The organism is Pseudonocardia ailaonensis (assembly GCF_039531635.1).
GTDB classification, from domain to species: Bacteria; Actinomycetota; Actinomycetes; order Mycobacteriales; family Pseudonocardiaceae; genus Pseudonocardia; species Pseudonocardia ailaonensis.
Genome location: NZ_BAAAQK010000007.1, coordinates 67,004 through 122,634, shown reverse-complemented (window position 1 = coordinate 122,634; position 55,631 = coordinate 67,004). Strand labels below are relative to the sequence as shown.

Sequence of the window (55,631 nt, the reverse complement as noted above, 5' to 3'; positions counted from 1 at the left end):
GCCACCGCGGCCCGTGCCTCGTCGATGTCGGTGACGGCGCGGCCGGACCAGCCGAGCAGCGCGGCCTGCGCGAGCAGGGCCTCGCCGATCGCGCCCTGGCCCACGACCAGCACCGACGGCACCGGCACCCACAGGTCGAGCAGGATCTCGGTGTCTCCCAGGGTCCGCCGCTCGGTCACGGTGGCGCCGCGGCGGAGGAGGGAGCGGGCGGCATCGACCGCTTCGGGATCCGGGGTGCCGTGGACCGTCTCCAGCTCGGCGCCGGTGAGCACCACCGGCGCCCCGCCGTCGATCCGCGAGATCAGCGCGGCGGGCCGGGCCGCCTCGAGGGCCTCCCCCAGTGCGGCGGCGAGCCCCGCCGGCAGCGGATGCCCGAGCAGCGTGGCACCACCGGCACAGGCGAGGCCCGCGGCCAACGCGTTCACCTCGGTGACGTGCGCGTCCTTCGTCTGCGCCCGGTCCGCGGCGGCCCCGGCGAGCGGGAGGGCGGAGTCGTCGAGCGCGCCGAGATAGAGCACCCCGGCGGTCTCCCCCGCGGCCGTCCCGGCGAGCAGCTGCCCGGACTCGACGGTGCCGAACCCGTGCCGGTCGAGAACCCGCACGACCCCGACGGACGAGACCCCGCCCGCGGCCCACCGCCGCAACGCGGCCCCCAGCTCACGACGGGGATCAGAACCAGTGGCGACGCTCACCCGCCCAGGCTACCCACGCCCCCACCCGGTCTCCCCCGCCCCGCCGGGCAAGCGCGGGAGGTGGGGTTACAGCCAGCCGTTGTGGTCGGCGGTGCGGACCGCTTCGGCCCGCGTGCGGGAGTCCGTCTTGCCGATGGCGGCGGAGAGGTGGTTGCGGACCGTGCCCTCGGAGAGGTGGAGGCGTCTCGCGATGTCGGAGACCGTGGCGCCGTCCGCGGCGGCGAGGAGGACGTCGCGTTCGCGGGCGGTCAGCGGGCTCGCGCCCGACGAGAGGGACTCGGCGGCCAGCGCCGGGTCGACCACCCGGAGGCCCTGGTGGACGCGGCGGACCGCGTCGGCGAGCTGCTCGGGCGGGGAGTCCTTGACCACGAACCCCGAGGCCCCGGCCCGCATCGCGCGCGCGAGGTAGCCGGGCCGGCCGAACGTCGTCAGGATGACGATCCGGCAGGTCGGGAGCAGGGTGTGCAGCTCGGCGGCCGCGGCGATGCCGTCCGGGATCTCCCCACCGGGCATCTGCACGTCGAGCAGCGCGACGTCCGGTTTCGCCCGCCCGGCCTCGGCGAGCACCTCGTCGCCGTTGCCCGCCTGGGCGACGACCTCGATGTCCCCCTCCAGCCCCAGCATCGCGGCGATGGCGCCGCGGATCATCGCCTGGTCGTCCGCCAGCAGGACGCGGATCATGCCTTCTCCGCCCAGACCGAGACACCGTGGGGACGGGGGCGCGTGGTCTCGAGGACCGCCGCGAGCCGGTACCCGCCGTCGTCGCGCGGGCCCGTCTCGAGCCACCCGCCGATCGCCGCGACGCGTTCGGCCAGGCCGGACTGCCCGTTGCCGGCGGGGGTCGTCGTGGGCGCGCCCACCCCGTCGTCCACGATCTCCAGGGAGGCGGGCCCCATCCGGACGGTGCAGTGGCCGGCGCCGCTGTGCCGGATCACGTTGGTCACGCCCTCGCGCAGGACGTAGGCGAAGACCTGTTGCCGGTCCTCGGCGACGTCGTCGACGGCGACGGGCAGGTCGGCCTCGATCCCGGCCGCGCGCAACGCCTCCCGCGCCCCGGCGATCTCGTGCGCGAGGGAGGCGACGCGGTTCGCCGAGACGGTCGACCGGACGTCGGCCAGTGCCTGCCGGCCCAGCCGCTCGACGTCCGCGACCTCGACCGCGGCCCGCTCGGCGTCGCCCTTCTCCAGCAGCCGCCGCGCCAGCGCGGTCTTCACGGTGATCGTGGTGAGGCTGTGCCCGAGGACGTCGTGCAGGTCGCGGGCGATGCGCTCCCGCTCCTGGGTCACGGCCATCCGCGCCAGCTCCTCCCGGGCCTCCCGCAGCTGCGTGTTGGCGCGGATGAGGCCGAACATCCCGATCATGGCGACGGTCATCGCGACCAGGCCGATGACGTCGCCGAACTCGAGACCCCCGCCCGTCAGGTAGCCGACGCCGACCGCGTAGCCCAGGGCCGCGACCGCGGCCACGGCCCCGATCTCCTTGCGCAGCAACGCGATCAGCGACACGACCACGAAGCTGATCGTGTAGAGCACGCCCGTGCCGCCGTGCAGCCCGAAGGACATCGCCGTCCAGAGCAGGACCATCGCGACGAGCACACCGGCCCGCCACGGCGCCGTCTCGCGGACCATGGCCTCGAACAGCCCGAACACGTAGGTCGCGGCGTAGGCGAGCACGACGAGCGCGATCAGGACCCGCATCGGGACGCCGTGGCTGCTGTCGGTGAGGCCGGCGATCAACCAGGGCACGAGCACGAGCGACCAGCCGCCCGACATGACGTACCACTTCCGCCGGCTCAGGCGGGTGGGATCGAGCGGCGCTCCGGTCATGTCGGAGACGATAGGCCCGGCCATTGCGTCACGCACCGGTCTCGGGGACGCCTGTTCGGTCCGCATGCTGCTCTCACACCCGGAGGGAGTCGCGGCGGTAGCGCCACACGGCCAGCCCACCGGCCGCCGCCAGCCAGATCACGCAGACCAGGATCCCCTGCAGCGCAGGGGCATCACCGGCCACGGCCGCCCGGGCCGTGTCCGCGATCCAGTAGCTCGGCAGCAGCCGGGCGATCGTCGCCATCGCCGACGGCAGCAGGAACGCCGGGATGAACAGGCCCCCGAGCAGCGAGAACAGCAACATCGTCACCGTCGCCATGCCCTGCGCGGAGTCCGCCGTGGCCATCTGGCCGATGAACAGGCCGATCGCGGCGAAGGGCAGCACCCCGATCCAGGCCGCGACGAAGACCCGCAGCCACTCCAGGGCCGTCAGGTCGACGTGCTTGAACAGGCCGGCGACGAGGAACACCAGCACCAGCGCGGGCAGCGCCACCAGCATCGCGACGGCCGCCTTGACCACGAGATAGGCCCAGCCCGGCAGCGGGGTCAGCCGCAACTGGCGGTTCCAGCCGGCCTGCCGCTCGACGGCCACCCGGCCCCCCGTGCTGACCGACGCGGAGATCGCGCCGAACGCGGCCATCGAGACCATCAGGTAGACGGTCGTCGCGGCGCCGTCGGGGGTGTCCCCCTGGCCGTAGAGGCCCGAGAAGATCAGGAAGTAGACGACCGGGAAGCCGACCGTGAAGATCAGGAACCGGGGCGAGCGGAGGATCCGCCGGACCTCGGCCGCCAGCAGGACGCCCATCAGTTGTCCTCTCCGGTGAGCTGCACGAAGGCGTCCTCGAGCCCGTGCGCGGTCACCTCGATGTCGTGCGCGGTCTCGTGCTTGAGCAGCAGCGCCCGCAGCGCCGTGTCGGAGTCGTCGCAGGTCAGCAGGCTTCGCCGGCCCTGACGGGCCACCGCCGTCACGCCGGGGAGGGTGGCGAGCTCGCTGTCGATCTCCCGGTCGTCAGCCCCCGGGACGGCAGGGATGACAGCGCTCACCACCCTCCCGGCCGCGAGCGCCCGGACCTCGGCCACGCTGCCGTCCGCCACCACGCGCCCCGCGCGCAGCAGCACCACCCGGTCGGCGAACTCCTCCGCCTCGGCCAGGTAGTGGGTCGCGAAGAGTACGGTGCGGCCGTACTCGCGCATGGCCGCCCAGAACTCGCGGCGGGCGCCGACGTCCATCGCCGCGGTCGGCTCGTCGAGCACCAACAGCTCGGGATCGCCCACGAGGGCGACCGCGAATCGGACCCGCTGCTTCTGCCCGCCGGACAGTCGCCCGTAGCGCTGACCTGCGTACCCGGTGATGCCGGCCCGCTCGATCGCGGGCCGGGCCGGCTTCTTGAACAGCGCGGCGGTGAGCTTCACGAGCTCGCCCGCGGTCGCGTCGTCCGGGAAACCGCCGGACTGCAGCATCGCCCCGACGGAGCCCCCGGCCACCGCCTCCCGGGGGCTCCGCCCGAACAGCCTCACCTCGCCCTCGTCGGGGCGGGTCAGGCCGAGCAGGGCGTCGATCGTCGTCGACTTGCCGGCCCCGTTCGGGCCCAGCAGCGCGACGACCTCCCCGCGCCCGATCTCCAGATCGACCCCGTCCACGGCCCGGATCGCGCCGTACGCCTTGACCAGCCCGCGGATCGCGACGGGCGTGCTCTCGTCCATGCGTCCCACGGTGCCGGGCGGGCGGCGGGAGTCCCCGGATCGGGCGTCACGAGCCGACCGTGACGGATGTCAGGGAACCCGTGCGGCATGATCTGCGTTGGCACAAACGAATCGGACCAACCAGACTCCCGGAGCCATGGACCCCTCCTGTAGTACCGGCACCGCCCCCGGGCGGACATCGTGACCCTTCTCGGCATCCTGCTGGGCGTGCTCGTCGTCGTGGCCATCACGGCCCTGACCGGCTTCTTCGTCGCCCAGGAATTCGCGTACATGGCCGTGGACCGCTCCCGGCTCAAGGCCCGTGCGGCCGAGGGGGACGCCGGCGCCGAGCGCGCCCTGGGCGTCACCCGCCGCACCTCCTTCATGCTCTCCGGCGCACAGCTGGGCATCACCGTCACCGGCCTGCTGGTCGGGTACGTGGCCGAGCCGCTGATCGGCTCCGGGGTCGGCACGCTGCTCGGCGGCGCCGGCTGGGCCGTCGCGCTCGGCACGGTCTTCGCGCTGCTGCTCTCCACCGTCGTGCAGATGGTGTTCGGCGAGCTGTTCCCCAAGAACCTGGCGATCGCCAGGCCGGAGCCCGTCGCCCGCCGCCTCGCCGTGCCCACCACGCTCTACCTGGGCGTCTTCGGCTGGCTGATCGCGGTGTTCGACGCCGCGTCGAACCTGCTGCTCAAGATCCTGCGGATCGAGCCGGTGCACGACGTGGAGCACGCCGCCACCCCGCGCGACCTCGAGGCGATCATCGACGAGTCCCGCGACAGCGGCGACCTGCGCCCCGACCTCTCCACGATGCTCGACCGCGTCCTCGACTTCCACGACCGGCCCGCCCGCGCCGCGATGATCCCGCGCCCACGGGTGACCTCCGTCCGCGGCGACCTCCGGATCGCCGAGCTGGCGGACGTCATGGCCGCCGGGCACTCGCGCTACCCCGTGCTCGACGAGACGGGCGAGGAGGTCGTGGGCGTGATCTGCCTGCGGGACCTGCTCGCGCTCACCGGTGATCCCGCCTCGCTGCGGGTCGCCGACGTCATGCGGACCGCCGTGCTCGTGCCGGCGTCGCTGCCGCTGCCCGCGGTCGTCACCGCGCTGCGCGAGGCGGCCGACGAGTTCGCCTGCGTCCTCGACGAGTACGGCGGCCTGGCCGGCGTGATCACCCTCGAGGACATCGCCGAGGAGCTGGTCGGGGAGATCACCGACGAGCACGACCCCGCCTCCGCGGACCGCACGGTCGACGCGGTGGACGGCTGGACCGTGCCGGGCACCATGCACGTCGACGAGGTGGGCCGGCTCCTCGACGCCGACCTGCCCGAGGGCGACTACCAGACCGTCGGCGGGCTGGTGATCGCGGAGCTGCAGCGGCTGCCCGTCGCGGGCGACACGATCGCGGTCGTGCTGCCGGGCGGGCCGGACTCCGACGAGCCGGACCGGACGCTGCAGATCGAGGTGGCGGAGGTGGAACGGCGGGTGCCGTCGTCGGTGCGGGTGCGGCTGGTCCCGCTCGGCGCCACGTCCTCGCCCGCCGCTGTGCCCTCGCCTGCTGTGCCCGCGCCTGCCGCGAACTCGCGTGCGGTGCCCGCGCCGGACGTGCCCGCGCCGGACGTGCCCTCGTCGGCCCGCGAGGAGGTGACCCGATGAGCACGTGGTCGATCGTGGTGTCGGTCGCGCTCGTGGTGCTGTCGGCGTTCTTCGTCGCCGTCGAGTTCGCGCTGGTCGCGGCCCGACGCTACCGCCTCGAGGAACAGGCCGAGCACTCGCTGTCCGCCCGCGCCGCCCTGCGCAGCGCCAAGGACATCTCGCTGCTCCTGGCCGGGTCCCAGCTCGGCATCACGCTGTGCACGCTCGGCCTCGGCGCCGTCGCGAAGCCCGCGGTCGACGCGGCGCTGGAACCGGTCCTCACCGGCTGGGGGCTGCCCGCCGCCACGGCCGGCGTCCTCGCCTTCGTGCTGTCGCTGGTGATCGTCACCTTCGTGCATCTCGTCGTGGGCGAGATGGCCCCGAAGTCGTGGGCCATCGCGCACCCGGAACGCTCGGCGACCCTGCTGGCGCTTCCCATGCGCGCCTTCATGTTCCTCACCCGGCCGCTCCTCGTGGGGCTCAACGGACTGGCCAACTGGTGCCTGCACCGGGTCGGGGTCGAGCCCGTCGACGAGATGGCGGCCGGGCGCAACCCGGACGACCTGCGCCAGCTCGTGGACCACTCGGCGCGGGCCGGGGCGCTCGACGAGGACCGGCAGGCCCAGCTCGTCACGGCGCTGGAGCTGGACCGGGCCCCCATCCGCTCGCTCGTCCATCCGGACCCGATCGGGGTGGCGGCGTCCGACCTGGTCGAGCGGGTCCGCGAGGTCGCCCGCGAGAGCGGCCACCTGCGGCTCGTCGTCCGAGAGGGCGACGGGGTCGTGGGCTTCGTCCACGTCCGGGACACCCTGGGCCGGCCGGAGTCGACGACCGCCCGGGAGCTCATGCGGGAGATCCTCCGATTCCCGGCCGACACCCCCGTCTACCAGGCGTTGGGCACGATGCGGGAGACCCGGGGCCAGCTGGCCCTCGTCGCCGACGGCACCACCCTCCTGGGAGTGGTCACGATGCAGGACGTGGTGGACCGCCTCCTCCCCGCCTGACCCCGTGAGTGGCGATAGTCGCCAGAGCGACTATCGCCACTCACGAGGGTGGGCCGCTCACCCGGCCCGGGGCGGTCGCCGGGCCTACCGACCCACCCGGCCCGGTCAGCGCGGGCAGCGCGGGTCGCGCCGGGTCACCGCGGGGCGCGCAGGGCGCGCCGGGTCACCGCGGGGCGCGCGGGTCACGCGACCGGCCGCCCCACCCAGCCCGATCAGCGCAGGCAGCGCAGGTCGCGCAGGTCGCGACGGGTCGCAGGTCGCGCAGGTCGCGGGTCGCGCGGGTCGCGGTCACCCGCCCGACCGGGTGATCGCCGCGCGGGGCCGGCTGTGCGGCTCTAGGCTCGCCCCGGTCCCGACACATCCCTCGGAGGACCCGTGAGAACCCCGGACCTGCGCCCCGCCACCCTGGACGACGCCGCCCTCGCCAGGATCCGCTCCCTGGAGGAGACCCTGGGCAGCCCGCTGGTGGCCTACGAGGTCGAGAGCCCCTACGCCCCGCTCACCGACGAGCAACTGGCGGCGGTCAAGGAGGCCGAGGAGACCCTGCACGTCCGTCTCCTCGCCTACCGCCCGTAGCAGCGCTCAAGATCGGCGCCTCTGTCCGTCAAGCGACAGATCTGGCGGCTGCGCGGACACTGTTACTGATCATCGGACCTGACGGCGTGGGTCCGGGCCGGGCGTCGATGCCGAGATCGGCGTCCGTGTCCGTTGAGCGACAGTTGTGGCGGCTGGGTGGTCACGAGCTCCAGCGTTCGCCATGGCGACCAGTTTTCGCTGTTCCGGGCCTGGTGTGGGGGCGTCCCGGCGATGCTGCGCGAATGGATCTCGATGCGCTGCTCCGTCGGCAGGACGGGGTGCTCTCGCTGGACCAGGCGCTCGCCTGCGGGCTGTCCCGGCGGACCGTGGAACGGCGGGTGGCCGCCCATCGCTGGGTCCGCCTGCACCCGCGCGTCTACCTGGTGCGCAGTGTCGACCTCCGCACGCCCGGCCGCATCCGTGCCGCCTCGCTGTGGCTCGGGCCCGAGGCGACCGTGTGGGGTCCCGCGGCCGCGGTCTGGCACGGTCTGCTCGACGACATCCCGGATCTGACGGTCGACGTCACTGTCCCCGTCCGCCGCCACCATGCCGCACCCGCCGGGGTCCGGATCCGGCGCCGCGACCTCGGCGAGGCGGGCCGTTGCCGCCTCCGCGACATCTGGGTCACGACCGTGCCCATGACCGTGCTGGAGACCTCGGCCCGGCTCCGCGACGGCGCCGCCTTCCTGGACCGGGCGCTGCAGCGGCACGTCCCGTTCGGCGAGGTCGTCCAGGCCCACCGCCGGATGCTCGGCGCCCACGGCTCGGCCAGGGCCGGTGAGCTCCTGATCGCGGCTGCGGACCGGGCGAACTCGGGCGCAGAGCGAAAGCTCCTCCGCCTCCTGTGCGACGCCGGGATCACCGGCTGGGTCCTCGGCAATCCGTTCCCGCCCTGGACGATCGACCTCTCGTTCCCCGAGGTGCGCCTCGCGATCGAGTTCGACGGCTGGGCCTGGCACACCACCCCGGACCGCTTCGTGAACGACCGGCGCAAGGGCAATGCCCTCGTCGGCGCGGGCTGGACGCTGCTGCGGTTCACCTGGCGCGACATCGTCGACCGGCCGGCCGTCGTCGTCGACCAGATCCGCCGGGCCCTCGCCACCGCGGCATGATCGCCATCCGTGTCCGGAAAGCGCCACATCTGGCGGCTCTCCGGACACAAGCGATGATCACGCGCCGTGCGGTCAGCAGCCGAGGAGGCGGGCTCCCAGGTAGCTCTCCACCTGGTCCAGGGAGACCCGCTCCTGGGCCATGGTGTCCCGCTCCCGGATCGTGACGGCCTGGTCCTGCAGTGTGTCGAAGTCGACGGTGATGCAGAAGGGCGTGCCGATCTCGTCCTGGCGGCGGTAGCGGCGACCGATGGCGCCCGCGTCGTCGAACTCCACGTTCCAGTGCTTCCGCAGCGAGGACGCGAGGTCGCGGGCCTTGGGCGAGAGATCGGCGTTGCGGGACAGGGGAAGCACCGCGGCCTTGACCGGGGCGAGGCGACGGTCGAGCTTCAGGACCACGCGCTTGTCGACCCCGCCCTTGGCGTTGGGCGCCTCGTCCTCGCGGTAGGCGTCGAGCAGGAACGCCATCATCGAGCGGCCCACACCGGCGGCCGGCTCGATGACGTACGGGCGGTAGCGGGTGCCGGAGGCCTGGTCGTAGAAGGACAGGTCCACACCGGAGTGGTTGGAGTGCGTGGTGAGGTCGAAGTCGGTGCGGTTGGCGATGCCCTCGAGCTCGCCCCACTCCTGGCCCGTGAAGTTGAACCGGTACTCGATGTCGACGGTGCGCTTCGAGTAGTGGGAGAGCTTCTCCTTGGCGTGCTCGTAGTGCCGCAGGTTCTCCGGGTCGATGCCGAGGTCGGTGTACCAGCGCGTGCGCTCGTCGATCCAGTACTGGTGGAGCTCCTCGTCCGTCCCCGGCTCGACGAAGTACTCCATCTCCATCTGCTCGAACTCGCGGGTGCGGAAGATGAAGTTGCCGGGGGTGATCTCGTTGCGGAAGCTCTTGCCCATCTGGCCGATGCCGAACGGCGGCTTCTTGCGCGCGGTCGTCTGCACGTTGAGGAAGTTCACGAAGATGCCCTGCGCGGTCTCGGGGCGCAGGTAGGCGAGCCCCTCGTCCGTCTTCACCGGGCCGAGGTGGGTCTCGAGCATCATGTTGAAGTCCTGCGGCGCGGTGTACTGGCCGCGGGTGCCGCAGTTGGGGCAGGGGACGTCGGACAGGTCGTCCTCGGTGGCCACCTTGCCGGTGCGCTCGACGTACTCCTCGGCCAGCTGGTCGGCCCGGAAGCGCTTGTGGCAGGAGAGGCACTCGACCAGCGGGTCGTTGAACACGCCGACGTGGCCCGACGCGACCCAGACCTGGCGCGGCAGGATCACCGACGAGTCCAGCCCCACGACGTCCTCGCGGCCGGTGACCATCGACTTCCACCACTGCCGCTTGATGTTCTCCTTGAGCTCCACGCCCAGGGGCCCGTAGTCCCACGCGGAACGGGTACCGCCGTAGATCTCACCCGACGCGAAGACGAATCCGCGGCGCTTGGCCAGCGCGACGATGGTCTCGATCTTGGCGGAAGTGGGCTTGCTGGCCACGGGGGTACTCCTGGAGGGAACGGTCGGACCGCCGCGCCGGATGCGGGGCGAGGGAACCAGGGTATCGACCGCCCGCGCGGCCTTTCCGCTAGTCCCCCGCGCGCAGCGACGCGTGCTCCGCCACGACCCCCGCGACTGCACCGAACAGCGTCTCGTAGGTGGCCGGTTCGTCGGCGAGCGCCTCGGACAGCAGCGGGACCACGTGCTCCCGGACGGCGAACGGCGAGAGGGCCCGGCGGTAGGCGTCGACGCTCGCGAAGCGCACGGTCAGGACCCAGCGCGCGGGATCGTCGACGGCCCGGCCGGCCTCTCCGCCGAGGCAGCCCGGGGCGGCGGTGAGCAGTTCCAGCGCCTTCTCGACGCGCGCCCGGAAGTCGGACGGGTCGGTGGGCGCGAAGCGGCAGACGAGCAGCACCCCGGCACACTAGTGGCCACCCCCGGGAGCCAGGTGAAAACGCCTATCATGAGCAGGTGTCCGTCACGAGTCACCAAGGAGCCGGCGCCGCACCGGTGCACGCGCCCCGCACCCTGACCGCCGCCGGGGACCTGCTGCGCGCCCTCGCGGCGCCGGTCCGGATCGCGATCGTGCTGCAGCTGCGCGAGGGCCCCCGCTGCGTGCACGACCTGGTCGACGCGCTCGCCGTGACCCAGCCGTTGATCAGCCAGCACCTGCGGGTGCTGAAGTCCGCGGGGGTGGTCGAGGGCGAGCGCAAGGGCCGCGAGGTCATCTACTCGCTGGTCGACGACCATCTGTCCCACATCGTCGTCGACGCGGTGGCGCACGTGCAGGAGGAGAAGTGACGGCGGGCGGGGCGGTGGGGGGCGCGATGGGGGGCGCGATGGGCGGCAAGGTGGTGCGGGCGACCCGGCAGCGGGCGGCGGTGTCCGCGCTGCTCGACCGCCTGGACGACTTCCGCTCCGCGCAGGAGATCCACGAGGAGCTGCGCCGCGGCGGCGAGGGCATCGGCCTGACGACGGTCTACCGCACCCTGCAGACCCTGGCCGACGGCGGCGAGGTCGACGTGCTGCGCAGCGCGGCCGGCGAGGCCGTCTACCGCCGCTGCGCCTCCGAGGACCACCACCACCACCTGGTGTGCCGCCGGTGCGGCGCGGCCGAGGAGATCGACGCCCCGGACGTCGAGCGCTGGACGCAGGAGGTGGCGGAGAGGCACGGCTTCAGCGAGATCAGCCACACGGTGGAGATCTTCGGGGTGTGCCGGGCCTGCGCGTGAGCTAGTCCCCGTCGCGCAGCCGCAGGACCACCCGCATCACGTGCTCGACGGCGGCCTGGAAGAGCGCCCCGCGCAGCTCGCCGCGGTCCGCGAGGTTGGCGGAGGCGAACTGCAGCATCCGCTCCGGCCCCATCCGCCGCACCAGCAGCCCGGCGATCTCCTCGAGGTCGAGCCCCGGGTTGTCGAGCCGTGTGAGCGCGAACTCCACGATCAGCTCCTCGTCCCGCACGCCCCTCCCCCGATCCGGCGAACGGCCCGTTCGCTCACTCCTAGTGAACCAACGGGCCGCTCGCTCATTCCGGGGTGGGGTCAGGAGCGCGGGGGGAGCCGGATCGCGCCGTCGAGACGGACCGTCTCGCCGTTCATGTAGTCGTTCGTGATCAGCTCGAGCGCCAGCGAGGCGTACTCGGCCGCCCTCCCGAGCCGGTTCGGGTAGACCACGCTCTGGCCCAGCGCCGCCTTGAACGCCTCCGCCTGCTCGCCCTGCCCGTAGATCGGGGTGTCGACCAGGCCGGGGGCGATCGTGTTGACGCGGATGCCGTGCCGGGCCAGGTCGCGGGCCAGCGGCAGGGTCAGGCCCACCACGCCGCCCTTGGAGGCCGAGTACGGCGTCTGCCCGATCTGGCCGTCGAACGCCGCGACCGACGCGGTGTTGAGGATCGTTCCGCGCGAGGTGCCGTCCTCGAGGGGCTCGGTCTTCGCGATCGCGGAGGCGCCCAGCCGGGTCACGTTGTACGTGCCGATCAGGTTGACCCGGATGACCTTCTCGAACGCCTCGAGCGGCGCGGGCGCGAGGTCCTTGCCGATCACCCGCACGGCCGAGCCTATGCCCGCGCTGTTGACGACCACGCGCAACGGGCCGAGCTCCGACGCGGCCTCGACCGCGGCCGTCACCTGCGCCTCGTCCGCGACGTCGGCCTGGGCGAACACACCCCCGATCTCGGCGGCGAGCTTCTCCCCCTTCTCCGCCTGCAGGTCCAGCACGACGACCTTGGCGCCGCGCTCGGCCAGCAACCTCGCGGCCGCCTCGCCGAGCCCGGACGCGCCGCCCGTGACGATGGCCGAGGCCCCGGTGATGTCCATACCGCACTCCTTCGATGTCTGATGCACCTGCATGTCTACCCGCCGGGGCGTCTCATATCGAGATCCACGGGGACCGTCGCCGACGCTAGCGTGCGCAAGAACACCATCCGGCGAGGCATGGAGGGGCACTGTGGCCCAGGAGACGGGTGACCCGGCGGGCCAGGAGGCTCCGACCACGGTCCGCCGGCTGGACACCCCGGAGTCCGGTGAGCTGGCGCAGCTCTCCGCGGTCTTCGAGGACCTGCAGTACGTGCTGCGCTGCTGCGAGGTGCTGGTCGACGTGCTCAGCGGGGTGCGGCCCGATCCGGTGATGGTCGAGTCGCTGTGGACCGGCGCGGTGGTGGGGTACGTGCGGTGCTTCTCCGGCCGCACCAAGATCCTCACGGACGCCGACGTGGACGGCCTGGAGCTCGAGGACGAGGTCAAGGGCTTCCACAAGAACTTCGCGACGCTGCGCGACCACTACGCGTCCCGGCACGTGAACCCGCGCGAGGCGTTCACGATCGGCATCGCCCAGTCCAACGACGGGAAACCGACCGGTGTGGCGATCGTCTCCACCCCGCGACCGCCCGTGGACGACACGACGGTCCGGGTCCTCGGCCGGATCGCCTACTCGCTGTCCGGGGTGGTCGACGGCCGCATGCAGCAGGCCCAGGCCACGGTGCTGGACAAGGCGCGGCAGATGACGCCGGCCCAGCTCGCCGAGCTACCGCTCGTCCACCTGTCCGAGGAGCCGGTTTCCTAGGAGGCCCTTCGGTTCCAGGACGAGGGTGCACAGGGCCTCGGCCTCGGGATCGTCGGCGGAGTACTCCGCGAGCTGGAGCGCGACCAGGGTGTTGATCAACATGCCCTGGGCGAGGAAGTCCCGGGTGCGCTCGATGTCCGCGCCCGACAGCTCCCGGATCTGCCGGACGATCCCGAGGAGGGACTCGCGCATGGCCGGCCCGAGCTCCGGGTCCGCGCCGAGGGTGAAACCGTGCTGCATGACCCGCAGCACGTCGCGGTCGGAGATCAGCCGCGCGTAGGCGCCGCCGATGCGGCGCAGGTTCTCCTCCCCCGCCCCGGGCACGGCCGCCGCGGCGAACTCGTCCGTGATCCGGCCCATGACGCGGGCGTGGGCGGCGAGGAACAGCGCCTGCTTCGTGCCGAACATCCGGACCACGTACGGCTGCGAGACGCCGGCGCGGCGGGCCACCTGGTCCGTGGTCGTGCCGGCGTAGCCCCCCTCGGCGAACGCGGCGACGGCGGCGTCGAGCACGAGCTCCCGGCGTTCCTCGACGGGCATCCTCAGGCGGGTCACGGTTGCCAAGTTATCAGTTGATGCCTTACGGTCGCCATCGCTCGTTAGTTATCAGTCGATGCATTCTTCGGAGCCTGTGATGCGCCCACGTCCCCTCTGGCTGGTGATCCTCGCCGCCGCCCTCCCGATGTTCATGGCCACGCTCGACAACCTCGTGGTCACCAGCGCCCTCCCCGTGATCCGCACCGAGCTCGGGGCCTCCCTCGAGACGCTGCAGTGGGTCGTCAACGCCTACACGCTCGCGTTCGCGACGCTGCTGCTCACGGCCTCCGGGCTCGGCGACCGGATCGGCCGCCGCCGCCTGTTCGTGGGCGGGATCGCCCTGTTCACGGCCGCCTCCGCGGCCTGCGCGCTCGCCACCGACGCGACCGCGCTGATCGTCGCGCGGGCCGTCCAGGGGATCGGCGCCGCGGCGATCATGCCGCTGTCGCTGACCCTGCTGGCCGCCGCCGTGCCGCCCGCCCGCCGCGCACTCGCGATCGGCGTCTGGGGCGGGGTCGCCGGCCTGGGCATCGCGGTCGGGCCGCTGGTGGGCGGGGCCGTCGTCGAGGGCCTGGCCTGGGAGTGGATCTTCTGGCTGAACGTGCCGGTCGGGCTCGTCGCGATCCCGCTGGCGCTGGCCGTGCTGCGCGAGAGCCGCGGCCCGGACCGCGTGCTCGACCCGCTGGGCCTGCTCCTCGCCGCCACCGGCGTGCTGGCCGTCGTGTTCTCGGTGGTGCGGGCGGACGCCGAGGGCTGGGGCTCGGTGCCGACGATCGCCGGGCTGGTGGCCGGGGCCGCGCTGCTCGTCGGGTTCGTGGCCTGGCAGCGCCGGGCCGCCGCGCCGCTCCTGCCGCTGCGGCTGTTCCGCTCGCGCGGGTTCTCGGCGGCCAACGCCGCCGCGGTCGCGTTCTCGTTCGGGATGTTCGGCGCGGTCTTCCTGCTGGCCCAGTTCCTGCAGGTCGTGCAGGGTCTCTCACCGCTCGACGCCGGCCTGCGCACGATGCCGTGGACCCTCGCGCCGATGGTCGTCGCCCCGCTCGCCGGGATGCTGGAGGGTCGGCTCGGCACCCGCACGCTCGTCGTGAGCGGGCTGGTGCTGCAGGCCGGGGCGCTGGCCTGGCTCGCCGCCGTGACCACTGTGGACGTGCCGTACGGCGCCCTCGTCCCGCCGTTCCTGCTGGCGGGCATCGGGATGGGGCTGACCTTCGCACCGGTCGCGACCGCCGTGCTGGCGAGCGTGCCGGAGGCGGACCACGGCAAGGCGTCGGGCGCGAACAGCACGCTGCGCGAGATCGGAATCGCGCTCGGGGTGGCGGTCATGACCGCCGTGTTCAGCGCGAACGGGGGCTACTCGAGCGGCGAGGCCTTCGTCGCGGGACTCATCCCGGCGGTGCAGCTCGGCGCGGTGATCGTCGCGGCGGGCGCGGTGGCCGCGGTCTTCCTCCCCGGCCGCACCCGCACCCCCGCGGCAGCCCCCGAGGCCGAGCGGGCCCTCGCGGCCTAGGAGCGCTCGGGCCACCCACGTGCCGTCAGCGAGGAGCGCGCCCGGGCAGGAAGGCGGCGGCCACGGCCCCCGCGAGACCGACGGCGAGGATGGCCAGAGCCATCTTCGCCGCGGTCACGCCACCGGTGCTGACCAGCGGCGGGACGAGCGCGCCGAGCGCGAACTGGGAGAGCCCGAGCAGCGCGGAGGCCGAGCCCGCCACCGCGCCCTGACCGGCCAGGGCGAGCGCCGTCCCGTTCGGCAGCACGATCCCCACGCTCGCCACCACCACGAACAGCGGCGGCAGCACCGCCCACACCGAGCTGGTCGCGGACACCCCCGCGACCAGCGCGATCCCACCCGCGACGCACACGGCGACGGCGATCCGCAGCAGCCGGACCGGGCCGAGCCGGCGGACCAGGGCGGCCGAGAGCCGGCCCGCCGCCACGATCCCCAGCGCGTTGACCGCGAAGACGATCCCGTACGCCTGCGCGCCGAGGCCGTACTGCTCCTGCAGCACGTAGCTGCCCATCGCGATGTAGACGAACATCGCGCAGCAGACCAGCGCGAGCACCAGCGTCGGGACCCCGAAACTGCGGTCCCGGGCCACCCGGACCACCGCCCGTCCCGTCGCACGGAGGCCGCCGTCGTGGCGACGGTCGGGCGGGAGCGTCTCGCGCTGGGTGAGGGCGGCGGCCAGCAGGACCAGCCCGATCCCCGCGAGGGCGAGGAACAGCCCGCGCCAGTCCGTGATCCGCAGCAGCTGGCTGCCGATCACCGGCGCGAGCACCGGCGCCGCCCCGCTCACCACCATGAGCAGCGAGAACATCCGCGCCGCGGCGTCGCCGGAGTAGAGGTCGCGGACCATGGCCCGGGCCACGACGATCCCCGTCGCCCCGGCGAGCCCCGTCAGCAGGCGCAGCACGAGCAGCACCTCGATCGAGGGCGCCACCGCGCACAGCGCCGCCGACACCGCGAAGAGGGCGACGCCGACCAGCAGCGGCACCCGCCGCCCGATCCGGTCCGAGAGCGGCCCGACGAGCAGCTGCCCACCCGCCAGCCCCACCATGCACAGGGACATCGAGGCCTGACCGAGCGACTCGGTCGTCCGCAAGGAGTCCGTGAGCTGCGGCAACGCCGGCAGGTACAGGTCGAGCGAGAGCGGGCCGAAGGTCGACAGCCCGCCGAGCGCGAGGACCTTGCCGCGGTCAGCCAACGAGCTCTGCGCGCATGCTCGACGCGCTGCTCACCACGAGCATCAGCAGCGTCCCCATCGGCCCCTCCTCGAGGCCGACGGACGGGAAGGCGTAGCGCAGCGTGACGTCCCAGCCCTTCTCCCCCTTGATCACGCGCGGGGTGCCGAAGAGTCCTTCCCCCACGCCGAGCGCGACCCGCCCGGGGATGTCGTCGTCCGTCAGGTCCCACGCGACGACGCAGGTCAGGTTGAGGACGGGCAGCCCCTCCTCCAGCTCGGTCCCCTGCACCACGCAGAGCACGCCGCCGTGGGCGAAGGTGAGCGAGCCGTCGGCGTCGACCTCGACGTCGTGGTAGCGCTCCAGGGCCGTCCGCGCGATCTCGAGGCTCACGACGCCCCTGCCTGGTCCGCGGCATCCACGGCGCCGCCGAAGCGGCGGTCGCGACGCGCGTAGATCTCGATGGCCTCCCAGATGTGGCGGCGGTCGAAGTCCGGGAACAGCGTGTCCAGGAAGACCATCTCCGCGTAGGCGCTCTGCCACAACAGGAAGTTCGACGTGCGCTGCTCCCCGCTCGACCGCACGAAGAGGTCGACGTCCGGCATGTCCGGCTCGTCGAGGTGCCGGGCGATCGTGCGCTCGTCGATCTTGCCGGGCTTGAGCGTCCCCGCCGCGACCTGCTCCGCGATCTGCCGCACGGCGTCGGCGATCTCCGCCCGGCCGCCGTAGTTGACGCACATGGTCAACGTCAGGACGTCGTTGTCGCGCGTCTTCTCCTCGGCGACCTCGAGCTCCTTGATCACGCTGCGCCACAGCCGCGGCCGGCGCCCGGCCCAGCGGACCCGGACCCCGACGGCGTGCAGCTCGTCGACGCGGCGCCGGATGACGTCCCGGTTGAAGCCCATGAGGAACCGCACCTCGTCCGGGCTGCGCTTCCAGTTCTCGGTGGAGAAGGCGTACGCCGACAGCCACTTGACGCCGATGTCGACGCAGCCCCACGCGACGTCCATCAGCGAGGCCTCGCCGCGCCGGTGCCCCTCGATCCGGGGCAGGCCGCGGGAGTTGGCCCAGCGGCCGTTGCCGTCCATGACCAGGGCGACGTGGTTCGGGACCAGCTCGGCCGGGATCACCGGCGGCCGAGCTCCCGACGGATGGGACGGCGGGGGCTGGAAGGGCCCTGGAGTCGGCACAGCCAGGCAGCGTAGTTCGCAGGTGTTCGCAGGACACTCGCGCACCGGTGCAGCTAGAATGCAGGCATGACCGCGATCACCATCCGGAACGTGCCCGAGGAGGTCCGCGCCGAGCTCGCGGCCCGGGCCGAGCGGTCCGGCCGGTCCCTGCAGGAGTACCTGCTCGGCGAGCTGTCGCACCTCGCCACACGCCTCGATCCCGCCGACTGGCTCGCCGCCGTGGCCCGGGAGGCCCGCGAGGGCGGTGCCGTCCTGCGCGTCGACACGATCCTGGACGACCGGGACGCGGACCGCCGGTGACCCGGCGCCAGTCCGTCGTCGACGCGTCGGTGCTGGTCGCGGCCCTCGTCGACAGCGGCGCCGACGGGGACCGGGCCCGGGCCGCACTCGGCGGCCCCGACCAGCACGCGCCCCACCTGCTCCCGTTCGAGGTCGGCGCCGTCCTGCGCCGGGCCGAGCTGCGCGGCGATCTCACCGCCCGCGCCACGGCCCGGGCGCACCTGCGGCTCGGCCAGGCACCCATCCGGCTGTGGCCGGCCGAGACCGTCGCGGCGCGGGCCTGGGAGCTGCGCCCCACCGTCACGTACCACGACGCCACCTACGTCGCACTCGCCGAGCTGCTCGACGCAACCCTGCTGACGCTCGACCGCCGCCTCGCCGCCGCACCCGGGGTGCGCTGCGAGGTGGACACGCTCCTCCGCCCGGAGTAGTCACTGCGCATGGGCACGTGGTGGCACGACACGATCGTCGAGAGCGGGCGGCTGCCGCTGTTCTGCTTCCTCTGCGCCTTCCTGGCGGCGTTCCTGTTCATCCGGCTGTCGGTCCGCATGATCCGCGCCCAGGTCAGCTGGTGGCCCGGCAACGTGACGCCCGGCGGGATGCACCTGCACCACGTCGTCTTCGGGACGATCCTGATGCTCGTCTCGGGCTTCGTGATCATCGCCCTGGCGAACTACCAGACGCCGGTCGCCAACATCATCCTGGCGTCGACGTTCGGCATCGGCGCCGCGCTGGTCCTCGACGAGTTCGCGCTGATCCTGCACCTGTCGGACGTCTACTGGACGCAGGAGGGCCGCAGCTCGATCGACGCCGTGTTCGTCGCGGTCACGATCACCGGCTTCTTCCTGCTCGGGGTGCACCCGCTGGGCTTCCAGGGCGACTTCGACGGGCTGTCGCAGGCCGACGCCCCCGAGGTCGTGATCACGCTCGTCTTCTTCGTGCTGCAGCTGCTCCTCGCGGTGGTCACGCTCGCGAAGGGGAAGGTGTGGAGCGGGCTGGTCGGGCTGTTCTTCACCCCGTTGCTGCTGGTCACCGCCATCAGGTTGGGACGACCGCACTCGCCCTGGGCACGCTGGCGCTACGTCACCCGGCCCCGGAAGATGGACAAGGCCGTCCACCGGGAGAAGCGCTTCCGGCGGCCGGTGATCAAGGCGAAGATCGCCGTCCAGGAGGCCATCGCGGGGCACTTCGACGCCGACCAGGTGCAGGCGGCGCAGGAGGCCGCGCAGCTCGCGCACGAGCAGGCCACGGACCGGGCCGCCGAGGCAGCCCGCGCCGCGGGCCCGATCGGTGTGACCACGCCACGGCTGCCCACCCCCTCGTGAGTGGCGATGGTCGCCATGGCGACCATCGCCACTCACGGGGTCGGGGGGTCACGGGGCGACGCGGGGCAGGTTCCAGCCCTGCCAGAGCGCGAGCATCCGGATCACGAAGCAGACGAGTGCGCCCGCGGCCAGCACGAGCGCGCGGGAGCGGCCGGTGCGCAGGCCGACCGCCGTGACCGCCGCGCCGGCGAGGGCCGCGACGGCGTAGACGTCCGAGCGCAGGATCAGGGGGACCCCGCCCAGCAGGAGGTCGCGCATCACCCCGCCGCCGACCGCGGACACGGTGCCGAGCAGGGCCGCGAGCAGCCAGGACATCCGCAGCGACCCGCCCGTCGCGAGCTCCGTGCGGTGGTCGACCGCCTTGGCCGCGCCGACGACGGCGAACAGCGCCAGGGCCGCGGCGTCGAGCGGGAGCAGCACCGAGGGCGGGATCGCCTGCACCAGCCGGAAGATCGCCACGACCACGAGGCCGCCGCCGAACGCCGTCAGCGGGTAGGCGACGTCGCGGAACACCGCGGGCGGGGTCGCGCCGAGCAGGACGTCGCGGACGATGCCGCCGCCCACCGCCGTCACGAAGGCGATGACCAGGACGCCGAACACGTCCAGGCCCGCCGCCGCGGCGGTCGCCCCGCCCTGCAGCGCGAAGATCCCGGTGCCGGCGAGGTCGACCGCCCGCAGCAGGCGGGCGGGTCTCAGCCGCGGGGGGACGGGCACGGTTGCACCTCGGCCGTGAGCCGCAGCGGCTTCCTGATCGAGAGGAAGCCTCTCGGCGGCGGGCAGAAGGCGGACAGCGCCAGCGTGTACTCCACGTGCAGCACCGGCTTGCCGGCGTCGACGAAGGGGCGCAGGGCGTCGCACTCCCGGTACTGCGCGCACTGTTCGTTCACGGCGAAGTCGAAGGGGCCCACCAGGTCCTCGACCTGGTCGAGGTCGTTCTTCAGCCCCACGGTCAGGCCGCGGTCGTGCGCCAGCTGCGCGAGCATCGTGTTGTAGGCGAGCTGGTCGTCAGCGGTCAGGGCGAAGCCCGTCTTGTTGGCGTAGCCGTCGACGTTGTCCGGCTCGACGCCGTCGAACCCCTTCTGCTTGCACAGGTCGAACCGGGCGGCGAGGAAGGGGCGCAGCGCGTCGGGCCTCGAGATGTCGAGCCACCGCTCGCCGGGCCAGTCGTCGAGCGGCTTGCCGAGCAGCTCCTTCGGGAGGGCACCGAAGTCCGGCCGCCAGTCCTCGCTCGCGCCGGCGTTGAGGTAGCAGATCACCGTGCGGCCCTTGGCCTTCAGGTCCGCGACGGTCTGCGCCGGGGTGTCGAAGAGGTCGACGTCGAAGGTGCCCGCGTCCACCGACGTGTCGACCGTGCCCTGGAGCTGGTACTGCCAGGTCGCGGCCGGCGCCTGCGGTGCGGCCGCGGCGGCCCCGCCGCACGCCGCGAGCAGGCCGCAGGCCGCGATCACGGCGGCGACCACCGCGCGCGGCGCTCTCACCCGGCCCATCCGGCCGGCAGTCCGTCCCACGGGTTCGGCATCCTACGGTCGGTCGCGTAGCCGAGCGACGCGCCCAGGGCCGCGGCCCGCCGCAGGGTGGCCTCCTGCTCGCCGACGGGCACCCCGTGCACCAGGTGCCACGTGGTCCCGACCGGGTCGGGGCCGGTCAGCGCCCGGTGGGCGGCCCAGTCCCCCTCGAACGTCACGACGACGTCGGCGAGCGCCAGGTACCCGGGGTCCGGCCGGACCCCGGGATTGAGGATCAGCGGGCGGGGCAGCTCGGCGGCCAGCACCGCGTAGTACTCCAGGTCCTCCGGGCCCGAGGTCACGCGGTCCAGGAACACCGCCCCGACGCCGTGCAGCCGGCGGTGGGCCGCGGCGTCCGCGCGGACCGCGGCGATCGGCCGCCGGGCGTAGTCGGTGTCCACGTACCCCGCGACCACCCCCGGCAGCCCCGGGATCGCCGCCCGGTACGCCGGGTCCCCGGTCCCGGGCCCCGACGCCGGGTTGACGACGACGAGATCGGCCGCCGCGAGCCGCGCCCAGTCCGCCGCCTCCCGCTCCGGATGGAAGTACGCGGGCACCCCCGTCCTCATCGGTGCCGCACGGGGATCCCCACCGTCCTGATCAGCTGCACGGCCATGACCAGCAGCATCGCGGACCCGACGGCGAGATGCCAGACGATGGCCGAGGCGCTGGTGAACTGCCCGTGCCCGCCGTGGGCGAGGTAGGCGGCGAGCGCGGTCACCCCCGCCGCGACGATCGTCAGCACCCGGTCGCCGCGGCCGAGCACGCCGAGCAGGGTCGCCGAGAACAGCGCGGTCCCCAGCACCAGGTAGTCCACGGCCAGCAGGACCGCGCGGGGATCGGCCGTCCACGCGACCACCAGCGCGACGGCCATGGCCAGGGCGAGCGCCCCGGTGAACGCCAGGTGCACCTGCAGCGTCACCCGGCGGGCCCGGGCGGCGAACCGGGCGGTGGACCGTTCCGCGCCGAGGAGCGCGACGCACCGCGCCCGGAACCGCTGGGCCAGCGACTCCGCCAGCCCCATGCCCAGGACCAGGGGCAACGCCAGCAGGGTGACCGACAGCGGGAGCGGGTCGAAGCCGGGATCGACGAGCCGGTCGATCGCCGGGAACACCACGAGCACGGCGACGAACAGCCCGTACCCGGTCTGGCCGCCCGCGCGGGCCCAGGCCGCGGCGGTCGGGCGAGCCACCGGCCGGGCCGCGCCGCGGGTGGCGAGCAGCGCCAGGACCAGCGCGGCGACGACCGTGCCCGCGGCCCACAGCAGGTCCCGGCCCGGGACGCCGGTCGGGGCCCCGAACGCGGTGACGGGTGCCGCGCGAGGTTTCAGGAGCGCGAGCACCGCGCCCACCAGCGCCGGGACCAGGGCGATCGCGAGCCAGGCCTCCCGGCCGCACAGGAGCAGGGCGACCGCGGCCAGCAGGTAGGCCGCCTGGCCCGTGAGCAGCACCACCGTGCCGAGGTCGACCGAGGACGTCGAGGTCGTCACCAGCGCGGCGAGCACCGCCCCGCAGGACGCCACGAGCGCGAGCAGGGTGCCGAGCACCACCGCGCGGCGCAGGAACCGCTTGGCCCCGGGCAGGTCCAGGTTGTTCAGGTGGGTCCAGGCGATGCTGGTGACGCCGTAGCCGGCCGCCCACGCGGCCAGCAACCCGCCCAGCACCAGCCCGGAGGCGACCGGGTCGCCCGCGGGCAGCGAGGCCAGCGCCACCAGCGCGGGGACCGCGTAGAGCAGGCCGCGGAGCCGGAACCACCGGCGGGTCCGCGGCGCCGGCGCGACCGGTCCGGTCGCCGGTTCGGACACCCCGCGGTGCGGGTCCGCGAGGGCGAGCTCGCCGAGCGCGAAGACGTCGGTGGTACCGAAGTGCGCCACCGCGACCGCGTCCGCGATCCCGGCGCTCTCCAGCACCACCGCCGCTTCGAGCGGGGTGGTGGAGGAGGCGGCCGCGTGGTCGAGGGCGGTCCGGCGGGGGTCCAGGCCGGTGCTCACGAGGCCTCGCCCGCCGGCGCGTCCGCGGTCTCGGCGCCGGCGACGATCGCGGGGTCCGCCGGGGCGGCGGTGTGCGCGGCGGTGTGCGCGGCGGTGTGCGCGGCGTAGATCGCCCGCACCGCGGCGAGGAAGTCGGCGCGGGTGAAGTGTTCGAGCGCGTGCGCCCGGCCCTTCGCCGCCAGGTCGGCACGGCGCCCGGCGTCGGTCAGCAGGGCGACGCAGGCGTCGGCGAAGGCGGCCTCGTCGCCGGCCGGGACCACGATCCCCCCGGGCCCGATCGCCTCGGCCATCCCGCCGACGTCCGTCCCGACGGTGGCCCGGCCGGACATGGCGGCCTCGATGATCGTCAGCGGCAGGCCCTCGGACAGGCTCGACAGCACGACGACGTGGCCCGCCTCGAAGGCCGTCGTGACCGGGCTGACCGGCCCCGCGAAGTCCACGGCCGCATCCAGGCCCAGCTCGGCCGTCAGCGCGCGGCAGGAGGCGGCGTAGCCCTCGTTGCCCTCCGGGGTGCCGCCGAACAGCCTCAGCCGCGCCTGCGGGACCCGCTCCCGCACCCGCGCGAACGCCCGCAGCAACATGTGCAGGTCCTTGAGCGGGTCGATCCGGCCGGCGAACACGATCGTCGGGACCGCGGGCTCGGCCTCGATCACGGGCAGGACATCGACGCCGTTGGGCAGTACCCGGACGGCGCTCGCCCCGCCCCGGCGGGCCCAGCGCGCGTTGAACGCGCTGACCGGCAGCACCTCGTCCGCACCCCGGTAGCCGAGCCCGGTCAGCGCACCGTAGAACCCCGCGAGCGCCGCCCTGGCCACCCGCGACGGCGCCTCCCGGCGCGACGCCAGCAGCCGTTCCCGCAGGTAGACCCCGTGCTCGGAGAGCACCACCGGGGTGTCGTGCTCCCACTTCGCGAGCAGGGCCAGCAGCGCTCCCGGCCCGTTGGCCGTGGCGTGGACCAGGTCGGCCCGCGGCGCGGCCAGCTGCAGCGGGCGGAGGAAGTGCTCCATCAGGTCGGTCACCGCGAGCCCGTCCGCGAGGGTGGGGTCGAGGCCCGGCACCCGCGACGCCGCGTCGACGACGAGATCGACGGCGGTCTGGCTGCGCAGCGCCGGGGTCAGCGGGACGGTCGCGCCGAGCTCGCGCAGCTCCCGCAGCGCGTCGCCGAACCCGTCGACCGTGCCGCCGTGGAACACGCTCTCCAGCAGGCCGGCGTAGGCGGCGACGAAGGGTGCTGAGGGTTCCCGGCGCCGCCGGGGCCGCGGGCCGGCGGGGCGGGGGCGCCGCCGCGGCGGCTCGGCCCACAGCCCGATCCGCTCGACCGAGACGAGGTTCGCCGGGCGGGCGTACCGGGTGGGCTCGCGGCCGGACCCGGTCAGCGCGACGACCGCGAACTCCACCTCCGGGAGCCCGCGCACCAGCTGGTCGCACCAGTCGCTCACCCCGCCCGGGTGCACCGGGTAGGTGCCCTCGGTGACCAGACAGATCCTCACAGGCGCTGCTCCCCCGAAACCTGCACCCACGCCGAGCGCGCGGTGCCGTACACGTCCCCGAACCACGAGTCCCCCGCCGTGGCCGGGACGGTCACGGGGACCGTCCCCTCCGCGACGACCGTGATGGCCCCGTCCTGCACCCAGCCCCGGACGGTCGACGTCGCGGCCGCCCAGTCCGCCTGCCGGGTGAGCTCCTCCCGGCTCTGCGTCATCGTCGGCACCAGCAGCGGCCGCGCGTCGGTGTAGAGCGCCCGGTAGTCGCCGAGCACCTTCTCCAGCACCGGGTACAGCGTGCGGTCCTCGGTGAGCTGGGGCTGGTGGACGTAGTGGGGCCGCGGGTCGTTGCCGAGCACGTGCCCCAGCACCTTCGCCCCCTCGCCCGGCACCACCACCTGCGCGAACGCACCCACGGGATCGTCCGTGCCGAACTTCGCGAGGCACCCGCGGTCGGCCTCGCACGTCCCGTCGCCGCCGTCCTCGCGGCTGGTGTGCGTCCAGGCGTACTGGTCGACGGTCTCGGCGAACGTCGCCGTGTCGTAGTCGAGGTCGATCGGGTGCCGGGGCACGGTGAGCGCGTCCCCGATCCCCCGCTGGCCCGGCTCCTTCGAGGCGTCCGACGCGACGGTGCGCACGCCCTGGCCGTCGAGCGCGCCGGCGAGGCGGGGGTTGTCGTCGGCCATCGCCTCGTCGCCGCGCAGCCCGCTGTGCTCGCCGGTGACGAGCTCGTCCGGCTCGATCGGCAGGCCGTGCAGCTGCGCGAACCGCACGTTGCGCTCGATCTGCTCCTCGATCTCCGATCCCGGGACGTACCGCGTCCAGCCGAGGATCGGCACGGTCGCGCACCGCCACGGCGTCACCGAGTAGTCCCGCACGCAGCCCAGGTACTCGTGCGACCAGGTGTGGTTGAGGAAGCCGAAGGACTCCTTGTGCGCCACCAGCGCGTCCAGCAGCGGGTCCGCCCCTCCGGGGACGGCGGCGGAGCCGGCCCCGTTGAACGCCAGGTCGAGCCGCAGCCCGGACCGCGCCGACCACGCCGCGGCGAACTCGACGTCCTCGGCGGTCATCCGGATCGTCGACTCCGGCGCGGTCCCCGGCGGGCAGTCCGCGCCGAACGCGCAGTGCGCGCCGACGACCCACCGCGCGTCGGGCAGCAGGACGTCGTCGATGTGCACGGCGAGCCACGAGCGCCGCAGGCCGAGGTGCGTGCCGCGGGTGAGCCACTCGACCAGCCCGGGCGCCAGCGCGGTGAACTGCGTGGACCGGGCCTCGTAGGTCAGGGTGAGGCCGAGCTCCTCGCGGCCGCCGACCGCGTGCACGCCGGCCACCACGCCGGAGCGCGTCCCGTCGGGCGAGGTCGCGGCGAGCATCGGGGTGTAGCCGGGCAGCGGGGTGCCGATCTCCGCCCAGGTGTCGACGTCCACGGGCACCGGCCCGCGCATGTCCCCGAAGCCGTCGGCCCTGGCCTCCGGGGTGAGCTGCGCGGTGATCCCGTCCACCTGCCCGGACCAGCCCGCGGTCTCGGTGGGCTCGGCCATGCCGGTCGCGGGCAGGGCGGCGACCAGCGCGTTGATCTGCCGCAGGGAGAACCGCCGCTCCAGGTCGTGGATCGCCGCGAGCTCCCCGGGGGCGAGGTCCTCCGGCGACTCGTTCGGCAGCACGACGCCCTGGTAGCGGGCGTGCGGGACGTCGTCGGGGATCGTGAGGGCCGCGTCGTCGAGCCGTGGGCGTTCCCGGTCGGCGAGGTCGACCACGTCGATCGGGACCCCGCCCGCGACGAGCGCACCGCGGATCGCCTCGACCTCGGGCTGCCCGTCGGTCACCACGAGGACGCGGAGCTCCACGCGCGGGCTCGCGGCGTGCGCCGGCGCGGCACCGGTCATCCCAGGGCCGACCACCACGGTTCCCGCGACCAGGGCCAGTACCAGGAGGGCGCGCGCGCCACCCCGTCGATCTCCCACGTACGCCCCCCAGCGCGAGCGACGGGCCTGCTGCTCCGCAGGCCGCCGATCCGGTTCCCGCGCCCGGATTCGCCGCGGAGGCCCGCGGTGTTACGGCCGCGTGTCAGCGAGAACCCGAACGGCCGCAAGGACTCCGCCGCGGCGGGAGATCACCGGAACGGCGGTGGACGGCCGGTGTGGCCGGTCGCGAGTGGACCCCCGGCCGTCACGCTGCGTGGGTCGGCCGCACCGGTACCGGCGTTCGGGTGATCATGGTCCACCCACGTGGCTCAGTGGACGCTCGGGTCGCCCTTGCGTTCGACGAAGGGCAGCGAGCGCAGCTGGCGTTCGAGGTGCCACTGCAGGTGCGCCGCGACCAGGCCCGAGGTGTCCCGCCGCGTCGGCCCCGTGGCCGCGTCGGCGATCGGCCAGTCCCCGTGGAGCAGGGCGTCGAGGAGCGCGAAGGTCTCCGGGCCCGGGAGCACCGAGCCGGGCGGGCGGCAGACCTCGCACACCGCTCCCCCGCCCTGCACACTGAACGCGCGGTGCGGGCCCGGTGCGGCGCACTTGGCGCACTCGGAGATCGCGGGCGCCCAGCCGGCGTGGCTCATGGCGCGCAGCAGGAAGGCGTCGAGGATCAGCGAGGCGTCCCGCTCCCGGCCCGCGAGGGCCCGCACGGCCCCGACGAGCAACAGGTAGACCCGCATCGAGTCCCCGCTGCCCTCCTCGCTGACCAGCCGGTCGGCGGTCTCGAGGATCGCGCAGCCCGCGGTGTAGCGGGAGTAGTCGCCGACGACGCCGGAGCCGAACGCGTCGAGCGTCTGGCACTGGGTGATCACGTCGAGGCTGCGGCCGGTGTAGCACTGGACGTCGACGTGGTTGAACGGCTCCAGCCGCGCCCCCCACCGGGACCGGGTGCGCCGCACCCCCTTCGCGACCGCGCGGATCTTGCCGCTGCGCCGGGTGAGGAGGGTGACGATCCGGTCCGCCTCGCCGAGCTTCTGCACGCGCAGCACCACGCCGGTGTCGCGGTACAGGGTGCTCACCGGAGAAGGGTACGACGCGCCCCGTTAGCCTCGCGGGATGGACGACGCCGGACACGCCCGCTCCCTCGCGGCCCACGCCACCGCCGGCACGCTCTCGACGCTGGCGGTGGATCCGGCCGGGTTCCCGTTCGGCTCGGTCGCGGCCCTCGCCGTCGACGTCACGGGCTCGCCGATCCTGCGCCTGTCCGACCTCGCGGAGCACAGCCGGAACATGGCGGCGGACCCTCGGGCGTCCGTGCTGGTCACCGAGCCGGGTGAGGAGGACCCGCTCGCGCTGGCCCGGGTCACGCTGCTGGGCCGCGTCGAGGTCCTCGAGGGCGACGCGCGGGAGGCGGCCCACGAGGCGTACCGGGCGGTGCACCCGCAGGGCGTCTACTCGGACTTCCACGACTTCCGCACCTACCGCCTCGCGGTGGAGGCGGTGCGGTACGTCGGCGGGTTCGCGCGGATGAGCTGGGTGTCCGCGGACTCCTACGCCGCCGCCGAGCCGGACCCGCTGTACCCGTTCCGGAGCCGGATCGTCGGACACATGAACGCCGACCACGCGTCGTCGCTCGTGGACTTCTGCCGCACCTACGCGAACCTGCCGGCCACCACGACCGCCACCATGCTCGACGTCGACCGGCTCGGTTTCGAGGTCCGCTCCGACGCCGCCGAGGAGCCGGTCCGGATCGACTTCACCGCCGAGTGCCGCACGTCGGACGAGGTGCGGGCGGCGATGGTCGCCCTCGTGCGCGCGCTCTGAGGACTCATCCGGATGGCTGACAGCTGACCCGATTTGCCCGGTCGGCCCTTCTCGGCACCCGTGCGCAGCGGTAGAAACCGGTACACAGAGGAGGGTCACCATGACCGAGACCGGCGCTGTCCACGAACCCGCACCCGAGGAGCACCTGCTGCGCGACACGGCGAAGGCCGTGTGGTGGATGGTCCTGATCCGCGCGGTCCTGATGGTGATCTTCGGCGTCGTCACGCTGTCGTCACCGGGGATCGCGCTGTTCGCCCTGGTGTTCGTGTTCGGCTTCTACGCCATCCTCGACGGCCTCACCGCGATCGTCGCGGGCGTGCGCTCGCGGGCCACGGAGAAGCAGTGGGGCTGGATGGTCGCGCAGGGCGTGATCTCCGTGCTCGCCGGCCTGGTCGCCCTCGTCTGGCCGGGCGGGACGGCCGTCACGCTGCTGTACGTCATCGCCTTCTGGGCCATCGTGCTGGGCGTCGCGACCATCGCCGAGGCCATCCGCACCCGCAGGACCCACGACCGCTGGTACTGGACGCTGGCCGGTGGTGTCCTGGACATCATCTTCGGCATCGTGCTGCTGGTGCAGCCGCTGTCGGGCATCATCGCGCTGCTGTTCGTGGTCGGCATCTTCGCGATCGTCGCCGGGATCGTCATGGCCGTCCTCGCGTTCCGGATCCGGAAGCTCGCCACCGCCTGACGTATCAGGGGCCCCTTCCGCCGGCTCCGTCCAGCGAGCGGAAGGGGGCGATGCCATGTCCGGCATCCTGCACGGCCGCCATGCGGCGGAGATCGACGGCGACTTCGTGGTGTTCCTGATCGGGGCCCGGCTCAACCTCCGGCATCCCGTGCGGGCCTTCCGGGACCTCGGGGGTCTGCGCAACGGGATGGCCGCGATGCTGAAGAAGCTGAGCGCCGACCCGGCCTCGGGGCTGCTGGGCTTCCACGGCCACGGGACCACGATCGTCCAGTACTGGCGCTCCTTCGAGCACCTGGAGGCCTTCGCCAACGACAAGGCCGACCTGCACCGCCCGACCTGGATCGAGTACTACCGCCGGGCCGCGCGGCACGAGGGCACCGGCATCTGGCACGAGACGTACCTGGTGAAGGCCGGCCAGTACGAGGCCGTCTACCACAACATGCCGGAGTTCGGCCTCGGCGCCGCGGCGCGTACGGTGCCGCTCGCCGGGAGCAGCACCTCGCGGAGCAGGATCGGTGCCGGGCCGGCTCAGAAGCCCAGCCTGCGCAGCTGACGCGGGTCGCGCTGCCAGTCCTTCAGGACCGTGACGTGCAGGTCGAGGTACACCTTGACGCCGAGGAGCGCCTCGATCTGCTGTCGCGCGTCCGTGCCCACCTGGCGCAGCCGCTCGCCCTTGTGGCCGATCACGATGCCCTTCTGGCTCTGCCGCTCCACGAAGATCGTGGCGTGGATGTCGAGCATCGGATTGTCGGCCGGGCGGTCCTCGCGCTCGATCATCTCCTCGACGGTCACCGCGATGGAGTGCGGCAGCTCGTCCCGGACACCCTCGAGCGCGGCCTCCCGCACCAGCTCGGCGATCAGGGTCTCCTCCGGCTCGTCCGTGAGCTCGCCCTCGGGATAGAGCGGCGGACCCTCCGGGAGCTTGGCGACGAGCAGGTCCGACAGCAGCCCGACCTGGTCGCCGGACTTCGCGGAGCACGGCACGATGTCCGCGAACTCCATGAGCCCGCTCAGCTGCGTGAGCCGCTCGGCGATCTGCTCCGGGCGGCCCTTGTCCGTCTTCGTGACGATCCCGACGACCGGGGTGCGGCCCGCGACGGACCTCAGCTCGTTGACGATGAACTCGTCACCGCGCCCGACCGGCTGGTCCGCCGGCACGCAGAAGCCGATCACGTCGACCTCGGCCCAGGTCTCGCGGACGACGTCGTTGAGCCGGGAACCCAGCAGCGTGCGCGGCTTGTGCAGGCCGGGGGTGTCGACGACGACGAGCTGCGCGTCCGGCCGGTGCAGGATCCCCCGGATCGCGTGCCGCGTGGTCTGCGGGCGCGAGGAGGTGATCGCGATCTTCTGGCCGATCAGCGCGTTCGTCAGCGTCGACTTGCCCGCGTTGGGCCGGCCGACGAAGCAGGCGAAGCCGGAGCGGAAGTCGTCCGGCCAGGTGCCGAAACCGGTCATGCCCGTCCCCCTCGTGAGTGCTGATGGTCGCTCTGGCGACTGTTGCCGCTCACAGGGGGCCCGGGTTCTCGCCGGTGAGGCGCTCGAGGATCTCGCGGCCGATCGGCAGCGCGGCGGTGGCGGCGGGGGACGGTGCGTTGAGCACGTGCAGGATCGCGCCCTTGCCGCTGCCCTGGTCCACGAACAGGAAGTCGTCGACCAGCGTGCCGTCGGCCTTGACGGCCTGGGCGCGGACGCCGGCGCCCGCGGGGACGAGGTGCTCCGCGCGGACCTCCGGCAGCATCCGCTGGATCTGCTTCACCATCGCCTTGCGCGACAGCGAGCGGTGGACCTCGCCGAGGCCGTAGCGCCAGTGCTGCTTCGCGATCGTGAACATGCCCGGGTACAGCAGGGAGCCGAGGAGCTCCTTGGGCTTGATCGTGCCCCACGAGTAGCCCTCGCGGGCCAGGGCGAGGACGGCGTTCGGGCCCGCGTGCACGTGGCCGTCGATCCCGCGGGTGGCGTGCACCCCGAGGAACGGGAAGGCCGGGTCGGGCACCGGGTAGATCAGGCCCTTGACCAGCTCGGCCGCGTCCTCGGTGAAGCCCGAGTACTCGCCGCGGAAGGGGATGATCCGCACGCCCGGGTCGGCGCCGGCGGCCCTGGCCAGCTCGTCGCAGCGCAGGCCGCCGCAGACCACGACCTGCGTGGCCAGCAGGTCGCCGCTCACCGTGCGCACCACGACGTCGTCGCGGCGGCGGGCCATGCCCGTCACCGCGCGGCCCAGGTGGATCTCGCCGCCGGCCTTCTCGATCAGCTCGCCGAGCTTCTCGGCGATGGCGCGGTAGTCGCAGATGCCGGTCGAGGGCACCCAGAGCGCCTCCAGGCCGCGGACGTGCGGCTCGCGCGCCGCGATGCCCTGCGCGTCGAGCCGCTCGGTCTCCACGCCGTTGGCCTTGCCGCGCCGCTCGAGCTCCGCCATCCGCGGCAGCTCCTCGGGCTCGGTGGCGACGACGAGCTTGCCGCACACCGCGTGCGGCAGGTCGTGCTCGCGGGCGAACGCGACGGTCTCCCGGCAGCCCGCCACGGCGAGGCGCGCCTTGAGCCCGCCCGGCGCGTAGTAGAGGCCGGAGTGGATCACGTTGGAGTTGTTGCCGGTCTGGTGGTTCGCCAGCGCCGGCTCCCGCTCGACGACGGCGACGGACTTCCCGCTCCGGACGGCGGCGTGCGCGGTGGCGAGGCCGACGATGCCGCCGCCGACCACCACGAGATCGAACCTCGGCGTGGTCACAGGGTCGCCACCAGGGCACCGGACGGATCGGCGACGAGGACCGTCGCACCGGCCGTCAGGTCACGGACGGCGGCCAGGGACGGCTCGTCCGCCGTACCCGCCTCGGTGACGACGGCGGCGGCCTCCAGACCGGGGGCTCCGCTCGACACCGCGGCGGCGACGGCCGCCTGCAGGGCCGTGAGCTGCAACGACGGCAGATCGACGGTGGCGGCGGCGTAGGTGCGGCCGTCCGTGTCGCGGACCGCGGCCCCCTCGGCGGCGCCCGTACGGGCGCGCGAGCCGCGGGCCAGCGTCACGATCTTCGCGTCCTCGGGGTCGAGCTCACTGCCGGACATCCGACTCCTCCCGGACGACCCGCTCGGGCTCGTCCTCCTCGTTCTCCGCCTCGGGGGCGTGCGGTGCCGGATCGAGCGCCGTGACCAGCACGGACGTGATGCGCACCCGGCCGCGGGCGTCCTTGCCGCCCTCGCCGCGCAGGTGCAGCAGCCCCTCGAGCTCCGCCTCGGCACCGGGCAGCGGCACCTTCCCGAGGCGCTGGGCGAGCAGCCCGCCGACGGTGTCGACGTCCGCCTGTTCCAGGGCCTCGCGCAGCTGGTCCTCGCGCTCGGTGCCGGTGAACTCGCCCGCGAACAGCTCCTCCAGGTCCTCGACCGGCAGCCGGGCCGCCAGCCGCAGGGTGCCGCCGTCGAGCCGCTGGACCTCGGGGACCTCGTTGAGGTCGTACTCGTCGGAGATGTCGCCGACGATCTCCTCGAGGATGTCCTCGATGCTGACCAGCCCGGCGGTGCCGCCGTACTCGTCGACCACGATCGCCATGTGGTTGTGCGTGCGCTGCATGTCCGAGAGCAGCTCGTCGATCCGCTTGGAGTCCGGCACGAAGTCCGGCGGGCGCACGACCTCGTGCAGCGGTGCCTCCGGCCGCTCGTAGCCGGCGCGGACCAGGTCCTTGAGGTAGGCGATGCCGATGATGTCGTCGATGTCCTCGCCCAGCACCGGGATCCGGGAGTAGCCGGACTTCAGCGCGAGCCGCACGACCTTCTCGACCGGGGTGTCCCGCTCGGCCCAGACGACGTCCGGGCGGGGCTGCATCACGTCCCGGACGATCGTGTCGCCCAGCTCGAAGACCGAGTGGATCATCTTCCGCTCGCCCTCCTCGACCACGCCGCGGGTGCTGGCCATGTCGACCAGCTCGCGGAGCTCGACCTCGGAGGTGAACGGGCCCTCCCGGAAGCCGCGGCCCGGGGTGATCGCGTTGCCGACCAGGATCAGCAGGCTCGTGATCGGGCCGAGCAGGGTCGCGACGGCGCGGACGGGCGCGGCGATCGCCATGCCCAGCGCGTAGGGGTGCTGGCGGCCCAGGGTGCGCGGCCCGATGCCGATCAGCACGTAGCTGACCACCACCATGATCACGGCCGCGACCAGGATGCCCAGCCAGGCGGGGTGGATCCAGGTGGCCAGGGCCAGGGTGAGCAGGACGGTCGCGACCGTCTCGCAGGTCAGCCGCAGCAGGATGACGAGGTTGACGTAGCGGGCCCGGTCGTCGACCACGCGGGACAGGGCGCGCGAGCCCGCCCGGCCGGCGCGGACCAGCGCGTCGACCCGGGCGCGGGAGACGGTGGTGAACGCGGCGTCCGCCGCGGCGAACAGGCCCGCGAGCGGCACCAGCACGATCGCGACGACGAGCAGGGCGGCGGAGCTCATCGCGACACGTTCATCGGGGATCGTCGTTGTCCAGGCCGACGGTCCCGAGAACCCGGGAGTCGTTGCGGCGCTGGGCTTCCGCGTTCGCGGCGCGCGTGCGCTCGGAACGCCAGTCGTGGAGCAGCTTGTTCTGCAGCGCGAACATCTCGCGCTCCTCGTCCGGCTCGTGATGGTCGTAGCCGAGCAGGTGCAGGACACCGTGGACGGTCAGCAGGTGCAGCTCGTCGGCCAGCGCGTGGCCCGCCTGCACCGCCTGGTCCTTGGCGAAGGCCGGGCAGAGGATGACGTCCCCGAGCAGGGCCGGGCCGATGTCCGGCGCGTCCGGCCGGCGGGTGTCGTCGAGCAGCTCGTCCATGGGGAAGGCCATGACATCCGTGGGCCCCGGCTCGTCCATCCACCGCTCGTGCAGCTCGGACATGGTGTCGAGGGTGACGGCGGTGATCGCCAGCTCGACGGCCGGGCTGACCCGCATCGCGTCGAGGGCGTACCGGGCGACCGACACGATCTGCGACTCGTCCACGGCGACACCGGACTCGTTGACGACCTCGATACTCACGCTCTGCTCTCGGTTCGGGACGGCGGACAACTCCCTCACCAGGGTAGTCGCCCCCTCCGACAACCCCACGGGCGGCGTACACCCCTCCCTCCCCCGCGAGTCGGCACATTCGGGAGGCCGAAACACACGCTCACGACGTCCCCGGTCTCCCCCCACCCGCGAGTCGGCACTTTCGGGAGCCCGAAAACCACGTTTCGGTCGCCGGGCGTCGGGGCTGTGGGGCATCTCGGTCGTCGAGCTCGGTCGTCGAGCTCACGGCCGTCGAGCTCATGGTCGTCGAGCTCGCGGTCATCGGGGTTCGGGGTCTCAGGCGTCGGGGAGGAGGGCGCGGACCGCGGCGGCGTCCTCCGCGACCAGGGCCCGGGCGGCCAGCTCGGCGGCCTGCTCCCGGTCGGTCTCCCGGACGGCCTGCTTGACCAGCGCGATCGCCGGGGGCGCGACGGACAGCTCCCGCACCCCCAGCCCGACCAGCAGCGCCGCCGCACGCGGATCCGCCGCCAGCTCCCCGCAGACCGCGACCAGCGCGTTCCCCGCCCCGCGGCAGGTCGCGTCGATCAGGCGGAGGACACCGGGATCGAGCGGGTCCGCGAGCGCGGCCACCTCGGGCGCGCCCCGCTCGGCGGCGAGCGCGTACTGCGTCAGGTCGTTGGTGCCGATGCTCAGGAAGTCGACGTGCGGGGCGAACGCCGCGGCCTTCAACGCCGCGGCCGGGACCTCGACCATGATCCCGACCTCCAGGCCGTCCGGCCTCGTGCCGCCCTCGGCGGCGATCGCCTCGTCGAGGGCAGCCAGGGCGGCGCGCAGCTCGGCGGGCACGGAGACCATCGGGAACAGGACGCCGACGGGCGTGGCGTGCGCGGTGCGGACGATCGCGCGGAGCTGGTCGGCGAGCAGGTCGGGCCGGCGGAGCGCCAGCCGGAGGCCGCGGAGGCCGAGGAACGGATTGGCCTCCGGTGCGACCGGGACGTAGGGCAGCGGTTTGTCGCCGCCGACGTCGAGGGTCCGCAGGACGATCCGGCGGCCGCCCAGCGCGTCGGCGACGGCCCGGTAGGCGGCCTCCTGCTCGTCGACATCCGGTGCGGTGGCGCGGTCGAGGAAGAGGAACTCGGTGCGGACGAGGCCGGCGAGGTCGGCCCCGGGTGCGGGATCGGGTTCGGCGCCCAGGTTGACGCCCACCAGGACGGAGGTGCCGTCGCGGGTGTGGGCGGGCTCGTGGAGGCGGTCGCGGGCCGCGGCCTCCCTGGTCCGGCGACGGTCGCGGAGGACGGCGAGCTCCTCCCTCGTGTCGGCCGGCGGGTCGATCTCGAGACGGCCGGTGGTGCCGTCGAGGGCGATCTCGGTGCGGAACGGGAGATCGAGCACCTGGCGTCCTGCTCCGACGACTGCCGGAATCCCCTTGGCGCGCAGCAGGATCGCCGCGTGCGAGGTGGCGCTGCCGCCCGCCAGGACGACGCCGGCGTAGACGGTCGGATCGAGGTCCGCGGCCCGCGCGGGGGTGAGGTCGTCGGCGACGAGGACGACCGGCCGGAGCTGCTCCGCCGAGAGCTCGACGGGCTCGGGGACCTCGCAGGAACCGGTGTCGAGGTCCAGGATCGTGCGCAGGACCTGGTCCCCGACGGCGCGGACGTCCGCGGCCCGCTCGCGCAGGTACTCGCCCGGAGCCGCGGCCAGCTCCTCCTCCGCGGCCCGCACGGCGTGCCGCCAGGCCGCGGTCGCGGACTCGCCGTCGGCGATCCGGGCGCGGGCCACGTCGAGCACCGCGGGATCGTCGGCGAGGAGGAGGTGGGCGTCGAAGATGGCCGCCTCGGGGCCGGGGGTGCGGTCGCGCAGGCCCCGGATCTCCTCCCTGACCCGCATCAACGCCCGATCCAGCCGGTCCTGCTCGGTGTCGGGATGCTCGGCGGGCTCGTCCGCGGCGAGCCGGAGGTCGAGGGGCTGCTCGACCAGCGCGGGGCCGAGGGCGATGCCGGGAGACGCGGGGTGGGCCGAGGCCCCCGTCCGGGCGCCTTCGACACGAGGTGTCATCGGGCTCGCAGCCCCGGGCGGGGTCGCCGGACCCGTGGCCGCCGGGGTCGGGCCGGACGCCGGGGTCGGGCCGGGAGCGGCAGACGAGCGAGTCGCGGCAGTCGAGCCGGACGCCCCGGTCGGGCCGGACACAGCTGCTGGGCCGGACACAGCGGTCGGGCTGGTCGCCGTGGTCCGGTCGAGCGAAGGTCGGCCCGTCGGGGCGGAGGGGCCGGCAGGTGCCGTGCCACCGGCTGTCGGGCCGGGAGCGGCAGTCGGCGCGGCTCCGGGAGGGAGCGCTGCTCGGGGAGGGAGCGTGGCTGCCGGGCCGGGGCCTTCGCCGAACCCCCGAGCCGCCAGGGCGAGGACGGCGTCGACGGCGGCCCGGGCCTCCGGGCCGGTGGCGCTGACCTCGATCTCGTGGCCCCGCGTGGCGCCGAGGGCGGTGACCCGGGTGAGGCTCCCGGCGGGGACCGGGCCCCGGCCCGTCGAGAGGTCGCGGAGCTCGACTCCCGCGTCGAACCCGGCCACCGCCTGGACCAGCAGCGCTGCGGGCCGGGCGTGCAGGCCGTGGACCGGGGTGACGGTGAAGACCGCACGCTCGTCCACGATCGGGAAGGCGATCGGTCGGTTCTCGACCGGTTCCCGGCCGGATTCCGCCGGGCCGCCGCCGAGCTGGTCCAGCTTGGCCGCCGCACCCGCCGTCGCCTCGGCCGCGACGGTCGCCCGGTCCGCTCCGCCCGCCGCGGCCACCGCGGCCGCGACCAGGCCCTCGACGAGCGGTCCCGGGCAGAGCAGGACCCGCTCGCGGAGACCGTCGTCGACGAACTCCAGGGCGAGCTCGGCGGAGAGGATCGCGGAGCCCAGGTCCATGAGCACGACCACGCCGGCCGGGCTGTCGGCCCTGGTCAGAGCCTCGGCGATGGCGGTGGCGTCCGTGCCGAAGGTGGTCTCGTCGAGGCCGGCGGCCACCTCGATCCGTACCGCGTCCCCTGCCGGGCCGTGGAGCATCTCGCGGGCCAGGGCGGTCGCGGCCTCGCCGAGGGCCCGGCTGTGGGAGACCACGACGAGACCGACCGGAGTGGTCCCTCCCGTCGCCTCACCCATGCCGTCACTCCCTGCTGCCTGCCCTGACGGGCACGATCTTCACAGATCTCCTGCTCCGGAGCGCTCCGGCCCGCTCGACCTGCGACCGAACACGACCGACGGGTGTGGCACTCGGACGACCGGCCTGTCGGAGGAGCGGGCTCCGCCGGTCCGCCGGCCCCCCGGGTGGGCGTCGTGAGCGTGCGTTTCGGGCTGCTGAAACCGCCGACTCGCGGGGCGGGTGGGCGTCGCAGATGTGTGTTTCGGGCTCCCGGAAGTGCCGACTCGCGGGGCTGGGTCGGTCAGGTCAGGGTGGTCAGGGTGGCCTTGATCAGGAGGGCGGTGGAGGTGGCGCCGGGGTCCTGGTGGCCGACGCTCCGTTCGCCCAGGTAGGAGGCCCGGCCCTTGCGGGCGAGCATGGGGGTGGTGGCGTCGCGGCCCGCGTCGGCCGCCTCCGAGGCCCTGGCCAGGGCGTCCTGCAGGGTCGCTCCGGAGGACAGGGCCGCGTCGAGGGCGTCGAGGGCCGGGGAGAGGGCGTCGAACATCGTCTTGTCCCCCGCCTCCGGGCGGCCCCGCGCCACGACCCCCTCCAGCCCGGCCCGCAGCGCCTTCGCGAGCGCCTCCGGGTCGAGCGTCGCGACCTCGCCCGCCGCCGAGCCGATCCGCAGGAAGAGGGTGCCGTAGAGCGGGCCGCTCGCCCCGCCGACCGTGCCGACCAGCGTCATCCCGACCTTCTTGAACAGGGCCGAGACCGAGCCGAACTCCTCGGCGTCGAGGGCGTTCGCCACGGCCGTCATGCCGCGGTCGAGGTTGGACCCGTGGTCCGCGTCGCCGATCGCGGAGTCCAGCGCGGTCAGCTCTCCCGCGTGCTCGTGCACCAGCCGGGCGAACTCGCGCACCCACGCCTGCAGTCCTGACAGCCCGATCCTCGCCGGCCCGCTCCCTGACAACCCTGTCATGCCCCCCACCGTAGGCCCGGGGTGTTCACCGGTGCGTCCCAGAGCGAGATCAGGTCGTCGTCGGCGCGCAGCAGGGTCACCGAGCAGCCCGCCATGTCCAGACTGGTGATGTACGGCCCGACCAGCGACCGCGCCACCCGCACGCCGGCCTTCTCCAGGATCGCCGCCACCTCGCCGTACATCAGGTAGAGCTCGAGCAGCGGCGTGGCGCCCATGCCGTTGACGAAGCAGATCACCGGGTCGCCGGTGAAGTCGGTGTCGGAGAGCACGGGCTCGACAAGCATCTCCGCGATCTCGCGGGCCGGCGCGAGCGGGACGCGGCGGCGGCCCGGCTCGCCGTGGATGCCGATCCCGATCTCCATCTCGCCCTCGGGCAGGTCGAAGGTCGGGCGGCCGGCGGCGGGCACCGTGCACGAGGTCAGCGCCATGCCCATGCTGCGGCCGCGCTCGTTGACCTTCGTGGCCAGCGCCGCGACCTCGGCGAGGGGGCGGCCCTGCTCGGCCGCCGCCCCGACGATCTTCTCCAGCAACACCGTGGTGCCGACCCCTCGACGGCCCGCGGTGTAGAGGCTGTCCTGGACCGCGACGTCGTCGTCGACCACCACGGAGGCCACGTCGACGCCCTCGGCCAGCTCGGCCGCCATCTCGAAGTTCATGACGTCGCCGGTGTAGTTCTTGACGATGTGCAGGACGCCGGCGCCGCCGTCGACGGCCTGGGTCGCGGCCACCATCTGGTCCGGCACCGGCGAGGTGAACACCTCTCCGGCGCACGCGGCGTCGAGCATCCCGGGGCCGACGAACCCGCCGTGCATCGGTTCGTGCCCGGAGCCGCCGCCCGAGACCAGCCCGACCTTGCCGCGCACCGGGGCGTCACCGCGGACGACGAGCCGGTGCTCGAGGTCGATCCGCAGCTGGGGATGGGCAGCGGCCATGCCGCGCAGCGCCTCGACGACGACGTCCGCGGGATCGTTGATCAGCTTCTTCATCGGGGTCCTCCGTCGCACCCGGCTGATGACGGGCCGCGCCGCTCGCCCCGGAGCATCGAAGCCCGTTCGGCTATGCCGAAACAGCTGCGGACGCTACTGTGACCCGACTCACCACACAAGGAGCGGGACGTGATCCAGTCCGTGGACCGGGCGCTCCGGGCGCTCGCGGTCCTGCAGGGCGCGCGCCGCCGCAGCCTGGGCGAGATCGCCTCCGAGCTGGGGCTGGCGCCGTCGACCACGCACGGGATCGTCCGGACCCTGGTCGCGCACGGCATGGTCGTGCAGGAGCGCGACTCGGGGCTCTACCGCCTCGGCCCGGCGACGCTCCGCCTCGGCAACGTCTACCTGGACAATCTCGAGCTCCGCTCGCGCACCCTGCCCTGGGCCGAGGACCTGACCAGAAGGACGGGGTGCGCGGTGCGGGTCGCGGTCGCGCTGGCGTCGGACGCGGTGGTGGTCGCCCACGAGCCCCGGCCGGACGGGTCGCGGCAGATGGCCGAGGTGGGGATCGTCGTGCCGGCGCACGCCTGCGCCGTGGGCAAGGCGCTCCTCGCGCACGGCGCCTGCGAACGGCCGGACCGGTTGCGCCGGATGACCGGCGAGACGCTCACCGACCCGCGCCGGCTGGAGACCCAGCTGGTCGCGGTGCGGCGCACCGGGCTGGCGGCCGAGGTCGAGGAGGCGGTGCTCGGCGAGTGCGGGCTGGCCGCGCCGATCGCCGCCGCCGGCGGGCTGGCCGCCGGAGCCATCGGGCTGGTGGTGCCGGCCGCGGAGTGGCCGCTCGACGCCGCCGCCCGGGACGCCCTGCGGCACGCGGCCCGCGCCGTGTCCCGCGAGCTGGGCTCCGAGACCTGGCCGCCGCTGCACCCGGCCGCGGAGGACGAGGCCGCCTCGTGAACCCCGGCCGCACCGTGAACCCGGCCGCTCCCGTGGAGCGGGCCACCCTCGTGAGTGGCGATGGTCGCCATGGCGACCATCGCCGCTCACGGGTGGTGATCTCGTGGGGGGCCGATCCGGTGGTGACGGCGAGCGGGGTTAACGGGGCGAGGGGCGGGAGCGACGCGGACCACAGAGGACCGTGATCAGGGAGGACGTCATGCAGATCGCGATGATCGGGCTCGGCCGGATGGGTGCCAACATGGTGCGCCGTCTGCTCCGGGCCGGGCACGAGTGCCACGTCTACGACGTCTCCGCGGACGCGGTCGCGGCGTTGGTCGCGGAGGGGGCCCGCGGCGCGGGGTCCGTCGAGGAGCTGGTCGCGGGCCTGGAGGCGCCGCGCTCGGTCTGGCTGATGCTGCCCGCGGCGATCACCGGCGACACGGTGAGCACGCTGCTCGGGGCCCTGTCGCGCGGCGACGCGATCATCGACGGCGGCAACTCGTCCTACCGCGACGACATCGACCGCGCGGAGGTCGCCGCCGCGCAGGGCATCGACTACGTCGACTGCGGCACCAGCGGCGGCGTGTGGGGCCTCGAGCGCGGCTACTGCCTCATGATCGGTGGGCCGGACGGCGCCGTCGCCCGGCTGAGCCCCGTGTTCGCCGCGCTGGCGCCGGGCGTCGAGAGCGCGCCGCGCACTCCGGGCCGCGACGGCGAGCCCTCCCCCGCCGAGGAGGGCTGGCTGCACTGCGGTGCCTCGGGCGCCGGGCACTTCGTGAAGATGGTCCACAACGGCATCGAGTACGCGATCATGGGTGCCTACGCGGAGGGGCTGAACATCATCCGCAACGCCGGCGCGGGCGTGCGCAAGGCCGAGGTCGACGCCGAGACGGCGCCGCTGCGGGAGCCGAAGTACTACCCGTTCGACGGCATCGACCTGCCCGAGGTCGCGGAGGTGTGGCGGCGCGGGAGCGTGATCGGCTCGTGGCTGCTCGACCTCACCGCCGAGGCGCTGCGCCAGGATCCGCACCTCGACCAGTTCGCCGGGCGGGTCTCGGACTCCGGTGAGGGTCGCTGGACCTCGATCGCCGCGATCGAGGAGGGTGTCGCGGCGCCGCTGCTCACCTCGGCGCTCTACAGCCGCTTCGCCTCGCAGGGCAGCGACCTGTTCGCGAACAAGGTCGAGTCCGCGCAGCGGTTCCAGTTCGGTGGGCACGTGGAGAAGCAGCAGTGACGGAGAAGCACGGCGACGTCCTGGTCCTCTTCGGCATCACCGGCGACCTCGCCAAGAAGATGATCATTCCGGCGCTCTACCACCTGGTCGCGCGGGGTGAGCTGACCGTGCCGGTGATCGGCGTGGCCCTCACCGACTACGACGACGACGGCCTGCGCGCCCACATGGCCGACTCCGTGCGGGCCGCCGAGGCGGCCGCCGGCACGGAGGTCGACGAGGACGCGCTGGCCCGGCTGCAGAAGTCGACGCGGCTGGTGGCCGGGAACTACTCCGATCCCGCCATCTTCGGCCGGCTGGCCGACGCGATCGGTCCGGACGCGTTCGCCGTCCACTACCTGGCCGTGCCGCCCTCGCTGTTCGGCACGGTCGCGGACGGGCTGGCCGGCGTCGGGCTGCACACCCGCTCCCGGCTCGTGGTCGAGAAGCCGTTCGGGCGCGATCTCGAGTCGGCCCGGGCGCTGCAGGCCAAGCTGGCGGAGAACTACCCGGAGGACCGGATCTTCCGGGTGGACCACTTCCTCGGCAAGGAGCCCGTGGAGGACCTGCTGATCCTCCGCTTCGCGAACACGCTGCTCGAGCCGCTGTGGAGCCGGTCCTGGATCGACCGTTTCGAGATCACCATGGCGGAGGACTTCGACGTCGCGGACCGCGGCTCGTTCTACGACGCCGTCGGCACCGTGCGCGACGTCGTCCAGAACCATCTGCTGCAGGTCATGGCCTACCTGCTCATGGACGCCCCGCTCACCGACGCGGCGGACGACCAGCGCGACGCCAAGTCCCGCCTGCTCCGCGCGGTCCGCGCGCTGGACCCGGCCGAGGTGGTCCGCGGGCGCTACGACGGCTACCTGGGGACGCCGGGGGTGAAGGACGACTCGACCACCGAGACCTTCGTGGCCGCGACCTTCCACGTGGACGACTGGCGCTGGGCCGGGGTCCCGGTGCACCTGCGGGCGGGGAAGGCGCTGCCGGAGACGCTGCTGGACATCGTGGCCGTGCTCAAGCCGCCGCCGCGGGCGCTGTTCGGGCGCGACGGCGCCCGCCCGGACCGGATCCGGCTGCGCCTGCAGCCGCAGGCCGGGCTCACGTTCTCGCTGCTCGCGAAGCGCCCCGGCGCCGGGGACGTCCCGGTGGACCTGCCCGTGTCCGTGGACTTCCGCGAGGTCCTGGGCCCGGTGCACGCACCCTACGAGCGGATCTTCGCCGACGCGCTCGCCGGCGATCCCGCCCACTTCGCGCGGATGGACACCATCGAGCAGGCCTGGCGGATCGTCATGCCGATCCTCGACCCCGGCACCGAGCCGGAGCCGTACGCGCAGGGCACCTGGGGCCCCGAGGCCGCGCAGACCCTGCCGGGCCCGCAGGGCTGGGAGCCGCTCCCCCACGCCTGACGCCGAGAGGAACGTCGGCCACGCCGGGAGGGATCCCGACGTGGCTGAGGTTCATCTCGGCACGGGGGCGGTCAGCGCTGCGAGCGCCGCTGGGCCCGGTTCGGCGGGGGGCCGTTGCGGGGGGCGTTCGCCGAGCCGTCACCGGCACTGCGCAGCCGGTTGCGGTCGTTCTGCGCGTCGTGCCGCGCGTAGGCGTCGACGATCTCGCCGACGAGCCGGTGCCGCACCACGTCCTGGCTGGTCAGCTCCGGGAACGCCACGTCGTCGACCCCGAACAGGATGTCCTGCACCACCTGCAGGCCCGAGCGGGTGCTGCCCGGCAGGTCGATCTGCGTGACGTCACCCGTCACGACGATCCGCGAGCCGAACCCGAGCCGGGTCAGGAACATCTTCATCTGCTCGGGCGTGGTGTTCTGCGCCTCGTCGAGGATGATGAACGCGTCGTTCAGCGTGCGGCCGCGCATGTACGCCAGCGGCGCGATCTCGATCGTCCCGGCCGCGATGAGCTTCGGGATGGACTCGGGATCGACCATGTCGTGCAGCGCGTCGTACAGGGGGCGCAGGTACGGGTCGATCTTCTCGTAGAGCGTGCCGGGCAGGTACCCGAGCCGCTCGCCCGCCTCGACCGCCGGCCGGGTGAGGATGATCCGGTTGACCTGCTTGGCCTGCAGCGCCTGCACGGCCTTGGCCATCGCCAGGTACGTCTTGCCGGTACCGGCGGGGCCGATGCCGAAGACGATCGTGTGCGTGTCGATCGCGTCGACGTACCGCTTCTGGTTCAGCGTCTTCGGCCGGATGGTCTTGCCGCGCCGGGACACGATGTCGAGGCTCAGCACCTCCGCGGGCGACTCGCCGCGCACGGCGGCGATCGCCGGATCGGCCTCACCGAGCATCTCGACGGTGCGCCGCACGGTGTCCGAGCCGACCTGCTGGCCGCGCTCGGCCAGCGTGATGAGCTCGGCGAACACCCGCTCGGCGAACGCGACGTCCGCGGGCTGCCCGGAGAGGGTCAGCTCGTTGCCGCGGACGTGCACATCGGCCTCGAGGAGCTCCTCCGCGGTGCGCAAGGACTCGTCCCTCGAGCCGAGGAGCGCGAGCAGCGCGGTGTCCGGGACGGCGATGCGGGACTGGACCGGGTCCGGCTGCGTCACGTGCTCTGGTCGCCTGCTTCCTGTGCTCTGTTCCTGCTGGGTGTTCCTGCTGGGTGTGCCTGCTGGGTCGTTCCTGCTCCGTCTCCCGCCGGGCGGGAACGCCGGAATGGTACCGCCGGGGACCGACAGAAATCGCGCCGATTGCCGACCGCGACCCGGCGACCCGCCGCGCCGGGGACCGGCGACATGGGTGCGCCGCGGTGACCGGGGGGTGGTCACCGCGGCGCGGTGCTCACCAGGGGGGAGGGTGAGCGATCCCGACCCTAGTGCAGATGCTTGTCATGTCACGCACACGGTGCGGTGGGCGTCACGTCCGGGCTCCAGCGACGGGTCAGCGCCCCGATCGCCCCCAGCGCGACGGCCGCGGCGGTGGAGGCCCGCAGCACCTCCGGACCGAGCCGGACGAGCCGGGCCCCGGCGGCCTCGAAGGTCGCCAGCTCCTCGTCGCTCACCCCGCCCTCGGGCCCGACGACGAGCAGCACCTCGCCCTGTCCGGGCAGGTCCGAGGCAGCCAGCACGCTCGTCGCGGACTCGTGGAGCACGAGGATCCGCGCGTCACGCGCAGCGAGCTGCCGGGTCGACACCGGCTCGCCGACCTCGGGGACCCACGGCCGGCGGGCCTGCTTGGCGGCCTCGCGGACGGTCGAGCGCCAGCGGGCGAGCGCCTTCTCGCCGCGCGCCCCCTGCTCCCACTTGGCGACGCACCGCGCCGCCCGCCACGGCAGGATCGCGTCGATCCCCGCCTCCGTGGCCAGCTCGACGGCCAGCTCGCCGCGATCGCCCTTCACCAGGGCCTGGGCCAGCACGATCCGCGGCGACGGCGCCGGGTACGCGGTCCGCGCGAGCACGGCGAACTCCACGGAGTCCTTGCCCACGGAGAGCGCCTCGGCCAGCGCGACCGCACCCCGGCCGTCGCCGAGCTGAACCGTCTCGCCGACCCGGATCCGCTTGACCGCGGCCGCGTGCCGGCCTTCCGGACCGTCGAGCAGGACGTGGCCCGAGATCAGCTCGTCGACCAGGAAGAGCGGGGGCGTGCTCACCGGAAGAGGCGGCCGAAGAGCCCGTGCCCGTTCTTCTGCGCCAGGTCCGGCTGCTCCTCGCCGCGCAGCTTCGCGAGCTGGCGCAGCAGCTCGGTCTGCTCCTTGTCGAGCTTGGTGGGCACGGTGACCTCGACGTGCACGACGAGATCGCCGTGACCGTCGATCCGGCCGGTGGAGCGCAGCCGGGGCATCCCCTTGCCGCGCAGGGTGCGCAGCGTGCCGCCCTGCGTGCCCGGCTCGAGATGGAACTCCTCGCTGGAGCCGTCGAGCATCGGGAGCGGCAGGGTGGCGCCGAGCGCCGCCGCCGTCATGGGCAACGGGAGGCGCACGTGCAGGTCCGAGCCCTCGCGCTGGAACACCTCGTGCGGGAGCTCCTCGACCTCGACGTACAGGTCGCCGGCCGGGCCGCCGCCCGCGCCGACCTCGCCCTGCCCGGCCAGCCGCACGCGCATGCCGTCCGCCACCCCCGCGGGGATCCGGACGCCGACGCTGCGCCGCGAGCGCACCCGTCCGTCGCCGGCGCACTGGCGGCACGGGTCCGGGATGACCTGGCCGAGGCCGTGGCAGGTGGGGCAGGGCCGCGAGGTGACGACCTGGCCGAGGAAGGACCGCTGGACGCTCTGGATCTCGCCGCGCCCGGCGCACGTCTCGCAGGTGTGGGGGGAGGTGCCGGGCGCGCAGCCGTTGCCGCCGCACTCGGTGCAGAGCACCGCGGTGTCGACCGTGAGCTCGCGCTGCACGCCCGTGGAGCACTCCTCGAGGGTGAGCTGCATGCGGATCAACGCGTCGGCGCCGGGCTGGACCCGGCTGCGCGGACCCCGCCCACGCCCGCCCGCGGCACCGCCGAAGAAGGCGTCCATAATGTCGCCGAACCCGAAGGCGCTGAACGGGTCCGCACCGCCGCCGCCCCCGCGCCCGTTGTCCAGCGGGTCCCCGCCGAGGTCCACGATCCGGCGCTTCTCCGGGTCGGTGAGCACCTCGTAGGCCGTGCTGATCTCGGCGAAGCGCTCCTGCGCCGCGGGATCCGGGTTGACGTCCGGGTGCAGCTCCCGGGCGAGCCGCCGGTAGGCCCGCTTCAGTTCGGCGGCATCCGCGCCCTGTTCGACGCCCAGGATGCCGTAGTAGTCGCGTGCCACCTGCTGGTTCCCCATGAATCCTTCTGCTCGCTGAAGCCTGTGCGCCGGTCCTAGCGTCCCGCCAGGATCTCACCCACGTAACGGGCGACGGCATGCACCGCCGACATGGTGCCCGGATAGTCCATCCGGGTCGGTCCGACCACACCCATCCCGCCCAGCACGGTGCCCGGCCCGTAGCCGATCGACACCACCGACGCGGTGTGCAGGTCCGCCGACTCGTTCTCCTCGCCGATCCGCACGGTGACCAGGCCGGCGTCCTGCGACGACGCCAGCAGCTTGAGGACCACGACCTGCTCCTCGAGCGCCTCGAGGACCTGCCGCAGCGACCCCGGGAAGTCCGCGGTGTTGCGCGTGAGGTTGGCGGTGCCGCCCAGGACGAGGCGCTCCTCGGGATGCTCCACGAGCGTCTCGATCAGCACGGTGGACAGCGTGATCGCGACGTCCCGCAGCTCACCCGGCGCCATCGACGGCAGGTCCGCGACCCGGGCCGAGGCATCCGCCAGCCGCTGGCCGACGAGCGCCTGGTTGATCATCGTGCGCAGCCGCGCGGTGTCCTCCTCGGTGACCACCTGGCCGAGGTCGACCATCCGCTGGTCCACCCGGCCGGAGTCGGTGATCAGGACGAGCATCAGCCGGGCCGGGGTGAGCTGCACGACCTCGAGATGGCGGACCGTGGAGCGGGTCAGGGTGGGGTACTGGACGACGGCGACCTGCCGGGTCAGCTGCGCGAGCAGCCGGACGCTGCGGCGCAGCACGTCGTCGAGGTCGACCGCGCCCTCGAGGAAGGTCTGGACGGCCTTGCGCTCGGCCGCGGACAGCGGCTTGACCTGCGCCAGCCGGTCGACGAACAGCCGGTAGCCCTTGTCGGTGGGGATCCGGCCGGCGCTGGTGTGCGGCTGGGCGATCAGCCCCTCCTCCTCCAGCGCGGCCATGTCGTTGCGGACCGTGGCGCTGGAGACACCCAGGTTGTGACGGTCGACGATCGCCTTGGAGCCCACCGGCTCCTGGGTGTGGACGTAGTCGGCCACGATCGCCTGGAGGACGGCGAAACGGCGTTCGTCGGAGTTCACCGCACACCACCCCTCAGGTCGCCGGACGTCCACCAGTCTAGGCGGATCGTGCCGTTCCCCGCCCGGACCTGCGCTGTGATCCTGAGTCGCCTTCGCTCAAGGGAGGACGGGCGGCGGACGACCAGTCGCCGAGATGAACACCAGGCACGTTCTCGGCATGATCAAGAGTGCCTGAGGTTCATCTCGGCGCTCCTTGCGGGAGCACACGGACGTTTCACCCCTTCGGGGCGAGGCTGGGCCACGAGATGGGCGCTCCCCGGGTGACTCGGCGCTGGGTGCTGGTGGCCGCCGGCACCGCGGCGCTCGTCGGCGCGGCCGCGATCACCCTGCCCGCGACCGCCGCGGCCGATCCCGCCGACCTGCGCGGGCGGATCCTCGCCGGCGTGCCCCCGCACGTCGGGTACGCGGTGAGCACCGGCCGGCTGGGCCTGCCGGACATCCCGGCGCTGGAGCAGGTCACGGCCCTGTTCGCGGACGTCACGCGGCTTCGGGTGCAGTACGCGAGCGCCGACCGCTGGCGCACGGACGAGCTCACCCCCGCGGGCGAGCGCGACACCTACCACTTCGGCAGCACCGAGTACCTGTGGGACTTCGGGTCGAACCAGCTCACCCGCGTCGTGGGCGAGGCGCCCGTCCGGCTCCCCCGCGCCGGCGATCTCGTCCCCTCCGAGCTCGCCCGCAGGCTCGTGTCGCTGACCAGGGCCGATCCCGTCTCCGCGATCCCCGCGCGCCGGGTTGCGGGGTTCGACGCCGCCGGCTTCCGGATCACCCCGGCCGACCCGGACACCACGGTCGGCCGGATCGACGTCTGGTGCGACCCGGCGTCCGGGCTCCCCCTGCGGGTCGAGATCGCGGCCCGAGGAGACGAGCTCCCCCTGCTCTTCACGGAATTCGAGGAGATCACGCTGACCACGCCGGACATCGCCGTCCCGACCGCTCCCGCGGGCGCCGGGGAGGTCACCGCGGAGGCCGCGGACCTCGCCGGGGCGCTGCGCCAGCTCGACGCCGCCCCACCCCCGCGCCGCCTCGCCGGCCGCGACCTCGTGCCGCTGACCGGGGCGCTGCCCGGCGTCGGCGTCTACGGATCGGGTGTCTCCGGGTTCGTGCTGGTCCCCGCCACGCGCGGGATCGCGGACCGGGTGATCGACGGCGCCCCGGCGGCCGGCGGCGTGACCGTCGACGTCCCGTTCGGGCGAGCCGCACGCCTCACCACCCCCCTGCTGACGGTCGTCGCCCGCGGTGGCGTCCGGCGCGGCGGGATCCTGCTGGCCGGGACGGTCGCACCCGCCGTCCTGGAACAGGCCGTCCGCGAACTGCCGGGGCCCCGCGCATGATGATCAGGACCACGGCGCTGACCAAGCGCTTCGGCCGCGTCACCGCCGTCGACGGGGTGTCCCTCGACGTGGCCGCCGGCGTGCGCTTCGGGCTCCTCGGCCCCAACGGCTCCGGCAAGACGACGCTGGTCAGGATGCTGCTCGGGCTCGTCCACGCCACCTCCGGCGAGATCGAGGTGCTCGGCGAACCGATGCCGCGCCGCGCCGCGTCCGTGCTGCCGCGGGTGGGCGCGCTCGTCGAGGGCCCGGCCGCGTGGGGGCACCTGAGCGGGCGGGCCAACCTCCGGCTGCTCGACGCCGCGGGCCCCGGCCGTGCCCGCAAGCGCCGCAAGCGGGTCGACGAGGTGCTGGACCAGGTCGGGCTCGGGGGCGTCGACCGGCGCCCGGTGCGGGCCTACTCGCTGGGCATGCGGCAGCGCCTCGGCATCGCCGCGGCCCTGCTCCGCGAACCCGAGCTGCTGCTGCTCGACGAGCCCACCAACGGTCTGGACCCGCGCGGCATCCAGGAGATGCGCGCGCTGCTGACCGCCCTGAACGAGGCCGGGACCACGGTCGTCCTCTCCTCGCACCTGCTCGCCGAGGTGGAGGCGCTGTGCACGCACGTCGGCGTCATGGACGCCGGCCGCCTCGCCCTGACCTCGGACATCCCCGCCCTGCGCACCCCCACCGGCCGGATCCTGGTGGAGACGCCCGATCCCGCCGCCGTCACCCGGGTGCTCGACGGCCAGGTGGTCGGGCTCCGGGGGAACACGGTCGTCGTTCAGGGCGGCAACCCCGTGGCGCTGAACTCGCACCTGGTCGGGGCGGGCGTGCCGGTGAGCGGCCTGAGCGAGGAACGCCGGACCCTGGAACAGGTGGTGCTGGAGCTGACGGGTGCGGGCAACGACCGGGTGGACCGGCCGCGCACGGGTGTCGGCCCGGCCCACGGCATCCCGGACGCCGAGCCGTGGAGCGGCCGGGCGACCCGCGAGGCCGGGCCCGACGCTGCACCAGGGACCGCCGACCGGCCCGGAGCCGGGGAGGACGTCCGATGATCGGCGTCGAGCTGCGGCTGATGCTGCGCAAGCGGCGGGTCTGGCTGTGCTGGATCCTGCTCTGCGCCCTGCCCACCCTGGTCGCGATCCTGCTCGCCACGACCCGGCTCGCCCCGCCGCCCGGTCGCGGTGGCGCGTTCCTCTCGGCCGTCGTGAGCAACGGCCAGATCTTCCCGGCGGCCGCGATCGCGCTCGTCATCCCGGTGTTCCTGCCGATCACCGTGGCGATCGTCGCGGGCGACACCGTGGCGGGCGACGCCGCCGCCGGCACCCTGCGCTACCTGCTCGTGCGCCCGGTCGGGCGGCTGCGGCTGCTCACCGCGAAGCTGATCTCCGTGGCGGCGTTCGTGCTGCTCTCGGTGCTGTTCGTGACCGTCGTGTCGTACGTCGTCGGCGTGATCGCCTTCGGCTTCGGCCCGGACACCGCGGCGGGCGGCGCCGGCGGGATCCCCTCGCTGTCCGGGGTGGAGTTGTCCCCGCTCGACGTCGCGCTGCGCACCGCGGCGACCGTCGGCTACCTGGCGCTGTGCATGCTCGCCCTCGGCGCCGTCGGCCTCTTCTTCTCGACGCTGACGGACTCCCCGCTCGCCGCCGCCCTCGGCGTCCTGGCCGTCGTGGTCGCGAGCGCGGCCCTGACCCCGCTCGACGCCGCCTCCGCCGTCGAGCCCTACCTCCCGACGGCGCACTGGCTCGACTGGATCGACCTCTTCCGCGACCCCATCCTGTGGGCCCGCGTCCGCGAGGGCTCGCTCGTTCAGCTCGGCTACGTCGCCGTCTTCTTCGGCGCCGCCTGGGCCAACTTCACCACCAAGGACATCACCACGTAGCCCCTGAACTGCGGGTTCAGGCGCAGCCGGCGCCGGTGAGGTCGATCGGGCCGGGGGCCAGGCCGCGCAGGACCAGGGCGGTGACGGTCGGGTCGGTGGGCAGTGCGGAGTGGCTCACCCGGGCGCCGGGGCAGACCTCCTGGACGCCGACGTTGGTCGCGCCGCGGAAGACCGCCGTCTCGGGCGGGGTCGAGGTCTCGTCGTCCGCGGTGCGGATCGAGAGCCACGGCACCGCGGAGCCGGCCCCGGCGAGCTCGCGCAGCTCCGCGGAGCCGGGGGCGAGCTGGCGGCAGGCCGTCGGGCACGCCCCCGGGACCTGGGAGACCGCGGCGCCGGCGAGCGTCGTGCCGTTCAGCGGGGACCCCATCGTGACGATCCGGCGGGCCTTGGCGGCGCCGTCGTCGCGCACGACCCAGAGCCCGGCGACCACCCCGCCGGCGCTGTACCCGACGACGTCGACGGACGGGGCGCCGGCCGCCAGGGCCGCGGTGGCGGCGTCGTCGAGCACCTGGACCTGGGCGGCGAGGTCGCCGGTGCCGTCGCCGACCAGGGTGAGGACCTGCGCGTCGCGGCCGGTGGCGCGGATGCGCTCGGCGAGCCGGAGCAGGCCGTCGCGGCTACCGCCGTAGCCGGGGACGAGCAGCACGGTCCCGGGCCGGTCCTGCGCGGGCCGGGAGTCGGGATCGACCGACGGCCCGCGGGAGCCGATCACCCGCACCCCCACCACGACGACCGTGACGAGCACGACGAGCGCCACCAGGACCGCCAGTGCCCGCCGCCGGGGACTCACCGGCCGCTCGCACAGGAGTCCGGTACCTCGCACAGCACCCGGAGTTGATGTGCGACACCCCGGACCTGTGTGCGACCGGCAAGCCTCGGACCGGTACCGGTGCACACCTCGCCGCGGCCCCGGCCCGCGCACGCACAGCCGCCGGCGGCCGCACACACCTCCGGGGCCTCGCACACACGCCGGAACTGCTGTGCGGTGGACCGGACGGTTGTGCGAGGGGTCATGCGGGCGTGCGGTCGGAGGCGAGGAGGAGGTCCTGGACCACGCGGTCGGCCAGGAGGCGGCCGCGTCTCGTCAGCACCATCCGGTCCTGGTGCCGCTCCAGGAGGCCCTCCCCGACCGCGCGGGTGGCCTCGGCGCGCGCCGCGTCGTCGAGCAGGGCCAGGTCCAGGCCGGTGGCCAGCCGCAGCCGCATCATCACGCGCTCGGTGTGCTGCTCCTGCGGGGTGAGGATCTCGTGGTCCGCCTCGGGGTTGTCGGCCGCGGCGTACCGGGCGGGGTGCTTGACGTTCCACCAGCGCCGCCCCGCGAGGTGCGAGTGGGCGCCGGGGCCGATACCCCACCAGTCACCGTCGAGCCAGTAGCCCAGGTTGTGCCGGCACTCCGCCTCCGCGGAGCGGGCCCAGTTGGACACCTCGTACCAGTGCAGACCCGCCGCGGTGAGCAGGTCGTCGATCAGCTCGTAGCGTTCGGCAGCGACGTCGTCGTCCGGGGCGGGGAGCTCGCCGCGCGCGACCTTGCGGGCCATCGCGGTGCCGTCCTCGACGATCAGCGAGTACGCCGACACGTGGTCGACGCCCGCCTCGAGAACCGCCTCCACCGAGCGGCGCAGGTCGTCGGTGGTCTCGCCGGGCGTCGCGTAGATCAGGTCGAGGTTGACGTGCCCGATCCCGGCCGCCGCGGCCTCGCGCGCCGCCTCGACCGCGCGACCCGGGGTGTGCCGGCGCTCGAGGACCCGCAGGACGTGCGGCGCGGCGGACTGCATCCCGAGCGAGACGCGCGTGTACCCGGCTTCCACTAGCCCGGCGAAGAACTCCGGCGAGGTCGACTCCGGATTGGACTCGGTGGTGACCTCCGCACCCGGGGCCAGCCCGAACTCGTCGCGGATCGTCCCGAGGACGGCGCCGAGCCGCTCCGCCCCGATCAGCGACGGCGTACCGCCCCCGACGAACACCGTGTCGACCGGCCGCTCCCCCACGACCTCGCGCGCCCGGACCAGCTCGCGCCGCACAGCCTCCAGCCAGGTGTCCGGCGAGGAGCCGGAGCCCGCCAGCTCGGAGGCGGTGTAGGTGTTGAAGTCGCAGTAGCCGCACCGGGACGCGCAGAAGGGCACGTGCACGTAGATCCCGAAGGGCGGCCTGGTCACCCCTCCACGGTACGGACCGCGGGCGGGACCACGAGCGGCCGGAGGGCGTCGACGGCCCGGCCGAGCCCGTCGAGGTCGAATCCGGGAACGGGGACGGTGATCCGGTCGCCCGTCGCGACGCTGCGGAGCGCCGGATCCGCGGCGGCCGGGTCTCCGGGCGCGACGTCGAGCACGAGCGCCGGTGGGCCCGCGAGCAACGGCCACCGCGCGGTCCCCTTCCTGCTCGACGCCGTCCGGACGCCCACCCCGCGCAGCGCGCCGACCGGCACGAGAGCGGTCCCGGCGTCGGAGGCGATCTCCACGCCCGCGGGCCCGATCCGGACGGCGACCCGGTAGGACACCCGGACGAGGTTGCCGACCAGGACCGGGACGCCGGCGAGCAGAAGCGCCCCGACCAGGCCGGCACCGATCCGTGCCCCGCCCGTGAGCTGGGTGAAGGCGGAGACGAGGAACCCCACGCCGGCCCCGGTGACGATCACGAACCGCGGCAGCACCGCGGCGACCGCGGCGGCCACCCGTCCCCGGGAGGCACGGAACCATTCCGCGGCGGCGGCAGGACCGGGTGGCGCGACCGGCGACGGGCGACCGGGCATCCGGACCGCGGCGAGTGCCGCGGCGACGGCGTCGGCCGGCACACCCGCCAGGGGGACCGTCCAGCCGTGTCCGGCCCGGTCGAACAGCGCGTCCAGGGCCGCCGGGGGAACGGCCGAGGCCCCGCGGGGGACGACCACCAGCGAGGTCCCGCCGGGCCCGGACCCGGCGGCGATCTGCACGGCGGCGAGCTCGGGCCAGCGCAGCTCGACCGGGTTCGCCGGGGCTCGGCGGGAGGTCAGTCGCACGCGGACCGGATCGATCTCCACCCGTCCGACCGGGATCCGGGCGGTCAACCGGTTCAGGGTCACCGCCACCGGCACGAGCATCGCGACGACCAGCAGTACCCAGAGGAACCCGCTGCTGCGCTGCGGGCCGGGAAGCGCCACGACCAGCACGCACAGGACGGCGACGACGACGGCCGAGCCGAGGATCGCGAGGGTCCGGGCCGGTCCCCGGCGCTCGACGAAGACGAAGGACATGGCGACGAAGGACATGGCCCGGATGATCGACGGGGACCGGCGCCGTCGGGGGCGGATCCGGCGGATCCCTTCACCATCGCGAACGGGTCCGGGCCGGAGCTCGGCGTGCCTGCCGGAGGGGCCCGGCATGCCTGCCGCGGCGGGGGCCCGGCGGGGCCCGGTGGGCCTGCCGACGGGCTCAGCGGGCCTGTCGGAGGAGCTCGGCGAGGCTGCGGGCGGCGGAGCCCGCGGTGTCGGCGCTGCGGGTGCCCGCCGCGCCGGCGTCCCGGGCCACCGAGCGGGCGTTCGAGGCGCGGTCCAGGGCGCCGGCTGCCGACGAGCCGGACGACGACCCGGTGGCTCCGGGGCTCGTGGTCCCGCCGTTCGTCCCGGATCCGGACGCCCCCGAGCCCTTCGCACCGGACCCGCCCGGTCCCGAGCCGCCGCTCGACCCGTCCGAGCCGCCGCCGCGCGATGCGCCTCCGTCCGACCCGCCGCCGTCCGATCCGCTGCCGATCGCACCCGAGCCGTCCGCACCCGAGCCGTTCGTCCCGGACCCGGACGGCGAGCCCTCCGCGGTCGGCGGCGACGGCCGGGCCGCAGGGGTCGAGGGGCCGGCGGCGGGCGGGGTCGACGAGGCGCCCGAGCCGCGGGGGAAGAGGAAGGGCAGCAGGTCCCGCAGCAGGCCGTGGCCGTCCTCGGCCGGGGCCGCCGGGCCGGGAGCCCGGGTGCCAGCCGCGGGTGGGGACGCCACCGCCGGCCCCCCACCGCGCCCCGAAGGCCCTGAAGACCCGGACGGCCCGGGCGCCGCGGCCCCGCCGCCGGCACCACCCGACGCCGTCCCGGCCCCCGATCCGGCCTCGGAGGTCGACCCCGGCCCGGCCCCGGAGCCCGAACCCGCGCCCGCCGACCCCGCGCCCGCCGACCCCGCGCCCGCCGACCCCGACGAACCAGCACCGGCACCGGCACCGGACCCTGCCGCGCCGGACGACGAGCCCACCGACCCCCCGGGCCCCGGCACCACCGACGACTCCGGCCCCACCCGCGGATCGACCGTCCCGCGCGGCGTCACGGAGTCCGAGGGCAGGACGGTCGGCAACGCGACCCCCACCTCCTGGTGGCCGTTCGCCGTGACCGCCCAGGCGGCGGCCGCCCCGACCCCCAGCACACCCACCGCGGCCAGCGCCGTCATCGTCCCCGCCCGGCCCGGCCGGCCCGGCCGTTCCCGGCGCAGCAGCTCCGCGGCGGAGATCCGCCCGCGCCCCTGCCCGTGCCGCGGCATCGCCCGTTCCTTCCGTCGGTGGTGACCGGGTCCCGAGCGCCCGATCCTGCCCACCCACCCTCGCCCACGCGACCCGTGGCCGTCACGATCTCTGTGAGTCGCCTCCCAGCATGCGGGCATCCGGTGGCTTACGTCCGGACACCATGGCACCCTGGGGGACATGCATGCGCTCACCCTGCGTCTCGTGGCACGTCGCCATGTGGACCTGCACCGGGTGAACAGCGCGCTCTGTCGGGCCTAGCGCCGTCGCGCCCACCGCCCGACCCCAGGCCGGACCCGACCCACCGAACGGTCGCGCCCCGCGCCGTCCCCCTCAGTAGAGCCCGGGAGCTCCCACCACCATGCCCCCCTCCGTGCCGACCGCAGCAGCGCCGGAAAAGAAGCGCAAGCGCGGCGAAGGCCAGTGGAAGCTCGGCCACCGCGAGCCGCTGACCCCGAACGAGCGCACCAAGCGCGACGACGACGGGCTCAACGTCCGCGCGCGCATCGAGAACATCTACGCCAAGCGTGGTTTCGACTCGATCGACCCGGGCGACCTGCGCGGGCGGTTCCGCTGGTGGGGCCTCTACACCCAGCGCAAGCCCGGGATCGACGGCGGCCGCACGGCCACCCTCGAGCCCGAGGAGCTCGACGACCGCTACTTCATGCTCCGCGTCCGCAGCGACGGCGGCGCGCTCACCACCGAGCAGCTGCGCGTCCTCGGTGAGCTCTCCCAGCAGTACGCGCGGAACACCGCGGACATCACCGACCGGCAGAACATCCAGTACCACTGGATCGAGGTCGAGAGCATGCCGGCGATCTGGGAGCGGCTCGAGGGCGTCGGCCTGCTCACGACCGAGGCGTGCGGCGACACCCCGCGCGTCATCCTGGGCTCCCCCGTCGCGGGCATCTCCGCCGACCACCCGATCGACCCCGAGCCGGCGATCCGCACGATCCTGGACCGCTACGTCGGCAACAGGGAGTTCTCGAACCTCCCGCGCAAGTTCAAGACGGCGATCTCCTGGGAGCAGGACGTCGCGCACGAGATCAACGACATCTCGTTCGTCGGCGTCGAGCACCCCGAGCACGGTCCCGGCTTCGACCTCTGGGTCGGCGGCGGCCTGTCCACCAACCCCAAGATCGCGACGCGGCTGGGTGCCTGGGTGCCGCTCGACGAGATCCCGGACGTGTGGGCCGGCGTCTGCGGTCTGTTCCGGGACTACGGCTACCGCCGGCTGCGCCATCGCGCGCGCATCAAGTTCCTGATCTCGGACTGGGGCGCCGAGGAGTTCCGCCGCGTCCTGGAGACCGAGTACCTCGGCCGCCCCCTGGTCGACGGCCCCGCCCCGGTCACGCCCGAGCGCCCGATCGACCACGTGGGCGTGCACAAGCAGAAGGACGGGCTGAACTACATCGGCCTGGCCCCGGCGTCCGGCCGCGTGTCCGGGGACATCCTGGTCGGGCTGGCGAAGGCCGCCGAGTCCGCGGGGTCCCGCCGGGTCCGGCTCACCGCGCAGCAGAAGGTCGTCGTCCTCGACGTGCCGGACGCGGCCGTGGAGGCGCTCACGAGCGAGGCCGAGGGGCTG

58 protein-coding genes (2 of these 58 running past the window's edge) are annotated in these 55,631 nt (G+C 74.2%); 22 read left to right on the top strand and 36 right to left on the bottom strand.

All coding sequences use genetic code 11. The features are described from left to right. The 5 genes from ABD324_RS15285 to ABD324_RS15265 form a co-directional block, all read right to left on the bottom strand. Positions 1-692 carry the 5' portion of an XdhC family protein gene (locus ABD324_RS15285; protein ID WP_344417006.1) on the bottom strand. It extends 322 nt beyond the left edge of the window, so 692 of the gene's 1,014 nt are visible here — the first part of the coding sequence; it begins with the start codon at positions 690-692; its stop codon lies off the left edge, out of view. Between the two features lie 66 nt (positions 693-758). Further along, positions 759-1,373, bottom strand: coding sequence for a response regulator transcription factor (locus ABD324_RS15280; RefSeq protein WP_344417004.1), 615 nt, complete (start codon positions 1,371-1,373; stop codon positions 759-761). Next, positions 1,370-2,518 (bottom strand): sensor histidine kinase, encoded by a 1,149-nt coding sequence (locus tag ABD324_RS15275; protein WP_344417002.1) that lies wholly within the window; start codon positions 2,516-2,518, stop codon positions 1,370-1,372. Before ABD324_RS15275 ends, ABD324_RS15280 begins: the two co-directional genes overlap by 4 nt. A gap of 73 nt (positions 2,519-2,591) precedes the next feature. Next, the gene (locus ABD324_RS15270; protein ID WP_344417000.1) at positions 2,592-3,323 is read right to left on the bottom strand and encodes an ABC transporter permease; all 732 of its coding nucleotides are present in this window, start codon (positions 3,321-3,323) and stop codon (positions 2,592-2,594) included. Further along, positions 3,323-4,222, bottom strand: a complete 900-nt coding sequence (locus ABD324_RS15265) for an ABC transporter ATP-binding protein (protein WP_344416997.1) — start codon at positions 4,220-4,222, stop codon at positions 3,323-3,325. Before ABD324_RS15265 ends, ABD324_RS15270 begins: the two co-directional genes overlap by 1 nt. 180 nt (positions 4,223-4,402) lie before the next feature. On the opposite strand from ABD324_RS15265, the gene ABD324_RS15260 reads away from it, so the two are divergent. The 4 genes from ABD324_RS15260 (at position 4,403) to ABD324_RS15245 (ending at position 8,528) form a co-directional block, all read left to right on the top strand. Further along, on the top strand, positions 4,403-5,857 hold the full coding sequence (locus ABD324_RS15260; RefSeq protein WP_344416995.1) for a hemolysin family protein: 1,455 nt from the start codon (positions 4,403-4,405) through the stop codon (positions 5,855-5,857). Beyond that, a complete protein-coding gene (locus ABD324_RS15255) occupies positions 5,854-6,840 on the top strand; it encodes a hemolysin family protein (protein WP_344416993.1) in 987 nt (328 codons plus the stop codon). The genes ABD324_RS15260 and ABD324_RS15255 overlap by 4 nt, the downstream gene beginning before the upstream one ends. Positions 6,841-7,215: 375 nt before the next feature. After that, positions 7,216-7,416, top strand: coding sequence for a hypothetical protein (locus ABD324_RS15250; protein WP_344416991.1), 201 nt, complete (start codon positions 7,216-7,218; stop codon positions 7,414-7,416). A gap of 242 nt (positions 7,417-7,658) precedes the next feature. Further along, the gene (locus tag ABD324_RS15245) at positions 7,659-8,528 is read left to right on the top strand and encodes a type IV toxin-antitoxin system AbiEi family antitoxin domain-containing protein (RefSeq protein WP_344416989.1); all 870 of its coding nucleotides are present in this window, start codon (positions 7,659-7,661) and stop codon (positions 8,526-8,528) included. A 72-nt stretch (positions 8,529-8,600) separates the two neighbouring features. Here the strand turns inward: ABD324_RS15245 and ABD324_RS15240 are convergent, their stop codons facing one another. Further along, positions 8,601-9,998 carry a glycine--tRNA ligase gene (locus tag ABD324_RS15240; protein WP_344416986.1) on the bottom strand — a complete coding sequence of 466 codons (1,398 nt, stop codon included), beginning with the start codon at positions 9,996-9,998 and terminating at the stop codon, positions 8,601-8,603. 88 nt (positions 9,999-10,086) lie between these two features. After that, a complete protein-coding gene (locus tag ABD324_RS15235) occupies positions 10,087-10,413 on the bottom strand; it encodes an antibiotic biosynthesis monooxygenase family protein (RefSeq protein WP_344416984.1) in 327 nt (108 codons plus the stop codon). Positions 10,414-10,469: 56 nt separating this feature from the next. On the opposite strand from ABD324_RS15235, the gene ABD324_RS15230 reads away from it, so the two are divergent. Beyond that, positions 10,470-10,799 (top strand): ArsR/SmtB family transcription factor, encoded by a 330-nt coding sequence (locus ABD324_RS15230; protein WP_344416981.1) that lies wholly within the window; start codon positions 10,470-10,472, stop codon positions 10,797-10,799. 26 nt (positions 10,800-10,825) lie between these two features. Further along, positions 10,826-11,230, top strand: a complete 405-nt coding sequence (locus ABD324_RS15225) for a Fur family transcriptional regulator (protein WP_344417258.1) — start codon at positions 10,826-10,828, stop codon at positions 11,228-11,230. A 1-nt stretch (position 11,231) separates the two neighbouring features. On the opposite strand, the gene ABD324_RS15220 is transcribed toward ABD324_RS15225, so the two are convergent. Both ABD324_RS15220 and ABD324_RS15215 read right to left on the bottom strand, forming a co-directional pair. Further along, positions 11,232-11,459, bottom strand: coding sequence for a hypothetical protein (locus tag ABD324_RS15220; protein WP_344416978.1), 228 nt, complete (start codon positions 11,457-11,459; stop codon positions 11,232-11,234). A gap of 80 nt (positions 11,460-11,539) precedes the next feature. Next, positions 11,540-12,313 (bottom strand): SDR family NAD(P)-dependent oxidoreductase, encoded by a 774-nt coding sequence (locus ABD324_RS15215; protein ID WP_344416976.1) that lies wholly within the window; start codon positions 12,311-12,313, stop codon positions 11,540-11,542. A 130-nt stretch (positions 12,314-12,443) separates the two neighbouring features. On the opposite strand from ABD324_RS15215, the gene ABD324_RS15210 reads away from it, so the two are divergent. Continuing rightward, positions 12,444-13,058, top strand: coding sequence for a hypothetical protein (locus tag ABD324_RS15210; RefSeq protein ID WP_344416974.1), 615 nt, complete (start codon positions 12,444-12,446; stop codon positions 13,056-13,058). Here ABD324_RS15210 and ABD324_RS15205 read toward each other — a convergent pair. After that, the gene (locus ABD324_RS15205) at positions 13,020-13,613 is read right to left on the bottom strand and encodes a TetR/AcrR family transcriptional regulator (RefSeq protein ID WP_344416972.1); all 594 of its coding nucleotides are present in this window, start codon (positions 13,611-13,613) and stop codon (positions 13,020-13,022) included. The genes ABD324_RS15210 and ABD324_RS15205 overlap by 39 nt on opposite strands. A gap of 79 nt (positions 13,614-13,692) precedes the next feature. On the opposite strand from ABD324_RS15205, the gene ABD324_RS15200 reads away from it, so the two are divergent. Further along, entirely contained in the window at positions 13,693-15,099 is a 1,407-nt protein-coding gene (locus ABD324_RS15200; protein WP_344416970.1) for a DHA2 family efflux MFS transporter permease subunit, read from the top strand. Positions 15,100-15,124: 25 nt separating this feature from the next. On the opposite strand, the gene ABD324_RS15195 is transcribed toward ABD324_RS15200, so the two are convergent. From ABD324_RS15195 to ABD324_RS15185, 3 genes are read right to left on the bottom strand one after another with little or no spacing between them, the layout of a single operon-like run. Then, complete coding sequence (locus tag ABD324_RS15195) at positions 15,125-16,294, bottom strand: multidrug effflux MFS transporter (protein ID WP_344416968.1); 1,170 nt, start codon at positions 16,292-16,294, stop codon at positions 15,125-15,127. After that, on the bottom strand, positions 16,287-16,664 hold the full coding sequence (locus ABD324_RS15190) for a hypothetical protein (protein WP_344416966.1): 378 nt from the start codon (positions 16,662-16,664) through the stop codon (positions 16,287-16,289). The genes ABD324_RS15195 and ABD324_RS15190 overlap by 8 nt, the downstream gene beginning before the upstream one ends. Continuing rightward, complete coding sequence (locus ABD324_RS15185) at positions 16,661-17,461, bottom strand: isoprenyl transferase (protein ID WP_344416964.1); 801 nt, start codon at positions 17,459-17,461, stop codon at positions 16,661-16,663. The genes ABD324_RS15190 and ABD324_RS15185 overlap by 4 nt, the downstream gene beginning before the upstream one ends. 66 nt (positions 17,462-17,527) lie before the next feature. On the opposite strand from ABD324_RS15185, the gene ABD324_RS15180 reads away from it, so the two are divergent. From ABD324_RS15180 to ABD324_RS15170, 3 genes are read left to right on the top strand one after another with little or no spacing between them, the layout of a single operon-like run. Further along, positions 17,528-17,761, top strand: a complete 234-nt coding sequence (locus ABD324_RS15180; protein WP_344416962.1) for a FitA-like ribbon-helix-helix domain-containing protein — start codon at positions 17,528-17,530, stop codon at positions 17,759-17,761. Continuing rightward, positions 17,758-18,171 (top strand): type II toxin-antitoxin system VapC family toxin, encoded by a 414-nt coding sequence (locus tag ABD324_RS15175; RefSeq protein WP_344416960.1) that lies wholly within the window; start codon positions 17,758-17,760, stop codon positions 18,169-18,171. Before ABD324_RS15180 ends, ABD324_RS15175 begins: the two co-directional genes overlap by 4 nt. A gap of 9 nt (positions 18,172-18,180) precedes the next feature. Next, the gene (locus ABD324_RS15170; protein ID WP_344416958.1) at positions 18,181-19,065 is read left to right on the top strand and encodes a hypothetical protein; all 885 of its coding nucleotides are present in this window, start codon (positions 18,181-18,183) and stop codon (positions 19,063-19,065) included. A 48-nt stretch (positions 19,066-19,113) separates the two neighbouring features. On the opposite strand, the gene ABD324_RS15165 is transcribed toward ABD324_RS15170, so the two are convergent. The 7 genes from ABD324_RS15165 to recO form a co-directional block, all read right to left on the bottom strand. After that, positions 19,114-19,779 (bottom strand): trimeric intracellular cation channel family protein, encoded by a 666-nt coding sequence (locus ABD324_RS15165; RefSeq protein WP_344416955.1) that lies wholly within the window; start codon positions 19,777-19,779, stop codon positions 19,114-19,116. Next, positions 19,758-20,573 (bottom strand): endo alpha-1,4 polygalactosaminidase, encoded by an 816-nt coding sequence (locus tag ABD324_RS15160; protein ID WP_344416953.1) that lies wholly within the window; start codon positions 20,571-20,573, stop codon positions 19,758-19,760. The genes ABD324_RS15165 and ABD324_RS15160 overlap by 22 nt, the downstream gene beginning before the upstream one ends. Next, on the bottom strand, positions 20,540-21,127 hold the full coding sequence (locus ABD324_RS15155; RefSeq protein ID WP_344416951.1) for a spherulation-specific family 4 protein: 588 nt from the start codon (positions 21,125-21,127) through the stop codon (positions 20,540-20,542). Before ABD324_RS15155 ends, ABD324_RS15160 begins: the two co-directional genes overlap by 34 nt. 8 nt (positions 21,128-21,135) lie before the next feature. After that, positions 21,136-22,560, bottom strand: a complete 1,425-nt coding sequence (locus tag ABD324_RS15150) for a hypothetical protein (protein WP_344416949.1) — start codon at positions 22,558-22,560, stop codon at positions 21,136-21,138. Beyond that, positions 22,557-24,050: a GT4 family glycosyltransferase PelF gene (gene pelF, locus ABD324_RS15145; RefSeq protein WP_344416947.1), complete on the bottom strand. Its 1,494-nt coding sequence runs from the start codon at positions 24,048-24,050 to the stop codon at positions 22,557-22,559. Before pelF ends, ABD324_RS15150 begins: the two co-directional genes overlap by 4 nt. Then, positions 24,047-26,008 (bottom strand): hypothetical protein, encoded by a 1,962-nt coding sequence (locus ABD324_RS15140; protein WP_344416945.1) that lies wholly within the window; start codon positions 26,006-26,008, stop codon positions 24,047-24,049. Before ABD324_RS15140 ends, pelF begins: the two co-directional genes overlap by 4 nt. A gap of 269 nt (positions 26,009-26,277) precedes the next feature. Next, the gene (gene recO / locus ABD324_RS15135) at positions 26,278-27,033 is read right to left on the bottom strand and encodes a DNA repair protein RecO (RefSeq protein WP_344416943.1); all 756 of its coding nucleotides are present in this window, start codon (positions 27,031-27,033) and stop codon (positions 26,278-26,280) included. 37 nt (positions 27,034-27,070) lie between these two features. Here recO and ABD324_RS15130 point away from each other — a divergent pair, with 37 nt between their 5' ends. The 3 genes from ABD324_RS15130 to ABD324_RS15120 all read left to right on the top strand — a co-directional run bounded on the left by ABD324_RS15130 (position 27,071) and on the right by ABD324_RS15120 (position 29,019). Continuing rightward, positions 27,071-27,778: a HugZ family pyridoxamine 5'-phosphate oxidase gene (locus ABD324_RS15130; protein ID WP_344416941.1), complete on the top strand. Its 708-nt coding sequence runs from the start codon at positions 27,071-27,073 to the stop codon at positions 27,776-27,778. 100 nt (positions 27,779-27,878) lie between these two features. Then, positions 27,879-28,466 (top strand): HdeD family acid-resistance protein, encoded by a 588-nt coding sequence (locus ABD324_RS15125; protein ID WP_344416939.1) that lies wholly within the window; start codon positions 27,879-27,881, stop codon positions 28,464-28,466. A 55-nt stretch (positions 28,467-28,521) separates the two neighbouring features. Further along, positions 28,522-29,019, top strand: a complete 498-nt coding sequence (locus tag ABD324_RS15120; RefSeq protein WP_344416937.1) for a DUF4188 domain-containing protein — start codon at positions 28,522-28,524, stop codon at positions 29,017-29,019. On the opposite strand, the gene era is transcribed toward ABD324_RS15120, so the two are convergent. The 8 genes from era to dhaK form a co-directional block, all read right to left on the bottom strand. Continuing rightward, entirely contained in the window at positions 28,995-29,921 is a 927-nt protein-coding gene (gene era, locus ABD324_RS15115) for a GTPase Era (protein ID WP_344416935.1), read from the bottom strand. The genes ABD324_RS15120 and era overlap by 25 nt on opposite strands. 49 nt (positions 29,922-29,970) lie before the next feature. Next, positions 29,971-31,191 (bottom strand): L-2-hydroxyglutarate oxidase, encoded by a 1,221-nt coding sequence (gene lhgO / locus ABD324_RS15110; protein WP_344416933.1) that lies wholly within the window; start codon positions 31,189-31,191, stop codon positions 29,971-29,973. Further along, positions 31,188-31,526, bottom strand: coding sequence for a cytidine deaminase (locus ABD324_RS15105; protein WP_344416931.1), 339 nt, complete (start codon positions 31,524-31,526; stop codon positions 31,188-31,190). Before ABD324_RS15105 ends, lhgO begins: the two co-directional genes overlap by 4 nt. Next, on the bottom strand, positions 31,513-32,892 hold the full coding sequence (locus ABD324_RS15100) for a hemolysin family protein (RefSeq protein ID WP_344416929.1): 1,380 nt from the start codon (positions 32,890-32,892) through the stop codon (positions 31,513-31,515). Before ABD324_RS15100 ends, ABD324_RS15105 begins: the two co-directional genes overlap by 14 nt. Positions 32,893-32,902: 10 nt before the next feature. Continuing rightward, the gene (gene ybeY / locus ABD324_RS15095; protein WP_344416927.1) at positions 32,903-33,448 is read right to left on the bottom strand and encodes an rRNA maturation RNase YbeY; all 546 of its coding nucleotides are present in this window, start codon (positions 33,446-33,448) and stop codon (positions 32,903-32,905) included. 306 nt (positions 33,449-33,754) lie between these two features. Further along, entirely contained in the window at positions 33,755-36,559 is a 2,805-nt protein-coding gene (gene ptsP / locus ABD324_RS15090; protein ID WP_344416924.1) for a phosphoenolpyruvate--protein phosphotransferase, read from the bottom strand. 281 nt (positions 36,560-36,840) lie between these two features. Then, positions 36,841-37,497: a dihydroxyacetone kinase subunit DhaL gene (gene dhaL / locus ABD324_RS15085; RefSeq protein WP_344416922.1), complete on the bottom strand. Its 657-nt coding sequence runs from the start codon at positions 37,495-37,497 to the stop codon at positions 36,841-36,843. Beyond that, positions 37,494-38,483 carry a dihydroxyacetone kinase subunit DhaK gene (gene dhaK / locus ABD324_RS15080; RefSeq protein ID WP_344416920.1) on the bottom strand — a complete coding sequence of 330 codons (990 nt, stop codon included), beginning with the start codon at positions 38,481-38,483 and terminating at the stop codon, positions 37,494-37,496. Before dhaK ends, dhaL begins: the two co-directional genes overlap by 4 nt. 129 nt (positions 38,484-38,612) lie before the next feature. Here dhaK and ABD324_RS15075 point away from each other — a divergent pair, with 129 nt between their 5' ends. The 3 genes from ABD324_RS15075 to zwf all read left to right on the top strand — a co-directional run bounded on the left by ABD324_RS15075 (position 38,613) and on the right by zwf (position 41,984). After that, on the top strand, positions 38,613-39,380 hold the full coding sequence (locus ABD324_RS15075; protein WP_344416918.1) for an IclR family transcriptional regulator: 768 nt from the start codon (positions 38,613-38,615) through the stop codon (positions 39,378-39,380). Between the two features lie 199 nt (positions 39,381-39,579). After that, the gene (gnd, locus tag ABD324_RS15070) at positions 39,580-40,596 is read left to right on the top strand and encodes a phosphogluconate dehydrogenase (NAD(+)-dependent, decarboxylating) (protein WP_344416916.1); all 1,017 of its coding nucleotides are present in this window, start codon (positions 39,580-39,582) and stop codon (positions 40,594-40,596) included. Then, positions 40,593-41,984: a glucose-6-phosphate dehydrogenase gene (gene zwf, locus ABD324_RS15065; protein ID WP_344416914.1), complete on the top strand. Its 1,392-nt coding sequence runs from the start codon at positions 40,593-40,595 to the stop codon at positions 41,982-41,984. Before gnd ends, zwf begins: the two co-directional genes overlap by 4 nt. A gap of 71 nt (positions 41,985-42,055) precedes the next feature. Here zwf and ABD324_RS15060 read toward each other — a convergent pair whose 3' ends face one another. The 4 genes from ABD324_RS15060 to hrcA all read right to left on the bottom strand — a co-directional run bounded on the left by ABD324_RS15060 (position 42,056) and on the right by hrcA (position 46,381). Next, entirely contained in the window at positions 42,056-43,135 is a 1,080-nt protein-coding gene (locus tag ABD324_RS15060; RefSeq protein ID WP_344416912.1) for a PhoH family protein, read from the bottom strand. Between the two features lie 284 nt (positions 43,136-43,419). Next, positions 43,420-44,175, bottom strand: a complete 756-nt coding sequence (locus ABD324_RS15055) for a 16S rRNA (uracil(1498)-N(3))-methyltransferase (protein WP_344416910.1) — start codon at positions 44,173-44,175, stop codon at positions 43,420-43,422. Beyond that, positions 44,172-45,311 carry a molecular chaperone DnaJ gene (gene dnaJ / locus ABD324_RS15050; protein WP_344417256.1) on the bottom strand — a complete coding sequence of 380 codons (1,140 nt, stop codon included), beginning with the start codon at positions 45,309-45,311 and terminating at the stop codon, positions 44,172-44,174. The genes ABD324_RS15055 and dnaJ overlap by 4 nt, the downstream gene beginning before the upstream one ends. 50 nt (positions 45,312-45,361) lie before the next feature. Then, a complete protein-coding gene (hrcA, locus tag ABD324_RS15045) occupies positions 45,362-46,381 on the bottom strand; it encodes a heat-inducible transcriptional repressor HrcA (protein WP_344416907.1) in 1,020 nt (339 codons plus the stop codon). 260 nt (positions 46,382-46,641) lie between these two features. Here hrcA and ABD324_RS15040 point away from each other — a divergent pair, with 260 nt between their 5' ends. The 3 genes from ABD324_RS15040 to ABD324_RS15030 are packed head-to-tail and all read left to right on the top strand — an operon-like array spanning position 46,642 to position 49,576. Further along, complete coding sequence (locus ABD324_RS15040) at positions 46,642-47,715, top strand: LolA-like protein (protein WP_344416904.1); 1,074 nt, start codon at positions 46,642-46,644, stop codon at positions 47,713-47,715. Next, on the top strand, positions 47,712-48,749 hold the full coding sequence (locus ABD324_RS15035) for an ABC transporter ATP-binding protein (RefSeq protein WP_344416901.1): 1,038 nt from the start codon (positions 47,712-47,714) through the stop codon (positions 48,747-48,749). The genes ABD324_RS15040 and ABD324_RS15035 overlap by 4 nt, the downstream gene beginning before the upstream one ends. Beyond that, on the top strand, positions 48,746-49,576 hold the full coding sequence (locus tag ABD324_RS15030) for an ABC transporter permease (protein ID WP_344416899.1): 831 nt from the start codon (positions 48,746-48,748) through the stop codon (positions 49,574-49,576). Before ABD324_RS15035 ends, ABD324_RS15030 begins: the two co-directional genes overlap by 4 nt. Before the next feature lie 16 nt (positions 49,577-49,592). On the opposite strand, the gene ABD324_RS15025 is transcribed toward ABD324_RS15030, so the two are convergent. The 4 genes from ABD324_RS15025 to ABD324_RS15010 all read right to left on the bottom strand — a co-directional run bounded on the left by ABD324_RS15025 (position 49,593) and on the right by ABD324_RS15010 (position 54,066). Further along, entirely contained in the window at positions 49,593-50,366 is a 774-nt protein-coding gene (locus ABD324_RS15025) for an esterase/lipase family protein (RefSeq protein ID WP_344416897.1), read from the bottom strand. Positions 50,367-50,586: 220 nt separating this feature from the next. Then, entirely contained in the window at positions 50,587-51,732 is a 1,146-nt protein-coding gene (gene hemW, locus ABD324_RS15020; protein WP_344416894.1) for a radical SAM family heme chaperone HemW, read from the bottom strand. Further along, on the bottom strand, positions 51,729-52,820 hold the full coding sequence (locus ABD324_RS15015) for a hypothetical protein (protein WP_344416891.1): 1,092 nt from the start codon (positions 52,818-52,820) through the stop codon (positions 51,729-51,731). Before ABD324_RS15015 ends, hemW begins: the two co-directional genes overlap by 4 nt. 163 nt (positions 52,821-52,983) lie before the next feature. Beyond that, the gene (locus ABD324_RS15010) at positions 52,984-54,066 is read right to left on the bottom strand and encodes a hypothetical protein (RefSeq protein WP_344416889.1); all 1,083 of its coding nucleotides are present in this window, start codon (positions 54,064-54,066) and stop codon (positions 52,984-52,986) included. A 160-nt stretch (positions 54,067-54,226) separates the two neighbouring features. Between ABD324_RS15010 and ABD324_RS37275 the strand changes: the two genes are divergently transcribed. Together ABD324_RS37275 and ABD324_RS15005 are read left to right on the top strand one after the other, a co-directional pair. Beyond that, positions 54,227-54,307 carry a putative leader peptide gene (locus tag ABD324_RS37275; protein WP_425565859.1) on the top strand — a complete coding sequence of 27 codons (81 nt, stop codon included), beginning with the start codon at positions 54,227-54,229 and terminating at the stop codon, positions 54,305-54,307. Positions 54,308-54,419: 112 nt separating this feature from the next. Beyond that, positions 54,420-55,631: the 5' portion of a nitrite/sulfite reductase gene (locus ABD324_RS15005; RefSeq protein ID WP_425565855.1), read on the top strand. Its footprint extends 465 nt past the window's final position; only the first 1,212 of its 1,677 coding nucleotides appear in the window; its start codon is at positions 54,420-54,422; the stop codon falls past the right edge of the window.

What these genes read in the sequence shown, in the direction of transcription:
- ABD324_RS15280 (WP_344417004.1), bottom strand. Translation starts at nt 1,373, where the DNA reads ATGATCCGCGTCCTGCTGGCGGACGACCAGGCGATGATCCGCGGCGCC.
- ABD324_RS15275 (WP_344417002.1), bottom strand. Translation starts at nt 2,518, where the DNA reads ATGACCGGAGCGCCGCTCGATCCCACCCGCCTGAGCCGGCGGAAGTGG.
- ABD324_RS15270 (WP_344417000.1), bottom strand. Translation starts at nt 3,323, where the DNA reads ATGGGCGTCCTGCTGGCGGCCGAGGTCCGGCGGATCCTCCGCTCGCCC.
- ABD324_RS15265 (WP_344416997.1), bottom strand. Translation starts at nt 4,222, where the DNA reads ATGGACGAGAGCACGCCCGTCGCGATCCGCGGGCTGGTCAAGGCGTAC.
- ABD324_RS15255 (WP_344416993.1), top strand. Translation starts at nt 5,854, where the DNA reads ATGAGCACGTGGTCGATCGTGGTGTCGGTCGCGCTCGTGGTGCTGTCG.
- ABD324_RS15245 (WP_344416989.1), top strand. Translation starts at nt 7,659, where the DNA reads ATGGATCTCGATGCGCTGCTCCGTCGGCAGGACGGGGTGCTCTCGCTG.
- ABD324_RS15225 (WP_344417258.1), top strand. Translation starts at nt 10,826, where the DNA reads ATGGGGGGCGCGATGGGCGGCAAGGTGGTGCGGGCGACCCGGCAGCGG.
- ABD324_RS15215 (WP_344416976.1), bottom strand. Translation starts at nt 12,313, where the DNA reads ATGGACATCACCGGGGCCTCGGCCATCGTCACGGGCGGCGCGTCCGGG.
- ABD324_RS15200 (WP_344416970.1), top strand. Translation starts at nt 13,693, where the DNA reads ATGCGCCCACGTCCCCTCTGGCTGGTGATCCTCGCCGCCGCCCTCCCG.
- ABD324_RS15180 (WP_344416962.1), top strand. Translation starts at nt 17,528, where the DNA reads ATGACCGCGATCACCATCCGGAACGTGCCCGAGGAGGTCCGCGCCGAG.
- ABD324_RS15170 (WP_344416958.1), top strand. Translation starts at nt 18,181, where the DNA reads ATGGGCACGTGGTGGCACGACACGATCGTCGAGAGCGGGCGGCTGCCG.
- ABD324_RS15130 (WP_344416941.1), top strand. Translation starts at nt 27,071, where the DNA reads ATGGACGACGCCGGACACGCCCGCTCCCTCGCGGCCCACGCCACCGCC.
- ABD324_RS15125 (WP_344416939.1), top strand. Translation starts at nt 27,879, where the DNA reads ATGACCGAGACCGGCGCTGTCCACGAACCCGCACCCGAGGAGCACCTG.
- ABD324_RS15120 (WP_344416937.1), top strand. Translation starts at nt 28,522, where the DNA reads ATGTCCGGCATCCTGCACGGCCGCCATGCGGCGGAGATCGACGGCGAC.
- era (WP_344416935.1), bottom strand. Translation starts at nt 29,921, where the DNA reads ATGACCGGTTTCGGCACCTGGCCGGACGACTTCCGCTCCGGCTTCGCC.
- ABD324_RS15105 (WP_344416931.1), bottom strand. Translation starts at nt 31,526, where the DNA reads ATGTCCGGCAGTGAGCTCGACCCCGAGGACGCGAAGATCGTGACGCTG.
- ABD324_RS15100 (WP_344416929.1), bottom strand. Translation starts at nt 32,892, where the DNA reads ATGAGCTCCGCCGCCCTGCTCGTCGTCGCGATCGTGCTGGTGCCGCTC.
- ptsP (WP_344416924.1), bottom strand. Translation starts at nt 36,559, where the DNA reads ATGGGTGAGGCGACGGGAGGGACCACTCCGGTCGGTCTCGTCGTGGTC.
- dhaL (WP_344416922.1), bottom strand. Translation starts at nt 37,497, where the DNA reads ATGACAGGGTTGTCAGGGAGCGGGCCGGCGAGGATCGGGCTGTCAGGA.
- dhaK (WP_344416920.1), bottom strand. Translation starts at nt 38,483, where the DNA reads ATGAAGAAGCTGATCAACGATCCCGCGGACGTCGTCGTCGAGGCGCTG.
- gnd (WP_344416916.1), top strand. Translation starts at nt 39,580, where the DNA reads ATGCAGATCGCGATGATCGGGCTCGGCCGGATGGGTGCCAACATGGTG.
- ABD324_RS15035 (WP_344416901.1), top strand. Translation starts at nt 47,712, where the DNA reads ATGATGATCAGGACCACGGCGCTGACCAAGCGCTTCGGCCGCGTCACC.
- ABD324_RS15030 (WP_344416899.1), top strand. Translation starts at nt 48,746, where the DNA reads ATGATCGGCGTCGAGCTGCGGCTGATGCTGCGCAAGCGGCGGGTCTGG.
- ABD324_RS15015 (WP_344416891.1), bottom strand. Translation starts at nt 52,820, where the DNA reads ATGTCCTTCGTCGCCATGTCCTTCGTCTTCGTCGAGCGCCGGGGACCG.
- ABD324_RS15010 (WP_344416889.1), bottom strand. Translation starts at nt 54,066, where the DNA reads ATGCCGCGGCACGGGCAGGGGCGCGGGCGGATCTCCGCCGCGGAGCTG.
- ABD324_RS37275 (WP_425565859.1), top strand. Translation starts at nt 54,227, where the DNA reads ATGCATGCGCTCACCCTGCGTCTCGTGGCACGTCGCCATGTGGACCTG.